General features: G+C 38.3%; 37 protein-coding genes and 1 riboswitch (1 of these 38 running past the window's edge). Of the genes, 18 read left to right on the top strand and 19 right to left on the bottom strand.

Annotation, left to right across the window (positions count from 1 at the left end; all coding sequences use genetic code 11):
• The 7 genes from GVN22_RS18885 to GVN22_RS18855 all read left to right on the top strand — a co-directional run.
• Window positions 1-638 carry the 3' portion of a FecR family protein gene (locus GVN22_RS18885; protein ID WP_166552569.1) on the top strand. Its footprint begins 409 nt before the window's first position, so the window shows 638 of its 1,047 coding nt (coding positions 410-1,047); its start codon lies off the left edge, out of view; its stop codon occupies window positions 636-638.
• 247 nt (window positions 639-885) lie between these two features.
• Window positions 886-4,506 (top strand): TonB-dependent receptor, encoded by a 3,621-nt coding sequence (locus tag GVN22_RS18880; protein WP_240915706.1) that lies wholly within the window; start codon window positions 886-888, stop codon window positions 4,504-4,506.
• An 85-nt stretch (window positions 4,507-4,591) separates the two neighbouring features.
• Window positions 4,592-6,409, top strand: coding sequence for a RagB/SusD family nutrient uptake outer membrane protein (locus GVN22_RS18875; RefSeq protein ID WP_166552568.1), 1,818 nt, complete (start codon window positions 4,592-4,594; stop codon window positions 6,407-6,409).
• A gap of 132 nt (window positions 6,410-6,541) precedes the next feature.
• A complete protein-coding gene (locus tag GVN22_RS18870) occupies window positions 6,542-8,203 on the top strand; it encodes a DUF5123 domain-containing protein (RefSeq protein ID WP_166552567.1) in 1,662 nt (553 codons plus the stop codon).
• 48 nt (window positions 8,204-8,251) lie between these two features.
• Window positions 8,252-9,328 carry a pectate lyase gene (gene pelA / locus GVN22_RS18865; RefSeq protein ID WP_166552566.1) on the top strand — a complete coding sequence of 359 codons (1,077 nt, stop codon included), beginning with the start codon at window positions 8,252-8,254 and terminating at the stop codon, window positions 9,326-9,328.
• A gap of 319 nt (window positions 9,329-9,647) precedes the next feature.
• Complete coding sequence (locus GVN22_RS18860; RefSeq protein ID WP_166552565.1) at window positions 9,648-14,009, top strand: pectinesterase family protein; 4,362 nt, start codon at window positions 9,648-9,650, stop codon at window positions 14,007-14,009.
• Window positions 14,010-14,069: 60 nt separating this feature from the next.
• Window positions 14,070-15,020 carry a pectinesterase family protein gene (locus GVN22_RS18855; RefSeq protein ID WP_166552564.1) on the top strand — a complete coding sequence of 317 codons (951 nt, stop codon included), beginning with the start codon at window positions 14,070-14,072 and terminating at the stop codon, window positions 15,018-15,020.
• 108 nt (window positions 15,021-15,128) lie between these two features.
• Here GVN22_RS18855 and GVN22_RS18850 read toward each other — a convergent pair whose 3' ends face one another.
• Together GVN22_RS18850 and GVN22_RS18845 are read right to left on the bottom strand one after the other, a co-directional pair.
• Window positions 15,129-17,834, bottom strand: a complete 2,706-nt coding sequence (locus GVN22_RS18850) for a PAS domain S-box protein (protein ID WP_166552563.1) — start codon at window positions 17,832-17,834, stop codon at window positions 15,129-15,131.
• 316 nt (window positions 17,835-18,150) lie between these two features.
• A complete protein-coding gene (locus GVN22_RS18845; protein ID WP_166552562.1) occupies window positions 18,151-19,866 on the bottom strand; it encodes a DUF885 domain-containing protein in 1,716 nt (571 codons plus the stop codon).
• A 226-nt stretch (window positions 19,867-20,092) separates the two neighbouring features.
• Here GVN22_RS18845 and lysS point away from each other — a divergent pair, with 226 nt between their 5' ends.
• On the top strand, window positions 20,093-21,805 hold the full coding sequence (gene lysS, locus GVN22_RS18840) for a lysine--tRNA ligase (RefSeq protein WP_166552561.1): 1,713 nt from the start codon (window positions 20,093-20,095) through the stop codon (window positions 21,803-21,805).
• A gap of 147 nt (window positions 21,806-21,952) precedes the next feature.
• On the opposite strand, the gene GVN22_RS18835 is transcribed toward lysS, so the two are convergent.
• The gene (locus GVN22_RS18835) at window positions 21,953-22,150 is read right to left on the bottom strand and encodes a cold-shock protein (RefSeq protein WP_166552560.1); all 198 of its coding nucleotides are present in this window, start codon (window positions 22,148-22,150) and stop codon (window positions 21,953-21,955) included.
• A gap of 202 nt (window positions 22,151-22,352) precedes the next feature.
• Window positions 22,353-22,550 (bottom strand): cold-shock protein, encoded by a 198-nt coding sequence (locus GVN22_RS18830; protein ID WP_095166461.1) that lies wholly within the window; start codon window positions 22,548-22,550, stop codon window positions 22,353-22,355.
• Between the two features lie 538 nt (window positions 22,551-23,088).
• Here GVN22_RS18830 and GVN22_RS18825 point away from each other — a divergent pair.
• Window positions 23,089-23,310 (top strand): PspC domain-containing protein, encoded by a 222-nt coding sequence (locus tag GVN22_RS18825; RefSeq protein WP_166552559.1) that lies wholly within the window; start codon window positions 23,089-23,091, stop codon window positions 23,308-23,310.
• Here GVN22_RS18825 and GVN22_RS18820 read toward each other — a convergent pair.
• Window positions 23,305-24,318: a glycosyltransferase family 2 protein gene (locus tag GVN22_RS18820; RefSeq protein WP_166552558.1), complete on the bottom strand. Its 1,014-nt coding sequence runs from the start codon at window positions 24,316-24,318 to the stop codon at window positions 23,305-23,307. The two genes, GVN22_RS18825 and GVN22_RS18820, sit on opposite strands and share 6 nt — an antisense overlap.
• Before the next feature lie 410 nt (window positions 24,319-24,728).
• Here GVN22_RS18820 and GVN22_RS18815 point away from each other — a divergent pair, with 410 nt between their 5' ends.
• Window positions 24,729-26,381, top strand: a complete 1,653-nt coding sequence (locus tag GVN22_RS18815) for an amino acid permease (RefSeq protein ID WP_166552557.1) — start codon at window positions 24,729-24,731, stop codon at window positions 26,379-26,381.
• 331 nt (window positions 26,382-26,712) lie between these two features.
• On the opposite strand, the gene GVN22_RS18810 is transcribed toward GVN22_RS18815, so the two are convergent.
• From GVN22_RS18810 to panC, 5 genes are all read right to left on the bottom strand, one after another.
• Window positions 26,713-27,405: a zinc metallopeptidase gene (locus tag GVN22_RS18810; protein WP_095166469.1), complete on the bottom strand. Its 693-nt coding sequence runs from the start codon at window positions 27,403-27,405 to the stop codon at window positions 26,713-26,715.
• A gap of 123 nt (window positions 27,406-27,528) precedes the next feature.
• Window positions 27,529-28,005 (bottom strand): D-glycero-beta-D-manno-heptose 1-phosphate adenylyltransferase, encoded by a 477-nt coding sequence (rfaE2, locus tag GVN22_RS18805; RefSeq protein WP_166552556.1) that lies wholly within the window; start codon window positions 28,003-28,005, stop codon window positions 27,529-27,531.
• A 46-nt stretch (window positions 28,006-28,051) separates the two neighbouring features.
• Entirely contained in the window at window positions 28,052-29,032 is a 981-nt protein-coding gene (locus GVN22_RS18800; protein ID WP_166552555.1) for a lysylphosphatidylglycerol synthase transmembrane domain-containing protein, read from the bottom strand.
• 196 nt (window positions 29,033-29,228) lie between these two features.
• Entirely contained in the window at window positions 29,229-29,579 is a 351-nt protein-coding gene (panD, locus tag GVN22_RS18795) for an aspartate 1-decarboxylase (protein WP_166552554.1), read from the bottom strand.
• A 148-nt stretch (window positions 29,580-29,727) separates the two neighbouring features.
• A complete protein-coding gene (gene panC / locus GVN22_RS18790) occupies window positions 29,728-30,582 on the bottom strand; it encodes a pantoate--beta-alanine ligase (RefSeq protein WP_166552553.1) in 855 nt (284 codons plus the stop codon).
• Between the two features lie 322 nt (window positions 30,583-30,904).
• Between panC and GVN22_RS18785 the strand changes: the two genes are divergently transcribed.
• The 4 genes from GVN22_RS18785 (at window position 30,905) to GVN22_RS18770 (ending at window position 36,270) form a co-directional block, all read left to right on the top strand.
• Window positions 30,905-31,714 carry a glycogen/starch synthase gene (locus tag GVN22_RS18785; RefSeq protein WP_166552552.1) on the top strand — a complete coding sequence of 270 codons (810 nt, stop codon included), beginning with the start codon at window positions 30,905-30,907 and terminating at the stop codon, window positions 31,712-31,714.
• On the top strand, window positions 31,626-33,140 hold the full coding sequence (locus tag GVN22_RS18780) for a DUF4270 family protein (protein WP_166552551.1): 1,515 nt from the start codon (window positions 31,626-31,628) through the stop codon (window positions 33,138-33,140). The genes GVN22_RS18785 and GVN22_RS18780 overlap by 89 nt, the downstream gene beginning before the upstream one ends.
• 200 nt (window positions 33,141-33,340) lie before the next feature.
• The gene (gene glmS, locus GVN22_RS18775; protein ID WP_166552550.1) at window positions 33,341-35,176 is read left to right on the top strand and encodes a glutamine--fructose-6-phosphate transaminase (isomerizing); all 1,836 of its coding nucleotides are present in this window, start codon (window positions 33,341-33,343) and stop codon (window positions 35,174-35,176) included.
• Between the two features lie 197 nt (window positions 35,177-35,373).
• The gene (locus GVN22_RS18770; protein ID WP_166552549.1) at window positions 35,374-36,270 is read left to right on the top strand and encodes a phosphodiester glycosidase family protein; all 897 of its coding nucleotides are present in this window, start codon (window positions 35,374-35,376) and stop codon (window positions 36,268-36,270) included.
• A gap of 183 nt (window positions 36,271-36,453) precedes the next feature.
• Here the strand turns inward: GVN22_RS18770 and GVN22_RS18765 are convergent, their stop codons facing one another.
• The 5 genes from GVN22_RS18765 to GVN22_RS18745 form a co-directional block, all read right to left on the bottom strand.
• Window positions 36,454-37,230: a DUF4397 domain-containing protein gene (locus GVN22_RS18765; protein ID WP_166552548.1), complete on the bottom strand. Its 777-nt coding sequence runs from the start codon at window positions 37,228-37,230 to the stop codon at window positions 36,454-36,456.
• Window positions 37,231-37,368: 138 nt separating this feature from the next.
• Window positions 37,369-38,898: a SusD/RagB family nutrient-binding outer membrane lipoprotein gene (locus tag GVN22_RS18760; protein ID WP_166552547.1), complete on the bottom strand. Its 1,530-nt coding sequence runs from the start codon at window positions 38,896-38,898 to the stop codon at window positions 37,369-37,371.
• A 46-nt stretch (window positions 38,899-38,944) separates the two neighbouring features.
• The gene (locus GVN22_RS18755) at window positions 38,945-42,115 is read right to left on the bottom strand and encodes a SusC/RagA family TonB-linked outer membrane protein (protein WP_205690959.1); all 3,171 of its coding nucleotides are present in this window, start codon (window positions 42,113-42,115) and stop codon (window positions 38,945-38,947) included.
• 508 nt (window positions 42,116-42,623) lie between these two features.
• A complete protein-coding gene (locus GVN22_RS18750) occupies window positions 42,624-43,931 on the bottom strand; it encodes a RagB/SusD family nutrient uptake outer membrane protein (protein WP_166552546.1) in 1,308 nt (435 codons plus the stop codon).
• A 75-nt stretch (window positions 43,932-44,006) separates the two neighbouring features.
• A complete protein-coding gene (locus tag GVN22_RS18745) occupies window positions 44,007-47,135 on the bottom strand; it encodes a SusC/RagA family TonB-linked outer membrane protein (RefSeq protein ID WP_166552545.1) in 3,129 nt (1,042 codons plus the stop codon).
• A 258-nt stretch (window positions 47,136-47,393) separates the two neighbouring features.
• On the opposite strand from GVN22_RS18745, the gene GVN22_RS18740 reads away from it, so the two are divergent.
• Both GVN22_RS18740 and aroB read left to right on the top strand, forming a co-directional pair.
• Complete coding sequence (locus GVN22_RS18740) at window positions 47,394-48,137, top strand: DeoR/GlpR family DNA-binding transcription regulator (RefSeq protein WP_166552544.1); 744 nt, start codon at window positions 47,394-47,396, stop codon at window positions 48,135-48,137.
• A 129-nt stretch (window positions 48,138-48,266) separates the two neighbouring features.
• Complete coding sequence (gene aroB, locus GVN22_RS18735) at window positions 48,267-49,304, top strand: 3-dehydroquinate synthase (protein ID WP_166552543.1); 1,038 nt, start codon at window positions 48,267-48,269, stop codon at window positions 49,302-49,304.
• 156 nt (window positions 49,305-49,460) lie between these two features.
• Here aroB and GVN22_RS18730 read toward each other — a convergent pair whose 3' ends face one another.
• Window positions 49,461-50,192 (bottom strand): TIGR00730 family Rossman fold protein, encoded by a 732-nt coding sequence (locus GVN22_RS18730; RefSeq protein ID WP_095166495.1) that lies wholly within the window; start codon window positions 50,190-50,192, stop codon window positions 49,461-49,463.
• Between the two features lie 133 nt (window positions 50,193-50,325).
• Between GVN22_RS18730 and rpiB the strand changes: the two genes are divergently transcribed.
• Window positions 50,326-50,760 carry a ribose 5-phosphate isomerase B gene (rpiB, locus tag GVN22_RS18725; protein ID WP_166552542.1) on the top strand — a complete coding sequence of 145 codons (435 nt, stop codon included), beginning with the start codon at window positions 50,326-50,328 and terminating at the stop codon, window positions 50,758-50,760.
• A 222-nt stretch (window positions 50,761-50,982) separates the two neighbouring features.
• Here the strand turns inward: rpiB and GVN22_RS18720 are convergent, their stop codons facing one another.
• The 3 genes from GVN22_RS18720 to GVN22_RS18710 all read right to left on the bottom strand — a co-directional run bounded on the left by GVN22_RS18720 (window position 50,983) and on the right by GVN22_RS18710 (window position 54,059).
• Window positions 50,983-51,648: an ABC transporter ATP-binding protein gene (locus tag GVN22_RS18720; protein WP_166552541.1), complete on the bottom strand. Its 666-nt coding sequence runs from the start codon at window positions 51,646-51,648 to the stop codon at window positions 50,983-50,985.
• 72 nt (window positions 51,649-51,720) lie between these two features.
• Complete coding sequence (locus tag GVN22_RS18715; RefSeq protein WP_166552540.1) at window positions 51,721-52,980, bottom strand: FtsX-like permease family protein; 1,260 nt, start codon at window positions 52,978-52,980, stop codon at window positions 51,721-51,723.
• The gene (locus tag GVN22_RS18710; RefSeq protein ID WP_166552539.1) at window positions 52,977-54,059 is read right to left on the bottom strand and encodes an efflux RND transporter periplasmic adaptor subunit; all 1,083 of its coding nucleotides are present in this window, start codon (window positions 54,057-54,059) and stop codon (window positions 52,977-52,979) included. Before GVN22_RS18710 ends, GVN22_RS18715 begins: the two co-directional genes overlap by 4 nt.
• Window positions 54,060-54,395: 336 nt before the next feature.
• Window positions 54,396-54,594, top strand: a riboswitch (cobalamin riboswitch).
• A gap of 485 nt (window positions 54,595-55,079) precedes the next feature.
• Here GVN22_RS18710 and metE point away from each other — a divergent pair.
• Window positions 55,080-57,410 (top strand): 5-methyltetrahydropteroyltriglutamate--homocysteine S-methyltransferase, encoded by a 2,331-nt coding sequence (gene metE, locus GVN22_RS18705; protein ID WP_166552538.1) that lies wholly within the window; start codon window positions 55,080-55,082, stop codon window positions 57,408-57,410.
• The last annotated feature ends 261 nt before the right edge of the window (window positions 57,411-57,671 follow it).

Raw genomic sequence — 57,671 nt, 5'->3', positions numbered from 1 at the left:
TTCAGGAAGTGAGCTTGCCAGACGGAAGTAAAGTTTGGCTGAATCCTTCAACGAGCATTATGTATAAAATTGTCAAAGGTGCACCTACTCGTGTGGTATATCTCGAAGGGGAAGCATTTTTTGATGTAAAGCCCAATAAAGACCAGCCATTTCATGTCAAAAATAAAGGCTTGAATGTGATGGTACTAGGTACCAGTTTTAATGTGGTGGCTACGGCTAGTAAAGACAAATATGAAGTTTCGGTAGTGACGGGCAAAGTGAGAGTCAATTACCAAGAAGATGAAGATAAAGTCAATCAGGTAATTATTACTCCTCAACAACAAGTAGTTATTCAGAAAGAAGAAAATACGGTTGAAACCCACGACTTCACTATTGAACAACATACACATAAGCAGATTTGGGAACCTATTACCCTAAGTTTTGACGAAATAATTTTAGATAAAGTAATAGAACAAATTGAGCATGAATACGGAATCATAATTCGAACACCCAACACCGCTGTAAGAAAATGTACCTTATTTGGGAATTTCAAAAACCAACGACTTCCTGTAATCATGGACATTATCTGTAGCTCAATTAGTGCTACTTACCAGATTGAAGGCAACGAAATTATCATCTTGGGTGACGGTTGCCAATAAAAGATTAGTATCATAGTCCGTTTTAGCGATTTATTTAAAAGAAAAATCTTGGTGTGATGACCAGCAAGAAATTATTTACCAGATGATTTCTTATTCATATAAAGACTATCGATTAAATAAAGTAGCTACCTATAAAAAAAGGCCTGAAGTGTTACCAGCACTTCAAGCCCGTAAGCCTCCAAGAGCATTTACCAGATGCCTTTAGAGGTATTGTAGATTTCACAACCAAATCGTACAAAGCAAATTTATGGAAAAACAATTTATTAAGACAACATTTTTCAAAATCATGAAGATGACTGTCATTCAGTTAGCCATAGCTATTGCCTTTATGGTGGTATCTTATGCAAAAGATGCCAGCGCGCAAGAAGTTTTGGCAAAACCTGTGACTGTTTCAGTAAAGAACAGCACGATTAAGGGTGTGTTGAAAGAATTAGAGAAAGAATCCGGTGTTTCTTTCATCTTTAGTTCTAAGCAAACACTTACCCAAGCAAATAACCTGAGCCTTATTGCCAACAATGAAAGCCTGAGAACGGTCCTAAACCGCTTCTTGAATCCTCTCAACATGAGCTATAAAGTGGTGCATAATTCTATTGTACTGACTGCTTCGAACGGACTAGAAGAGAAGTCGGGAATGAATACACCCATGCTCGAAACCAGTCTCACAAAAGCCCCAGCCGCCGATCCTGTTAAAGGAAAAGTCGTGGATTCAGAAACTGGCGATGCTCTTCCAGGAGTTACTGTCAAAGTAAAAGGTACAAATAATGGTGCCACCACCGACTCACAAGGTCGCTTTAGTATCAATGCGCCCAAAGGTGCCACTTTGGTATTTTCATTTATTGGAATGAAAACCCAAGAGGTAACCATTGAAGGTAAAGGTGAGTTGAGCATTTCGCTTGCACCTGAAAACAGCATGCTTGCCGAAGTATCAGTAGTAAGCGATGGTTATGGGGTAGTCAAAAAAACAGATAATACTGGTTCAGTGGCATCTATGTCATCACGTGACCTTAAAAATATTCCTATCACCAGTGCGGCACAAGCTATGACAGGTCGTATGGCTGGGGTAAGTGTTGTTACAACCGATGGTTCGCCCGATGCCGATGTCGTAATTCGTGTTCGTGGTGGTGGCTCAATTACTCAAGATAACTCTCCTTTATATGTTGTGGATGGTTTTATCGTAAGTAGTATCAAAGATGTACCACCTTCAGATATTGAAAGTATCAACGTATTGAAAGATGCAGCAGCTACTGCTATTTATGGAGCACAAGCTTCTAACGGGGTAGTTGTTATTACAACCAAAAGACCAAAAGCGGGTCGTACAACGGTTTCGTATAATGGTTTTATGCAGTTAAAAACCTTACCTTCTGACCGTGCCTACAAAGTACTTTCTCCTTACGAATACGTTTTAGTGAACTACGAAAGAGCCAAATTACGTGGTACCACAGACGTAGCTAACATGGAGAAATTCTTTGGTAAATATGGCGACTATGATTTGTATCAAGGTAAAAAAGGCACAGATTGGCAGAAAGAACTTTTTGGCGCTCCTCGTACTACACAATCTCACAACGTTAGTATTAGTGGCGGTACTGAAATGACAACCTTTAGTTTGAGTTTGACCAACAACACAGACCAAGGCTTGTTGACAGGTTCGGGCTATACTCGTAATGTGATTAACTTTAAGATTAATCAAAATATTAGCAAGAAGTTAAAATTTGATGCTTCGGCTCGTATCACGAACACCGTAATCGATGGAGCAGGTACTTCGGGCTCGGCACAGTTGAACATCAAAGATGCCGTTCAGACTCGTCCAACCAATGGTATTGCCGATGCTTTGGATATTGATTTGACTACTGCAAGCAGTGACGACGATTTTGCTTCATTCTTATTGGCATTGGTAAATCCTAAAAAATTAGTAGCACAAGACTGGCGTAAACGTACAACTCAAGACTATGTATTGAATGCAGGTTTGAGTTGGTCAATTATTAAAGGCTTAGATTTTAAAACAACATTAACAAGCTCAAAATCGTATGACAAAGTTTTACGTTATTATGGCCCATTAACTAGTGAATCCTTCAACAACGGTAGTAGTTTGCCTATTGGTGAAAAAACTAACTATGAGATAAACTCATTGCGTTGGTTGAATACCTTGAATTATCAAATGAAGGGTTTGGGTGCTCACAAGCTAGATTTCTTGTTGGGTCATGAGGTTTATTCAACAGGCGGAAATACCAGTTTCTTACGTGGCGAAGACTTCCGTGCTTCTATTACTCCTGAAGAACTATTCGCTAATATGTCGTTTGGTCGTACTGACCGCCAATACACAACTGAAAATACCGACCAAAATCGTGTATCAGGATTTGGACGTATCAATTACCAGTTCAAAGACCGCTATTTAGCAGCTTTGACATTCCGTGCAGATGCTTCAAGTAAATTTAGTGCTGCCAATCGTTTGGGTTTCTTCCCGGCTGTAGCATTAGGATGGAAATTGTCTGAAACGAAGTTGTTGAAACAAATGCGTGATCTCGATGAATTGAAACTTCGTGTTTCTTATGGTGCAACAGGTAACGACCGTATCGATGCTACAGCTACACAATTCTTGTTTGAAGCAACTACATTGAGAGGACCAGGTTTTGGTAATGTCGACAATGTATACTATACTCCAACAGGAACCACATTGTATAATCCGAACTTAGTTTGGGAAACGACCATCAACCAAAACGTAGGTCTTGATTTTGGTTTCTTTAAACAACGCTTGGTTGGTAGTTTGGATTTGTATCATAACAAAACAAGCAATTTGTTATTGCAATCTGCGATTCCTTCGAGCTCAGGTTTTACCAAACAATGGAATAACGTAGGTAGTACTTCAAACCGTGGAGTTGAATTGTCATTGACAGGATATATCATCGACAAACCAGAGGCATCATTTTCTGTAAACTTAAACTTCGGTATCAACAAAGCTAAGGTAGAAGCATTGGATGGAACTCAGGAGCGTTTCTTCCAATCTAACTGGGCAAGTACCGACTTGCGTGACCAAGATGACTTCTATGTGAAAGTAGGAGGTACATTGGGAGATGTGTATGGATATGTAGCAGATGGTTTCTACAAAATAGATGACTTCTCTGGTTACGATGCTGTAGCCAAAAAATATATCTTGAAAGATGGCGTAACTAACTCGACTGCAATTACGGGGAATACCTCTATCCGTCCAGGTTTTATGAAGTTGAAAGATACCAACGGTGACGGAGTCGTAAACAGCTTAGATCGTCAGGTAATCGGTAACACTTTACCAAAAGCACAAGGTGGTTTTGGATTTAATGGTCGTTACAAAAACTTCGATGCTTCTATCTTCTTCAACTGGTCTTATGGTAACAAAATTTATAATACAGGTAAAATCCAATACAACCAGTTCCGTCGTGTGACTTACGGTAACTTAACTGATATGATGAGCATCAACAACCGCTTTACTTATTTGGATGTAGATGGAAAATACACAGGAACACCAGGTGAAATTGTGACTGATTTGGAGCAATTAAGACAACTAAATGCTAATAAGACAATCTGGTCACCACTTGGCTTGTCTGATGCACAAGCGGTTATTTCTGACTGGGCACTTGAAGATGGTTCATTTATTCGTTTGAACAACCTAAACATTGGTTACTCTATTCCTAAGCACCTTATTGCAAAGCTTGGTATGTCTCAGTTCAGAATTTATTTCACAGGTAACAACCTTTATCTGTGGTCGAAATACTCTGGCTATGATCCCGAAGTTAGTACTACCAGAAGTGGTTATTCAGGTTTGACACCTGGGGTAGATTATTCATCTTTCCCACGTAGCCGCTCGTACACACTTGGTGTAAATATTACTTTCTAGCCTTTGTTAAAAGTTTGAATTGAACTTTTGGTGTGTTTAACCTAAAATCAGACTCAAGCCTCGGCAAAAGTCTATTCAATGTATTATGAAAAAGAAATTCCTCATACTCGCAGTGATAGCTTCTGGTTTTCTAACGTCATGTAAAGACTTTTTAGAACCTGATTCATTATCAACTTTTGATGTAAACTATATTTATTCAAACCCAGATGATGCTCGTAAAGGTGTAAATGCTATTTATGAATCATTTGGTCAAGATGCGTTTCGTTCTCGTCTTTCAAATAACATGGCAGGTAATACTGACATCGAGCATCAAAGTGGCTGGAGCAGTACTGCTGACCGTTATCAAATTTGGGATTTGAATGCCCTCGCTACGAATGGCGATCTTCGCATTGTATGGAATGCAGCCTATACTTCGATTCGTAACTGTAATATTGCTATCGAGGGAATTGAAGCCAGCGATGCGCTAAAATCTACTGATGCGGCTACTTCAAGAAAAATGTACCAGATGCTGGGCGAAGCTTATACCATGCGTGCGTATTGGTACAGTATGCTGACTTTGTATTTTGGAGATGTACCTAATGTGCGTCAAGCACCAAAGGCAGGAAACAACTTTTTCTTACCTAAAGAAGACCGTAATGTAATTTTATCACAAGTCATTGATGACCTTATCAAAATTGAGGATAAAATGCTTTGGGCTGACCAAAATAGCTACAGTATTGAACAAATCAACCGTGAATACACCATGGGGATGATTGCTCGTTTGGCACTTCAGCGTGGAGGGTATTACTTGACACCTGCCATGCAAATGGAGCGTAAATCTGACTATTTGGATTATTACAAAATAGCAAAGACATATACTGAAAAATTGATTTCGCTAAAAGACCGTGCTTTGCCGACAGATTTCAAACAAGTATTCTTGAATGAATCAAAATTTGTGACTCCTTCCAACAGTGATGTATTATTTGAAGTACCATTTGCTATTGGTAACGGTGATGTAGGCTGGAATATCGGTATTACCGTAGAGGGTGGTACAACGGCAGCTCACAGCTATGGCTCGGGTAATAACTATATGGCGATTCCTCCGACGTACTATTTCTCATTTGATACTTTGGACGTTCGTCGTGACGTAACTTGTGCGTTCTACAAAATCAATACGAGTGCTCAGGCAGTATTTGTAACCAACTCGATGAACATCGCTCAAGGTAAATGGAGCCGTTGGTTTTTGGACAAAGCTCCTGGGGCTTCTACGGCTAAAGGTACTGGTATCAACTGGCCAATGATGCGTTATTCGGATGTATTATTGATGTTGGCTGAAGCTGAAAATGAGTTAAATGGTCCGACCGAAATTGCACAAAATGCCTTAAAACGTGTCCGTCAGCGTGCGTTTTCATCTACTTATTGGCCAACCAAAGTAGACGATTATATTAAGTCTATATCAACTTCAAAGCAAAGTTTCTTTAATGCCATTGTGGACGAGCGAGGCTGGGAGTTTGGCGGCGAAATGATTCGTAAATATGAATTGATTCGCTGGAACTTATATGCACCAAAGATGAAACAAATGGTGGACGACTTGAAATTGATGGCAGATGCTGCTCAGACAGGAACAGGTAAATTCTCTGAATTGCCAGATTATATGTACTGGAAGCGTGATGCAAGTGGAACGTTCAAGTTGTTGAACCCAAGTCGCAAGTATGTAGGTACGCCAGATGCTACTTGGACACGTGTATCGTTCTTAGCAAGTTTGAAGCCGACTCCTACAACCTATGCCGACTGGATTACCAAAGATTGGGAGAAATACTATAATGGACCTGTAGCAGGTGTATCTCGTTATATTTTCCCTATTCCTGCCGAAGCTATCACAAACAGCCAAGGTAAATTGGCAAATGATGGATACGGATTTTAGGTTTGTAAAGTTGAATGCAATAGGCTCATCATTGGTTTGTTGCATTCAATTAATACAATTGGTTTTCTTAAATGAACAGGAGTCCACACAAGGGAGTCCTTTGTTTCAAGATCTTTTTAACAAAGAAAATTTATGAAAAAGTCATATATCAAACAGAGTATCTTGTTAGCAGTATCGGCTTTGGGTTTGCTTTTTGCCTGCAAGCCTGAAGAAGAAATTACTGCGGAAACTCGCTTATTTCGCCCTGTTTTAAATAAAGATTTATCTGCCAAAAACAATACCATTATTGTGAATATGGCCAATATCAAAGCGGCAGTGGGATATACCGTGGAAGTAAGTAGAGATACCTTCAAAACGGTTGACTATAAAGTTAATGTTGATACCAATTATGTGGTGGTTGACCAAACCTTATTAAAAGGAGAGTCGTTGTTTTGGAATACGCAATATCAAGTAAGAGCTACTGCTCATGCTGCCAATACCCAATATGACAGTAAGGTGTCAGATTTAGGAGGGGTAAGAACCGAGAAGTTTCCTACCATTATGATTACCCCAACCGCTTCAGATGTGATTGACGTAGCGGCTCGTGTGCGTTGGACAACGGGTTCAACGGTTATTGCTAAAATTAAGGTTTTTGCTAAAACGGATTTAAAACTTGCAACGCCATTAGCATCGTATGACGTCACTGATGCAGAGCAAAAAGCGGGCGCAAAAATTATTGGCAAATTAGCTCCTTTGACTACGTATCAATTAGCTATTTACAGTGCCGATGGTGCCATTCGTGGTTGGGACAATTATACTACTATCCAACGTGCAGTAGATACCTCTCAGCCTGGTGTTATAGACTTGTCAGAAAGTGATGATCCAAATGCCCTAAATAATGCGCTAACAACGGTAGTAGAAGGAGGAATTATTGTATTGAAAAAAGGAGCGACTTATGTAATGCCTACCAATAGCTTTACGAAGTCTGTTACTGTTACGAGTGCGTATGGCTTTGGCGACCAAAAAACAATAATTACAACCTCGGGTGGTGGTAACATAGGAACGGGAGCAAATATTGCCTATCTCCGTTTTTCAAATATTGAATTTATCGGTGCTGATATTGCTGCTAGTTATATTTTCAACCCAAATATCAGTACAACTACAACCATCGGAGAATTGTCATTCGATAATTGTATAATTTCAAATATGCGTGGTGTATTGCGTATTCGTGCCAAAGTATTTATTACCAATTATATTATCAAAAACTCTATTGTACATCAAATTGGTAACTACGGTGTATTAACCACCGATACGGATGGTGATGCACAAGCAGCAGTTGATAATATCTTGTTTCAAACCTCAACTTTTAGTAAAATCAACATCTTCTTAGTTTCTCGCCAAAATTCAAAATCAGTAGTTGTCGAAGATTGTACTTTGAGCGAGATTGCTACAAACCAAGGTTCACTGTTCCAATGGAGAGGTACTGCGGGTGTTCGTAGCAACGTAACAGGAGGTATTCGTATTAGCAACTGTATTTTTGGGCACGCTTGGGATCAGGCTGGAACTAGCTTGTTGACAGTTCGTGGTAAATCTGCTGGTTTAGAGGCAACATCCTTTACTGTTCTCAATACCTACACAACAAGTGATTTTGGCTACGTAGCTGGTACCGAAATCCCAGGATTGCCTTCGCTTACCTACGCTAAAAAAGCAACGGATTTGTGGGTGAGTCCTTATTCAGGATTAAACTTCAATTTTAAAGATACTGCTTTCTCTGGTCGTCGCGACAGTGGTGACCCTCGTTGGAGAGTGAAATAAAACTTGACTGCCCCCGAATTTTCGGGGGCTTTTTTCCTTCCAAAGATTATGATGAAAAAATCCTTTGCTTTAAGTTTCTTAAGCTTACTTCCTTGTCTATTTCTAGCTTGTCATACTGCTAAAACACAATCTACGGCTGTTCAAACAGTTGCTACAGAATATCCTAAAGATTCTGTAGCAGAAAGGATGCTTCTGTACCAAAGAGATAATGGCGGTTGGCCACAACCTGGCGGAGATGCTATTAATTATTCACTCACCATTAAGCCAGAGCTTAGAAAAAAGCTTTTGTCTGAAAAAAAAGTGTATGATACCACTATCGATGACAAAGCAACTACAAGAGAGATTACCACTTTGGTAAAAGCATATACTCAAACCCAAAATCCTACTTATTTACAATCAGCCGAAAGAGGTATCAAATACCTGTTAGAAGCTCAAAATAAAGCAGGTGGTTGGGGACAGTTTTATCCTGATACTTCTGGTTATCATAAGCATATTACCTACAACGACAATGCCATGATCGATGTCATGAAGGTGATGAGAAGCACAGCAGAAGCGAAAGATGAATATGCCAATCTCTCACCAGCGTTACGACCTTTAGCACAACTAGCAGTTGACCGAGGAATCCGATGTATTCTGAACACGCAAGTTCGCCAAAATGGAACCCTTACCGTTTGGTGTGCTCAACATGACAGACTTACGCTAAAACCTGCCAAGGCACGAAAATTTGAATTACCATCGCTGAGTGGTGCTGAGTCAGTTGGGATTATCAACTTTTTAATGACCATAAAAAATCCATCAGACGAGATCAAGCAATCGATAAAAGCGGCTGTTGCATATTTAGAATCGGTAAAAATCAAAGGAATAAAAGTGGAAGACATACCCGCTCCATCACTTCCAAAGGGTAAAGATCGTGTGGTAATAGCAGATCCTAATGGAGAAATTTGGGCAAGATTTTATGATTTAGAAACCAACAAACCCTTCTTTGTCGGTCGTGATAGCGTGCCCAAGGCAACTTTAGCCGAAATCGAACATGAACGTCGTATTGGATACGGTTACTACGGCGAATGGCCCAAAAAACTCATTGAAGTTGATTATCCCAAATGGCTTGCCAAATGGAGTAAGTAAGACTATGTTTTAATTTTAGAAGTCATTGAAAATGAAAAGGTATGTATTTGTTTTTCTGAAATCCTATTGTTTGAGCCACAGGCGAGTTTAGGATTTCTTGACTTTCTTTTGTTACTTTTCTTGTGTCAAGACAAGAAAAGTAAGGAGTGGCGAAGGGAAATTTTGTTTTTCCGATACGTGCCAAATAAAATTTTAAACATACTCTAAGCTCAGTCATTATGTCATCGAAATGATTTTGTTATTACTATTTTAAGAGCTTTTTAGAAATAGCCCAATGCTGATACCCCAAAGCTCAAACCCTATTTAAAACCTATTCAAGATGAAAATTTCTTCTTTTTTCCAAGTGAGAAAATACACTTTTTCACTTGCTGCTCTCATATTGTGTTTATTCTCAGAAACCCATGCCCAACAACTCGCTTTTCCTACTGCTGAAGGGGGAGGACGCTTCGCCGTTGGTGGTCGTGGAGGTAGCGTATATGAAGTAACGAACCTCAACGATTCGGGTGTTGGTAGTTTGCGAGATGCCATAAGCCAGCCTAATCGAACTATTATTTTTAAAGTTTCGGGAGAAATAAAATTAAAAAGTAGACTCGTAATCAAACAGAATAATATTACGATTGCAGGTCAAACAGCTCCAGGAGATGGGATTTGTATCACAGGCTATACCCTAAATATCTCGGCATCAGATATTATCGTCCGATATCTTCGTTGTCGTTTTGGCGATGAAAATGCTTCTGAAGATGATGCCATGAATAGTTGGAATGGCCCATATCAAAATATTATTGTCGATCACTGCTCGTTGAGCTGGTCGATAGATGAAACGGGGACATTTTATGGCATTCGAAATTTTACCTTACAATGGTCTATTTTGAGCGAAAGCTTATATAACTCAAAGCATGATAAAGGGATTCATGGTTATGCAGGGATTTGGGGAGGAGCGAATGCTACTTTTCACCATAACCTTTTAGCGCATCATTCTTCACGAAACCCACGATTTGGTGGCGCAAGAAAAGGGTATGTGCCATACGACCCAGCTGATGAACTAGTAGATTATCGCAATAACGTGGTGTATAACTGGGGAAATATCAACTCTTCTTATGGAGGAGAAGGGGGAAAAATCAATATGGTGAACAACTACTACAAGGCAGGACCTGCCACTCCTGGTAGTCTTACAACAAGTTCAGCCTCCAATAAAAGAAATCGTATTTTAAATTATACTAACTTCTATGTAGATGGTACAGACACCACTTGGGGAGGGAAGTTTTACATTGATGGCAACTACGTGGCTGGGTATCCTGATGTGACGGCCGACAACTGGACCAAAGGTGTGCAAAAAGATAGTTACGTCAATGCGGATGCACTAATCAAGGCGGCTCGACAAGAAAAACCTTTTGACACAGCACCCGTTCGTACCCACACTGCCGAAGAGGCATATTTGAGAGTATTGGATAGCGCTGGAGCTATTTTACCACGTCGTGACGCCATAGACCTTCGTATTACTCGTGAAACCCGTACGGGAACTGCTACGTATGAAGGCGCTACTTATGCTTTAGTCACCAGTGCTGGAATTACTCACCCTTCAGGAATTATTGATAGTCCTACCAATGTTGGAGGAATTCCTAAATATGGCAGCAATACCGCTTATACAGATGCTGATAAAGATGGGATGGATGATATTTGGGAATTGGCTAATGGTCTAAATCCTAAAGATGCTACGGATGGAAACAAGATTGCCCCGAACGGCTATACACAACTAGAAAACTTCTTGAATGGTATTAGTAAAGATACAGGAACGGGAGAAATTCTGGGAGGAACAAAAACAGTTGACTTGATGGGATACGACGCAGTGGTAGCACTGGACGGAACAGGTTCTCACAAAACACTCCAAGCCGCAATAGATGCCGCTCCTGTCAATAGTACAGCACCTTTTCGGATTTTTATTAAGAATGGAAAATATCTTGAGAAAGTTAATATTCCTTCTAACAAGCCATTTATTTATTTGATTGGTGAAAGTGCAGCCAAGACTATTATCTCTTGGAATGATTATTCAGGAAAAGCAAATCCCGCAGGTGGAACGTATGGAACAAGTACCTCTGGAACTTTGACGATTAAGTCAGATAACTGTGGGTTGTGGAATTTAACGGTAGAAAATACAACAGGCGACTCTCCACAGGCCTTGGCTATTTCGTTAGAAGGAGACAAAACCGTCGTGAAATCATGTATTTTCCTAGGAGGTCAAGATACAGTACTAAGTAATGGTGACGGAAAGCGTCAGTATTTTAAAGATACTTACATCGATGGAGTGGTTGATTTTATTTTTGGTAGTGCCACCGCCATTTTTGATTCTTGTATCGTATATGCCAAAGACCGTGTCGATAAATTAGCGGGTAGCTATATCACAGCAGCCAATACGCCAACTACTCAAACGTATGGTTATGTGTTTAGAAATACTATTTTGCCTGCTAATAATGGGGTTACTTCCTATGTATTGGGACGTCCTTGGCAAAATGACGCAGGTACAGCCGATGCTGCTAAGAAAGGGAATAAGGTTGTTTTTTTGAATAGTATTTATGGAAATAAAATAGTTAAACCAGAGGGTTGGTCGGTTTGGGATGCTGGAACAAATACGAGTTTGATTACCTATGCCGAGTATAAGCCCAAAGGATTTAATGGTGCTTTGGCAGATGTGAGTAAAAGGGTTTCTTGGTCAAAACAGTTGACAGATGCTCAAGCTTTGGTTTATTATGATAATTCGAAAATATTTGGCACTTGGGATCCTTGTACAATAGCTAATGTTTGTCCAACAACGAAAGGGGAGTTGGTCATGTTAAATTTTAAAGTTATCAAAGGAGCTAATTTATCTACCCCAACGACTTTTACGTGGAATACCGCTTGGAACATGAAAGATATTCAATTCTCAGTATATCGAAGTGTAGATACGAAAACCAATTTTGTCAAAATCAAAGACATTACCAGCACTACTGATACGCTTTGGAATTATACCACCAATGATAATGCTCCAGAGGCAGGAAAAACCTATTACTACGTCATTAAGGCTACTAAAACTGGATTTAAAGAGTTTAATACAGATACTGTTTCGGTAACTTCTTTGCCTACAATCACACTCAACGGAACACCTGCGGATTTTTTACAAGGACTAGGTGCACCATCGGTGGCACAGGTATATACTGTAGCAGGTGAAAATTTACCATCCGCGCTCACCATAACTGTACCTACCAATTTTGAGGTTTCTTTAGATGCAGGAAAAACGTGGAATACCTCGACCGTTTCGCTCAGCCCAACTAGTGGAATTGTAGCAACAACTTCAGTATTAATTAGGCTCAATGCCAAAACAGCAGGGAGCTACACAGGCACTATTACTCATGCGAGTACAGGAGCTATTGCTAAAACCTTACAATTGACTGGTATTACCCAGACAGAAGCATTGGCTTTTTCACAACGATTGGCATTATGGTCTATGAGCATATCCGATGCTGATAGTGCCACTGTTCGTGCCAAAGGGATAACAGTTAGCAAACCTTCCTTAAAAAGATTGTATCTCTCGAACGGCTCGGTGATTCCTGCTTACTCTGCTTTGCATGGTCAAGCTTTTGCACCATCTGCCGATGGTGGAGGCTTATGGACTACCGCAGGTGGTGGCTGGGGCAATAACCTTTACAGAGGTTCGTACGAGCAAATTGTAATTAAATGTAATACTGATTACACACTCAGAGTAGATTCTTTACAACTGAAAACAGCTCTATATGCCGCTGCAACAGGTAAGTTTGCTTTGGTATTTTCAAAAACTGGATTCAAAAATGACTCATCCGAAGCAACTGCTGGTTTATTGGCAGGTATCCCACTTGTTGCAGGAGCTAATGGCAAGTTTACTACGCCAATTATACCCAATGCCGAGCCAAGTTCGACAGTTACTCGCTATCAATTTGCCCTCAATGGTTCCACAGGTATTAATCTGGTAGCAGGAGATTCTCTAACGTTTCGTCTTTATTATAGTACTGGTAGTTCAAGTGCGGGTCGTTATGCCAAAATCAAAGATTTAGAGCTTTTAGGAGTTAGTAAGGCTATTCTAAAACCTGCTATGGCACTGACTCAGGCACTCCAAGATTTTAATTATATGATTGGAATGACCAATGAGCCTCAAAGCTATACCGTAACAGCCGAAAATCTACAAGGTGAAATTCAATTAATTCCTTCTGCTTTTTTTGAATTATCCTTAGACAAAACGACATGGTTTAATGCAGCTTCTGCCTTGAAAATTACGCCAACGAATGGGATGGTTTCAACCAAAGTTTATGTTCGTTTTACGGCAAGTACCGCTGGTAGTTATACAGGAACCATCACGCATAAGGCTACTGGAGTACAAGATATAACGGTAAATTTGAAGGGTATTGTCGCAAAACCTTTGGGTATTGATGAAATAGGCAATCATGCCTTAGTGCTTAGTCCTAATCCAAGTGTCAATGAAGTACAGGTATCGCATCCTGCCGAAAAAGCTGAATTGCGCCTCATCGATTTGCAAGGCAATAGCAAAGTATCTCAATCATTGAATGGACATACTACCACAACAACCCTAAGTTTGCAAGGCTTACCATCTGGCGTGTATCTGGTCGAATGGAGTACTGGTGAAAAAAAAGCTACAAAAAAGCTGGTCAAGGAGTAGTTAGTTTTAGTGCAAAACCTTCAAATAGCGCTCAGATTTTCTGAGGTAGACGAAATAAATATGAAAACAAAGATTTTAATAGGCTTATTACTATTGATGACCTTTTGGTCAACTGCTCAAAAGTATGATTTTGTGGTGGCACAAGATGGTTCTGGGCAATTTCGAACTGTACAAGAAGCATTTAATGCTGTGCCTGATTTTCGTAAAAAACCTACGACGATTTACATCAAAAAGGGGATTTATCAAGAAAAATTAGTGCTTGCTGAATCCAAAGCAATGGTGAAAATCATAGGAGAGAGCCTGACCGAAACGATTATCCAATATGATGATTTTGCCCAAAAGAAAAACATCTTCGGAGAAGAAAAGGGAACTACAGGATCATCAGGGTTTTATGTGTTTGGTAATGAGTTTTCGGCACAGAATATTACTTTCCAAAATACCGCTGGTCCTGTTGGGCAAGCGGTTGCGGTTTGGGTAAAGGGCGATAAGGTACAGTTCAGAAATTGTAGATTTTTAGGTTTTCAAGATACTTTGTACACTTATGGTTACGAAAGTCGACAATATTACTACAATTGCTATATCGAGGGAACAGTCGATTTTATCTTTGGTTCGTCTACAGCTTTATTTGAAAAATGTACTATTTACGCCAAAAATGATGGTTATTACACCGCAGCCTCCACGCCTCAAAACAAAGAATACGGCTACGTTTTTAAGAATTGTACTTTTACAGGTAGTGCACAAGCAAATACATTTTACTTAGGTAGACCCTGGCGACCGTATGCAAAAGTGGTAATCATGGAGTCGGTGCTCGACAAACAAGTAAAACCTGAAGGTTGGAACAATTGGGACAAAGTATCCAATGAAACAACTTCGTATTATGCCGAATACAAAAATACAGGCATTGGTGCTGAAACTTCGAAGCGAGTTAAATGGTCACATCAGCTCACAGAGGAGGATGCCAAAAAATATACCAAAGAAAATATTTTAGGAGGTTGGAAGGTTGATGAATAATTTTACCTGCTTTAAGCTATAGGCTTTATGCTAAAGGTTAACTCATGAAATCATTGAAAGCTTTTTCGCCTAATGCCTATAGCTTATTGCTTAAAGCGTTATAACGCTTTAGTTCCGAATTTTAAAAGAAATGATAAAAGTAGTACCTACACCTTCTTCACTTTGAACTTCAATGGTGCCACCGAGCGCTCTTACCTGTGAGTTCACAATATAAAGCCCAATTCCTTTACTTTCAGAGTTTTCATGAAATCGCTGATATAGACCAAAAATTTTATGTTTGTGTAATTTCAAATTTATGCCTAGCCCGTTATCTTTTATGTATAGCTTCAAATGAGTCGAAGTCATTTTGGTAAATATATTTAACTCAAGAGGTCTTTCTAGGGACTTATATTTGATGGCATTACTAATGAGATTTTGAAAAATAGACTCTATGTAATATTGGTTAAAGTAAACCCATTTTCCTTCTGTGAAATCCTTTCTAATATTATACTCATCTGTAGAATCAATATACAGCAGGGTTTCGAGAGAGTGCTGAAGTTTTTCCTCCAAATCAATCATAGTTTGTGCGATAGTCACCTTGTTTTTGATGACTAAAATATCCAAAAGGTCATTCACTGTAGAATTAAGAATCTGGGTCGATTTTTTAAATTTATCAATTAGGAAATCTAATGTCGGATGCGTAATCATTTCAGGCGTCAGAAAATTGACTACCGCCATGAGATTTGATAAGGGCGCCCGTAAATTATGCGAGACGATGTAAGAAAATTGTTTTAGGTCTTCATTACTTGCGGTGAGTTGCTCGATAAGAGCCTCACGCTCAACCTGATGCTTTTTGATATTCGTAATATCTCTTCCAAGTAAGAAAATGAGGTCTTCCCCCGGTAATTTGGTTGCCGACCACGATATCCATCTAATATCATGATTACTGGTTAGGCACCGAATTTCGAAAGGAGATGTAATATCTCTTTCTTCCAAATCATCCATGATATTTCTTGTAAGGTCTCGATCCTGAACGTGAACGTAGTCATAAAAGGACTTTTCAAGGAGCATACTTTCTTCATAAGCCAAAGAATCCTTGAAGCCTTCATTTACTTGTACAAATTCGCCTGAGGTGTTAACTATCCCAAATAAATCTCGGTTGAAGTTAAAGATATATTTGAGTTGTTCTTCCGAATTACGACGTCTGATTTCATTGCTTAAATGACGACTAATTCCTTCAAACAATTGGATCAGACTTGCGTCTTTTTTGATTTTTTTTAGAGAATAAAAAATCATCCAAATCGTAGTATTTCTTTTGTAAGGTAATGAAACCAAAAAAGCCGATTGAAGACTACCCTCAAGTGTAGTGATTCGTTTCGGACTAGTCTGCAAATGATGAAGGTCTTCAATCCAAATAATGTTATGATGTTTTAGCTTTTGCTTAAAAAAGCTTTCATCAAAATACCATGTTGCAATAGGTAATTGAAAGGATTCAGCATTGAAGCTATTGCTGGCAATTAGTTTGGTCGAGTTAATAAGAGTATCACTCAGCCATATTTCACTATATTCCCAACTAATGTAGTTGCGGATACTTTTTAAACATTCACTTAGCCCATCAATCATGGAGTTTTTTTGATTAAATAGCTCAATAACTTGGGCTACAAAATCACGTTCGCTACGTGCTACTACTTGCTGTGTGATATCGATTACCATAACTTGTACCGCAGGCGTATCTTGATAAATGGTATCATTGGCAAGTATTTCTACATGCATAATTTCCCCGTTTTTCTTCTGATGCCTTACTTGCCAATGCCTAAAAGGGTTGTTCGTAATGATTTCACGCTTGAGCTTTCTGTACCACTCTTTATCTGCTTTTGGACGAATATCTAAGGTGGTCATTCCAATTAATTCTTCATAACCAAAGCCATATTTTTGAACAGCAGCGTTATTTACCTCTAATATTTGAAAACTTTCTGCTTTATAAATCAGCATTGGATAAGGATTGCTGTAAAAAAAAGCTTCCTGTTGCACTTGATTACTTTTAATGAAACCTTTCTGTTTCTTCTTTTGTGTGATATCCACAATAATCCCTAGTGTTCGTATTGGTTTTCCCAATGAATCATATAGAATGTAACCGCGTTCGTTGACCCACAAGTAAGAAGCGTCAGCACGTCTGAATCGATATTCTACTTCCCAATAACGTTTTGGAGAACTCTTTAAGGACTGTTCGATGGCATCTTCTACTCGATAATAATCTTCAGGATGTATATTTCTTTGCCAGAAATAATAATCTGTTGCATATTCAGACTCTTGGTATCCCAGTGAATGATAGAATTTTTTTCCAGAGCGTTTGGCTGTTGAGTGAATTAAGTCAATATCCCATACTGCACCATATTCCAAGTCATCGCTAACAAAATCTTTTAAATCAAAATATCCTCCTGGTTCATTCAACCATTTGAGACAATTGTCAATCACCCTTTTAACGCTTTTTTGACCATATTCTCCTTTGATAAGATAATCCTTGGCTCCATTGATTAGCGCTAAAAGGGTAGTTTGAGGAGACGTAAATTCACAAATAGGAATTATGTGAACGCGATGCTCTTTTAAATCCATTAACTCAAAATGAATATCAAAAGAGTACAGACTTTGTAGTGACAAATCCAAGAAAACTAAATCGATAGGCCTATTGCCAAGTAAATGAAGCTTTGCCTCTTCAACTGTGTGAGCATGAAGAATAGAATGAGTAGGAATGCCTGCTTGTTGTAGAAATGAAACCAATAGAGAGAATTCATTTTCATATTCCTCTACTATCAAAATGGATAACTGGTAACTCATAATACATTGAAGTTTTATCAATGAAATGGGACACTAATAATAATTAAGCTCAAAATAATTTTGTAGCCAAGATATAATTAGTTGAATGCCAGTTAGTAGACATTTATAGTTTGAAGAAGAGCTTCTAGAACTATTATTGGTAAAATAAAAATAACAAAAAATTACACAAGATAAAACGAACTAAGTTAGTGGGCAAAATTAAAATAGTTTTACCCGCTTTAAGCTCTAGGATTTTTACCTAATGCCTACGGCTTACTGCTTAAAGCGTATCAATGAAATTTTATTTTGCATTATAACCTAATAGAATAATGTGTTTTTAATTTAAAAGAGTTTTTCTCAAAAGCTGTACAGGAAGCATACCATTATCGGTTGCTTGGTCATGAAATTTACGAAGTGAAAAGTATTTTCCCTGACGTTTTTTAACGTCTTCCCTTAAAGCTAGCAATTGAAGTTTGCCCAATGAATAAGATAAATACCCCGGGTCAAACGTCCCACGAAGTGCTTCTTCGTAGGCTGGTTTTTCTTCATAATAGCAGTTAGCCATAAAGAATTTAGTACCCTCTTTAACCGACCAGCCAGCGGTATGCTCTTTGATAGATACCACCAAACGGCACAATCTCAACAGAGATTCGGACAGTTGAGCCATTTTGTATTTAGCCATCACCTTGGGGTCTTCCGATTTTCCATAACCTTCTTCAAGCATCATTTGCTCAGTATAGTGTGCCCATCCTTCTACAAAAGCGTAGCTTCCAAATAACTTTCTGGCACGGCTAACTGAGGAGGCATTTAAGTGTAAAAACTGCACATAATGCCCAGGGTATGCCTCGTGGATAGAGATTACCTCAGTTGAATATTTGTTAAATAAGGTTAACCATTCTTCTTTTTGAGCAGTGGTCCATTTGTCTGAAGGTGGAGTTACATAGTAATAGGCCTCAGAAGCTTCGGCTTTTTCGAAAGGTCCTGGTGTATCCATTGCCGCAGTTGCACCCACCATAAACGCAGGTGTTTTAACCACTTTGGCTCTTACTTCTGATGGAATAGTAATAATGCGATGATCAATCAAAAACTGTCTTATTTCCTCACATTTATTTTTTGTAAAAGACACCAAGGAATCAGCTTTGGGATGCTCTTTTTGAATCATTTTAAACACCTCTTGAGGCGTTTTAGTCGAGTCAATAACTTTGGCTGCTTCGGCAAACTCCTGTTGTTCTTCTTTCAGTTTTTTTAACCCTATTTTCAAAATTTCTTCAGGAGTAGTATCCAATAATTCATTATACTGAAGCATTTTGATGTAATTTCTTCTACCGATAGCATATTTTCCATGCGCACGAGGAAGCGTATGTTTTTGCAGATAATCTGCAAAACCTCTCAATGCCCTACTGGCTATTTTAGTAGAATATGCTAAAGAGTCTTTTAGATTTTTTTGATATACCTTTTCAAAAGCCTTTGGAATATCTTTTTCTACATATTCTGCGGTACTTCTAAAAGCATCAATCGAAAGCTCTACCTCTTCTTTGTAATTGATAGAGCTCATATTTTGTTTGGCTGTAACCAAAAAGTTAGGGAGCTGTTTTTCAAAATGAATCACCGCTTTGGCTCGTTGGTCAATACTTGCGTAATTTCTTTTGACGTATGGTGTTAGGTCAATAACGCCTAGGTAGGTCAATGGTCTTTCTGCAATATGAAGCACATTGTATTTGTGAAGAGAGTTTTTGACTTGACTTACAAGAAGATAGTAGTCTATCAAATTATTTTGAGAAAGTTTAGTCGTGTCAAGACTTTCAAATTTTGCTAAGAACTCATTCAAATGAGTGGCTTCCTTGTCAATTCCTTCTTTGCTAAAATCAGGCAACTTCCCATCAAATTGATGGTATCCTTGAGCGACAGCCACTGTAGGGTGCCCCATCAAGTAATTTTCTATAAATTCACTAGATACTTTTTCAAATTTTTGATCTTCTGACTCAAATACTCCGCAACTAGTAAGCAATAAAATCACAAGAGCAAGATGCGTAAGCTTGCTAAAATGCTTCATAATACCCGATGAGTTTAATGACAATTTGTGCAAAATACAGATTTTTGACGCATGATTACGAAAAAAAAACGAAAATTCGTGAAAGATACCCTTTATTAGGCAATTCTAGGTTTGAAGACCCAGTAATTCTGACTAATTTTGCACTCTTTACGAAATCGTAGTAGATTACTATTCATGCAACTATTGCCCCGAAACTAATCTTGGGCAAAATTATCAATCAAGTACAATGCTATCAGAACAAGAAATCCTCCGTCGCCAGAAGCGCGAAGAGTTGATGAGATTGGGAATCGACCCATATCCTGCCGAGATGTTTGAAGTGAACGTAACGGCCGCTGATATTCACAAGAATTACGAGAATAATAAACTAGATTATAAACAGGTCTCAATCGCTGGTCGTCTGATGAGCTTCAGAATTATGGGTAGTGCTTCTTTTGCTGAATTGCAAGATAGTACTGGCCGTGTTCAGTTATACTTTAGACGTGATGATTTGTGCCCTACTGAAGATAAAACTCTTTATAACACTGTATTCAAGAAGTTATTGGATATTGGTGACATCATTGGAATAAATGGTTACGTATTCACTACACAAACTGGTGAAATCTCTATTCACGTAACCGAGTTCAAAATTTTAAATAAATCTCTTCGTCCTCTACCAATCGTAAAACGTGATGACGAAGGAAACGTTTATGATGGATTAACAGATCCTGAAATTCGTTACCGTCAGCGTTATGTGGATTTGATTGTTAATCCGCATATCAAGGATATTTTCTTGAAACGCTCTCGTATTGTTACGACAATGCGTTCGTTGTTTGATTCAAAAGGATGGTTAGAAGTTGAAACTCCAATTTTACAACCTATCCATGGTGGAGCATCAGCACGTCCTTTCAAAACTCACCACAATACATTAGATATGCCTTTGTATATGCGTATTGCTAATGAGTTGTACTTAAAACGCCTTATTGTAGGTGGTTTTGATGGAGTTTATGAGTTTGGAAAAATGTTCCGTAACGAGGGTATGGATCGTACTCACAATCCAGAATTTACTTCTTTGGAGTTTTATGTAGCGTACAAAGATTACAACTGGATGATGAATATTACGGAAGAAATTTTCGAAAAAGTAGCCATTGCTACCAACGGAGATTCTAAAGTACAAGTAGGGGAGAACTTAATCGAGTTTGCAGGTCCTTTCGAGCGTTTGACAATTGCTGGTGCTATTGAAAAATACACAGGAGTAAATGTGGAAGGCATGGACGAAGCTACTTTGCGTCAGCACTGCCAAGAGTGGGGAATCGAAGTGGATGCAACGATGGGTACAGGTAAACTAATTGATGAAGTTTTTGGAGAAAAGGTAGAAGCAAACTTGATTCAGCCAACCTTTATCATCGACTATCCTGTAGAAATGTCGCCATTGACGAAAAAACACCGTAGCAAACCAGGCTTAGTAGAACGCTTTGAGTTGTTCGTAAACGGTAAAGAAGTTGCTAATGCTTATTCTGAATTAAATGATCCTATTGACCAACGTGAGCGTTTTGAAGAGCAATTGCGTTTGGCTGAACGTGGTGATGAAGAAGCCATGGTGATGGATGAGGATTTCTTGCGTTCTTTGGAATATGGTATGCCTCCAACAGCAGGTATTGGTATCGGTATCGACCGTTTGACGATGTTAATGACTAATCAAACTACGATTCAGGAAGTATTATTCTTCCCTCAGATGCGTCCAGAGAAGAAAGCAGAAGTATCTACTGAAGCTGAATACGAAGCCATTGGTGTTCCAACGGATTGGATTCCAGTATTGCAAAAAATGGGCTTCATGACGGTTGCTGCTTTGAAAGAAGCGAATCCAAACAAAGTATTCAATGATTTGGGTGGTATGCGCAAAAAGATGAAATTAACAATTGCTATTCCAACCAAAGATGAAGTATTGAAGTGGTTTGAGTAAATGAGCTACGCTTGACAAAGCCCAAACTTTGTCAAGCGTTATATAAACAACAAAAAAGCTGAATTTTGATTTGACTCAAAATTCAGCTTTTTTAATTTGTAACGATAAACGTTTAAAGATTTATCATTACTGACAACTCAGTACTTATTATGATAATTTTCTAACATTCACCGCGTTCAATCCTTTTTTACCATCTGTAGTTTCGTAAGAAACAGAGTCGTTTTCACGGATTACTGCACCACCAAGGCCAGTTACGTGTACGAAGATTTCTTGGTTTGTTTCATCGTCTACGATAAAACCAAATCCTTTAGATTCGTTGAAAAATTTTACTTTACCAGTTTGCATAAAAAAAATAAATAAAAATATAAAAAATAAAAAAGTGCTAATGCTGACTTTTGCTTAAAACAAAGCCTTCACATGAAAAATCCCAGCTTATGGAGTCTGGGATTCTATAAGACCATATATAGCTTGAATGTTTATGCCTTGATTTTCTGAAGTTGTTCTGTCTGAAAACTAACGACAAATGACCAACGACAAGAGACGCAAACTATCTAATTTTCTTCACATTAACGGCGTTTAAGCCTTGCTTTCCTTCTATAGTCTCGAATGAAACCTTGTCATCTTGACGGATTTGTGTACCACCTAATCCAGTTACGTGAACAAAAATTTCCTGTGCAGTTTCATCATCTACGATAAAACCAAATCCTTTACTTTCGTTAAAGAATTTTACTGTACCTGTTTGCATGATTAAAAAAAATAAAAATTGATAATAAAAAACTCCAGCAAGCCTTCAAAGGCTCACATTAAATAGTTCGAAAAAAACTAACAGTAAGTTTTTAAGTTCTTGATAATCACAGAGGGACAATACTAGAAGGAATTGTAAACTCTTGAAAACTGGTAACTTTTGGACTTCGGAGATCGTATAATTAAGAACTATTATTTATCAAATGTAGGTATAATTTTATACAATCCAACTTTTAGCATTCTTTTTTTTTGAAAATGAGTAAAAATACCTGATATTTAGATTAGAAAAGTTATATTTTCTATGGTAATGTTAAAATATTAAGTCCCTAAAATGCTATTGATTTATCAACAATTTTACCTAAAAAAGATGTTGTAGTACTCTAAGTGTCTCATTTACAAATTGTTTGTACTTATAAGTTTTGTACAAAAAGCATACTAAGCTTAGCAGATTTTCGTATATTTGTTCATGAATAGATTTGAAGTCTATCATCAACAAAACCTTATCAAACTATTGATTAAATAATCCCTAATTTACTACCATGCTAAAATTCAAGTACTTTGTTGAACAACACGTGTTTGGTGTGTGCACACGAATAGGCGAAAAATTTGGTATTGCTACTGGGAGTATTCGCTTGTACTTTATTTACACGACTTTTCTAACAATGGGTTCACCCATCATTATCTATTTGATATTGGCTTTTTGGATGAACATTCGCAAATACCTTCGCCAAAGAAATCACCCTACGGTTTGGGAATTATAGGGATTTTGGTAAATCGCTAAATTTCTTGATACCATTCAAAAAATGCGCTTTTACGATAGAATTGGGATGTATGTACTTGTATCCATTCTTTCGTATGAGTGCTTTTCTTTTTTTATGCCAACTCCCAAAATTTGCATAAAAGTTGAAATGCGCCTTGATTACTGCCAAACAATCTTGCCAGCCACCATCTGCCAAAAACTTTACTCCTGCAATACCATCGAGCACCAATCGCATGAAAATATTCAGCCATAGATGTTGTGGTGGGTGATTTTTGTAAAGAAGTGCTAAGCCGTTACGGAAGTTAAGATACGTTTTTCTTGGGTTAGATTTATGTAACGTACCACCGCCTACATGATAAACAGTAGACTCAGCCGAGTAAAAAACCTTATAGCCTGCTAGGTGTATACGCCAACAAAGGTCGATTTCTTCCATGTGAGCAAAAAAGTCACCATCAAAGCCTCCCACTTCATGAAAAGTAGAAGCACGAACAAACATACAAGCGCCCGTAGCCCAAAATACCTCACGAGTATCGTTGTATTGACCGTGGTCGATTTCTAGATTATTAAAGATTCTTCCTCTACAAAAAGGGTATCCTAAGAAATCAATGAAACCACCAGCGGCACCCGCATATTCAAAGGTATCTTTCTTGTTGAAATCTAAGAGTTTGGGTTGGCAAGCAGCAATAGAGTCGTCCGAATCCATGAGCGTGATAATAGGCTCAATCCAGTTGTCGCATACTTCCACATCCGAATTAAGCAAGATGTAATATTCAGACTCAACTTGTGCTAGGGCTTCGTTATAACCTTGTGCATAACCATGATTTTCAGTTAGTTCGATTAGTCGAACACTAGGAAACATCGTTTTGAGAAGAGCAATAGATTGGTCTTTGGAAGCATTATCGGCTACAATAATTTCTGCTAATGGTGAATGAGAAATTACAGATGGTAGAAATTGTTTCAGAAACTTTTCTCCATTGTAATTTAAAATAACAACTGCAACTTTTTTCATTATAGTGGTGAATCAAAATTAAAACTGAACTTACCATTAGCAGTACCTATAGTACCATGCAGGAAATATTTTACAAAGTTGCAATAAGATTTTTTCTGAAACAAAAACTAATCTTTGAAAAGTCTAAATCATTTTACCAATTGCTTTTGAGTGGGAGAGGGTTTGATACATTGGCAGTGTGTGATTAACTGAAAGACGCATGAAATACTTATATTTGCAAGCTTAAAGGTTGAGTATGTGTACCGATTTGATGACAGGCACTAGATTTTGTCACATTTTGTATCAATAAATCGTATTGAATTTCCTATTTTTAGGCATACTCTATGGCTAGCAGGCTGAGAGAAATTTCTCAAAACCTTTTCTAATTTGATTATAGCTGTTGCTACCCAAACACTAAAACTTCAAACTAAATGTCTAAAAACACTATTTTTCGTAAAAAAAACATTCAGAGTGTACTGAGCCAAAGTAAAGACGGTCATTCGTCGGGCTTAGTAAAAGTACTTGGCGTAAGAGATTTGACCTCCTTTGGTATAGCGGCAATTATCGGTGCAGGAATTTTTAGTACTATTGGTAGAGCAAGCTTTGAAGGTGGGCCAGCGGTATCGCTACTTTTTGTTTTTGTTTCGATAGCCTGCGTATTTACAGCGCTTTGTTATGCACAATTTGCCTCTATGGTACCTGTATCGGGTAGTGCTTATACGTATGCTTATGTGTCTTTCGGAGAAATATTTGCTTGGATTATTGGTTGGGCTTTGATTTTGGAATATGCTGTTTCGAACATGGTCGTAGCCATCTCTTGGTCTGAATATTTTGTGGGGATGCTAACAGGTTTTGGGATTCATTTTCCTGATTATCTGACCATCGACTATGGAACAGCCAGTAAAGCATTTGCGGCTATTCAACGTGGCGAGCAAGCAACCGATGTAATGAAAGTGGCTGCTGCGGCGTATGAACACGCTCCAACGATTTTTGGAAATGCAAAATTATTGATTGATTTACCTGCGGGAGTAATCACTATTCTTGTGACAGGTTTGGTATATATTGGTATTAAAGAATCACGTACAGCGAGTAATGCTTTGGTTGTGTTGAAGTTGTTGGTGATTTTCTTAGTAATTATTCTTGGGGCATTTTATGTAAAACCAGAGAACTGGTCACCATTTGCCCCTAATGGTGTGCAGGGTGTTTTGGGAGGTGTAGCTTCTGTGTTTTTTGCTTTTATTGGATTTGACTCTATCTCGACAACGGCTGAAGAATGTCGTGACCCACAAAGAGACTTGCCACGTGCAATGATTTACTGTTTGATTATTTGTACGGTGCTTTATGTTGCGATTACCTTGGTTTTGACAGGTATGGTAAATTACACAGAATTGAAAGTAGATGATCCTTTGGCGTATGTATTCCAAAAAATTGGCTTTGATTTTATTGCAGGTGTGATTTCAGTTTCTGCTGTAGTAGCTATCACAAGTGCCTTATTGGTATATCAAATGGGGCAACCACGTATCTGGATGTCGATGAGTCGTGATGGATTGTTGTGGAAGAAATTCTCTGAAATTCATCCAAAATTCAAGACTCCAGGCTTTGCGACCATCATGACAGGTTTGGTTGTGGCGATTCCATCTTTGTTTATGGATATGGGATTTTTTGTGGACTTGACTAGTGTAGGTACTTTCTTTGCGTTTATTTTGGTTTGTGGCGGTATTCTGTATTTGGATTACCAAGGCTTGTCGAAGGATGCTACCTTTAAAGTACCTTATATCAATGGTAAGTATGTTGTAGCTACGTTGTTTATTATTGGATTTGGCTATGCTATCTCGCAAGGAACTTTTGTGGAGCATTTACAAGAAAAACCACTTTTGGCTGTATTCTGGCTGGTTTGGATTGTATTATCAATTATGGCTTTCAGATTGAATTTTTCATTGCTACCTGTACTTGGTATTTTAACAAACCTTTATTTAATGACTGAGTTAGGGGTTACCAACTGGGCTATCTTTATTATTTGGTTGATTATCGGTCTTGTGATTTATTTTGGATATGGTTATCGTAATAGTAAGCTTGCCAAATAAATAACAAGCTGTTAATGGTATATGAGTTATTTGTTAATAGTGTATCAGTTATTAGAATGTGCTCATAGTCAAGAGGCTATCATCAAATTGCACCTCAGATATACTATTGACTACCCAAATATGATTCATTTCGAATGGAGTGAATATCTTTTAAATTTACTGATTAGTCATCTAATATATTAATATCAAAAAGGCGGTCGAAAATTGTTTTTCGACCGCCTTTTTGATATTATATTTCGGAATGATCCCTCTTTTGACGCAAAGCATTGCGTCTCTACTAGTGAAAATGTATTTTAAATAATCACTAAATCACCATTCACTAAAATTTTAACTAGTCATTACTTCTACGTCCCGAAAGCATATTTAAGTAATATAATAATTGTGCTAACATACCAATTGCCGCAACGACATAAGTCAAGGCTGCCCATTTGAGGGCGTCCTTAGCCATTTCGTGTTCTCTTGGAGTTACTATATTTCTCTGTTGCATCCATTTGATTGCACGATTACTTGCGTCAAATTCAACAGGTAATGTAATAAAACTAAAGATAGTTGCTACTGCAAAAAGTGCTACGCCAATGGTTAACAATAACTTGCTACCTGTTGAGTACATAATCATTACGCCAATCATCAATAGCATGGGAGTAAAGTTATTGGCAATACTCAATACTGGCACCATGGAGCTACGAAATTGTAACATCGAATAGGCAGTGGCATGTTGTACCGCATGTCCGCACTCGTGAGCGGCAACAGCTGCTGAGGCTGCGCTGCGTCCATAATATACATCTGGGCTTAGATTGACCGTTTTGTCTGCTGGATTATAATGGTCAGTGAGTTGTCCTTCTACCGATAAAACTCTGACATCATAAATGCCATTGTCTTGTAGCATTTTTTCCGCTACTTCACGCCCTGAAAGCCCATTGGCAAGACCAATTTGAGAATATTCATTGAATTTACTCTTCAGTTGCCAACTAACTAACATGCCAATCCCACCAAAAATCAGGGAAATTAACCAAATTCCTGTCATAGTCTTGTTTGTTAAATGGTTTTTTAAAATGGTAAACTAATAGCTCTTTGGCTATCGACTTTCAGCTTTGGGAGTATCATTTGCTGAATAACGGGTTATTTTGACTACCCGATGAACCCCTGATTAAAGCTGTTTAATTTTCTGTATTAAAGAGGTAGTTGAATATCCTTCTACCAACGAAATGGTTTTTACCTCTCCTCCTTTAGCTAAAACAAAATCTGAGCCAACGATATTTTCAACGGTATAATCGTCTCCTTTGACCAAAATGTCAGGTTTTACCTGTTCAATAACCTGTAAAGGTGTCGGTTCGTCGAACAAAATGACAGTATCTACAAATTCAAAAGCCGCCATCATGCGAGAGCGAGCATATTCATTTACAACAGGGCGAGTAGGACCTTTCAAACGATTTACCGAAGCATCAGTATTGAGTCCTAACACCAACTTGTCGCCTAACTTTCTCGCTTTTTCCAGATAATCAATATGCCCAAGGTGAACTATATCAAAGCACCCATTAGTAAAAACGATTTTTTTTCCTTCAGATTGCCATTTTTCTACTTGATTGATGGCTTGTTCTAGCGTACAGATTTTATCTTGAGTCATCAGGTTGTATTTGCTTAAATTTGAAAATATGTCAAGGTTGTGAAGATTAACTTTCTTTTTTACTTGACTTTGAGGTTAAAAATAAGGTAGTCAAAAAGCTAAGAGCGCCCAACAACAACAAGGCAACCATTTGTGAACCATGAATGAAGGTAGCTAGGATGATACCATTTTTTTGTTCTAAACCATACAATACAAGTGCATTACCAACCAAGAAGTGATATGGTCCAATACCTCCCTGTGTAGGAGCTGCCATGCCAAATGTTCCCATAGTTAGGACAGTCAAACCTGCCAACATGCTCAAATGAGAGGTTTCAGGAATGGCAAAAAATAATACATACGCCGAGAAATAATACATTACCCAAATAAGAAGCGTATAGAAAATGAAAAGCCCTGGTTTTTGCATTTTTCCAATACTTAACAAACCGTCCAACAAGCCATTAATCAAACCAACAATTTTGCCTAAAACTGGATGCTCTGCTAATTTGGCTTGGTATTTTTTGAAAAGCCAAATACCTGCCACGCCACCAACAGTTGCTACGACCAATAGAACAACAATAAGCGTTACCTTTGAAGCAAATTGCTCCATAAAGAAATCTTTGAGCTTCGTGAATTCTAGGGCAAGGTTTAACAGAAAAATCACTAATAACATCACTAAGTCAAAAATACGCTCAGTAACTACCGTTCCAAAAGATTTTTCTATGGGAATATCGTCTGTTTTCTGTAAGGTTCCACAACGGGTTACTTCTCCCATGCGTGGAATAATATAGTTGGCAAAATAACCCGTAAGCACTGCCAAGGTAGTACGAAAAGTAGAAGGCTTGTAACCCAAAGGTTCCATCAAGAGTTTCCATCTTATCGCACGAGAGATATGAGCTACTAAGCCCAAAATTCCTGATAAAATAATCCACCAGTAGTTAGCTTTAGCAAACTGATGAAGCATATCAGCAATATTGATGTCTTTAAAAACAAACCACATCAAGCATCCCGCTAGTCCTAAAGAGATAACATATTTAAGTATATTTTTCATGAAATAAATGTTGATAAGTGAAAAGATGTTATTGGTTTAAAGTCTATCTTTTAAATAAGAAGAAGTTATCAGTTTACAGTATATCGGTTACCAGGAAATAATTATAATTGGTGCTTGTAATCCAAGTGTATAGATTTTGTAAGTGCTCAAATACAAATGGTGAACATAGGCCTATGTTCACCATCTGAAAGCCATACTAGATGACTAATTTGTTGTTATGGTCTGGAAACACAAGTTTTGGTTTGTGTTCTTTTGCTTCATCAGGTGTCATGATCGCATAAGCAATGATGATAGCAATGTCGCCTACCTGCGCTCTACGAGCTGCAGCCCCGTTGAGACAAACTGTACCAGAACCTCTTTCTCCTGTGATAACGTAGGTTTCGAAACGCTCACCATTGTTGTTGTTCACAATCTGAACTTTTTCATTTTCGATAAGCCCTGCAGCATCCATCAAATCTTCGTCGATTGTAACGCTACCTACATAATTTAGCTCCGCTTGCGTGATTTTAACACGATGGAGCTTTGATTTCATGACATGAATAAACATGACTTTGTAGTTAAAATTTGCAAATATTTTGAGTATGTAACAAAGTACAAGCCTCAATAATTGCACAAAGATAGTTTATGTAAATAGTTATTTGGCAATTACATAGACTAATTCTTAATAGATTGAAAGCTTAGTCTATGTCAAAAAACTAGATAATAATGTTGTCAATTAGGCGAGTTTTGCCCAAAAATGCGGCAATACATAGGGCTATTTTTCCTCCTCCAGAATTTTGAGATAGGGTGCCATGGAATGGTTGGAGCGTATCAAAATCAGATATTTCAAAATACTCCAGCTCAATACCCTCTATATTTTTAAGAAATTCGGCAAGTTCGGTTTTTACTTCAGATACCTTTTTATCTTGTAATAAGCTAGCCTTTGCGTAGTTTAAGGCTTGGTACAAAAATGGCGCAATAGCACGCTGTTCTGGACTAAGATTTCTGTTTCGAGACGACATCGCTAAACCGTCTTCTTCTCTTTGAGTTGGGCAAATTACTAATTCCAAATGAAAGCTTAGTTCATTGACCATACACGAAATTACTGCGCATTGTTGTAAATCTTTCTGTCCAAAAAATGCTTTGTCGGGCTGAACAATGTGAAATAATTTTGAAACAACAATACCTACGCCATTGAAATGCCCAGGTCTAAATGCACCTTCCATAACGGTTTCTAAAGCACCAAAATCGAACTTCATCGTCGGTAATTTGGGGTACATTTCTTCTGCTGGTGGGGCGAAAAGAATATCGCATCCTGCAGTATCCAGCATTTGGCTGTCGGCCTCGAGGGTGCGTGGATACACCGCCAAGTCATGAGCATTGTTGAACTGCGTAGGATTGACAAAAATACTACATACGACTATATCAGACTGGGCTTTTGCTTGATTGATAAGAGAGATATGTCCTTGATGCAGAGCACCCATAGTAGGAACAAACCCCACTGTCAGACCTTGATTACGAAGTTGCTTGAGATGTTCCTGTAAAACGGAGATTTGATGAAATACTAACATCCTGTTTTTGTTTTAGTTAGTCTATAAAATCGAATGCCAACTATTGCAAAAGTTGGGTCGTTTGCGTGATGAAGATGGCAAAAAACGTTCAAAACTACAGGGTTCTTTTACATTCTTCGCAAAATGATTGTGGAATTTCCGTATTTTTTTTATATTTTTGCATAATTTTTTTAGAAATCTGTGCTTGTTTTTTGTTATCGTTAGTTGGTTGTAAACAAGGTTTGAGCGATTAATAGGAGATAAAACGCTCGTTGCAACGCTTGTTAAATTTTACACCAGTTAACACTTTTTAACAACTACTAAGCTCCTAACTACGACAACAATGTCTAAATTGCGTATCCTTTACGTTGCCAGCGAAGTTGACCCATTCCTTTCTACTACTCAGGTAGCTGATTTTGTAAGAAAATTGCCAGCGGCCATGCAAGAAAAGGGAATGGAGATAAGAATCTTGGTGCCAAGATTTGGGTTGATCAATGAACGTAAAAACCGTCTTCATGAGGTAGTAAGATTATCGGGCTTCACCGTTCCAGTGGGTGATGATGATAAGCCTGTGACCATAAAAGTAGCTAGCTTGCCATCGGCAAAGTTGCAGGTGTATTTTATTGATAACGAAGATTACTTCCAACGTAAGACTGTTTTCACAGACAAAGAAGACAACTTTTATTCGGACAATGACGAGCGAGCAATATTCTTTTGCAAAGGCTCGTTAGAAACCGTAAAGAAATTAAGATGGGCTCCTGATATTGTGCACTGCAATGATTGGATGACGTCACTTGTACCGTTGTATTTAAAGACAACTTACAAGAACGATCCAATGTTCAAAGATGCTAAAGTCGTATTCTCAGTTTATAATAGTGCTTTTTCTCACAAATTTGAAGCTACAAGCTTGTACGAAAAAGTAAAATTGATGGACATTGAGGATACTATGCTTGACAGCCTCAAAACGGCTGACTATGCTGGCTTTATCAAAATTGGAGCAGAGTATGCCGATATTGTGATTACCTCAGAAGAAGAAGTTACGGAGAAATTTAACACAATTGTTGATGAATTACCAGACAAAAAAATCGAGTTTGTTCCTGAAGAAAATATCGAGAGCTACTACAACCTTTACACAGATTTGGCAAGTGCGTAACCTTTGGGTTCTCCTTGTTGGTGCTTTCTTGATGGCCTGTGATGATCCTGAAGAAATTGGTACAGAGCTTTTCGGTCAAGATATTGGTTTAGCTTATACCGATACTTTGACGGTAGATGCCTCAACAATTCAATTGGACTCGATGCAGACATCTGGTATTCCATCGGTGTTTGTTGGAAGTATGAGTCATCCAGTTTTTGGAGACTATACAGCTAAGACTTTCTTTCAGCCTACTAACATTGATACAATCAAAATTGATACTGCTGGAACTAATGCCTATAAAGCTTCTTTAGTAGAGTCAGTGGATTCACTTGCCCTTTATTTGGTATTTCGTCGTGTAGCGGGTGATACAACAAAGGCACAGACGTTTAAGGTTCATAGAGTTAAAAGTACAGCAACTCCAACCGTAAGTAAGGTTTATAATACAGGTGATGCCTTGCCTGAATATGATCCAACTCCATTGGCAACAGTGACAAGAAATCCATTGAAGCCAATCAGAAATGCAAATTCTACTTCTGAAGATACTTCAAAGTATAATTACGTTAAAGTACCTCTGCCAATGGCTTTGGCAAAGGAGATTTTTGCACAACGTAATTTGTCTAGTGCTAATGCTGTAGTATATGACAAATTTAAAGATATTGTCAAAGGGTTTGTTTTGGTAAGTGAAAGTAGTCAAAATGCAGCACTTTCATATTTTTCTGTAGGGCAAAGTATGATGGATCTTTCATACCATTACACTTATACTTACCGCAAAACAACTGGGGTGGATACTACAGTAAGTGTCAATAAAACCACTTCATTCTACTTTAGTAACGGAACAGCGTCAACGGGTGAGCAGAATGTAAGATGGACTAATGTGACAGTTAATAGAAAAGGAGCTTTGGCAAACCTCAAAAAACCTGCTGATGCACTCAAATCTTCTGACGCAGGTGGTTATGTATATATGGATAATATTTCGGGTTTAGCTGTAAAGTTGAGATTCCCGACTTTGTTGCAGTTGAAAAATAACAAAAATGTAGCGATCAATAAAGCTGAATTAGTCCTTGAGCCAGATCAACCACTTTCTGGTTTTTCACGAATCACTAATTTGGTTGCGATTCAGGAAAATGGCGCTAATCGCCCATTACGTTATACCTCAACCAATGGTTTTGTATATGCAAACAGTGAGACTCAAATCGCCTCGTATGCTACCAAAGACAATACTTATACCTTTAATGTTACCTCTGCCTTACAGAATATCTTATCAGGAAGAGCTACTACTAATGGGTGGATTTTGACACCAACTTGGATTGGCTTAGCCTCAAGTTCATCAACTTCGGTGTCGGTATTATCTAGTTCAAGAATCGTTGCAGTAGAACCAGTTCAAGCGGTATTCAATGCTAAGAATATCAAACTGAAAGTTTACTATACACATATTTCAAAGTAATAGTTGGCAAAATTTTTGCTACTCATTTAAAGCGGAGTACTCATGTAATGAGTGCTCCGCTTTCTTTTTTACAGTAATATATTGCCGTATTTTTTTGCCAAAAATCATGTTGGTTAAGGCAATTTGATTATTTTTACGCATCAAACACAAGAGTAAAGCAACTATAATCAATCAAATTTTTAAACTATAATCATTATACTATGTGTGGAATTGTAGCCTATGTTGGGCATCGTGAAGCCGCACCTTTGATTCTCAAAGGTTTAAAACGTTTGGAATACCGTGGATATGACAGTGCTGGTATAGCCTTGTTGAACGGTGCGTTGAATGTTTACAAGAAAAAAGGTAAGGTAAAGGATTTGGAGGAGACTATTGCCCATGAAACACTCCAAAGTACGATTGGGATTGGTCACACGCGTTGGGCTACACATGGTGAACCAAATGATCGTAATGCTCACCCGCATTATTCTGCAAGCAAGAATCTAGCAATTATTCATAATGGTATTATTGAAAACTATAGCTCTATCAAGAAAAACTTGATGAAAAAAGGGCATGAGTTTCACTCTGATACCGACTCTGAAGTATTTGTACATTTTGTAGAGGATATTCAGATCAATGCTGGATGTACCTTGGAAGAGGCTGTTCGTTTGGCGATGAAGGAAGTAGTTGGAGCATACGCCATCGTGGTTATGGATGCGACTAATCCGACTCAATTAATTGCTGCTCGTAAAGGTTCTCCGTTGGTGATTGGCGTAGGAGAAGGCGAATTTTTCTTTGCTTCTGATGCGACTCCAATTATTGAATATACTCATGAAATGATTTACCTAAACGACTACGAAATTGCAGTAGTTCGTGATGGTGAATTAACAGTAAAAAATATCGATAATGCCCTACAATCTCCTTATATCCAAACGGTAGAGTTAGAACTCGAAGCTATCGAAAAAGGAGGATATGAGCATTTCATGCTAAAAGAAATTTTTGAACAACCACGTTCGGTGGCTGACTGTCTTCGTGGTCGAGTAAATGCAGATAATGGGCACTTGGTATTGGGTGGTTTACGTGAATATACCGATAAGCTAGCTAAGGCTAAACGCATTGTAATTGTGGCTTGTGGCACGTCGTGGCATGCTGGTTTAGTTGCTGAATATCTCTTTGAAGAATTGGCGCGTATCAATGTTGAAGTAGAATATGCCTCAGAATTTAGATACCGTAATCCAATTATCAAAGAAGGTGATTTTGTAATTGCGATTTCACAGTCTGGCGAAACTGCTGATACCTTAGCCGCTATTGAATTGGCTAAGTCAAAAGGAGCTACTATTATTGGGGTATGTAATGTAGTAGGTTCGTCGATTCCTCGTGCTACTCATGCGGGCGCCTATACGCATGCTGGACCTGAAATTGGTGTTGCATCAACTAAAGCTTTTACCGCTCAAGTGATAGTTTTGACCCAAATGGCTATTGCTATTGCGCGCAAAAAAGGCTCTTTACATGAAGATACATTTAGAAGATTGTTGTTTGAGTTAGAACGTATTCCTCAAAAAATCGAGACGGTATTACAGAGTGACGGCAAAATCAAGGAGATTGCAGAGAAGTTTAAAGATGCTCGTAACTTCATTTATTTGGGTCGTGGCTATAACTTCCCAGTGGCTTTGGAAGGCGCTTTAAAATTGAAAGAGATTTCTTACATTCATGCAGAGGGTTATCCTGCGGCTGAAATGAAGCACGGACCAATTGCTTTGATTGATGCCGAAATGCCAGTGGTATTTATTGCTACTAAAGATAGCTCTTACGACAAAGTAGTTTCGAATATCCAAGAAGTAAAAGCTCGTAAAGGTCAGGTGATTGCCATTGTAACGGAAGGAGATAAGTTAATCCCAACGATGGCAGATTATGTAGTTGAAATCCCTGCGATGCATGAGGCTTTGATTCCATTGGTATCGGTAATTCCTTTGCAATTGCTTTCGTATCATATTGCCGTAATGCGTGGTTGTAATGTTGACCAGCCTCGTAACCTTGCCAAGTCGGTAACGGTAGAGTAGGTGTTCGTGCTGAATGATGAGTTGTGAATTTTGAATAATCAATTTATTCTTAATATAGATTTTATTGCTCAGCTATAAGATAAGCCCTTCGTAAAAATGCGAAGGGCTTTTTTATGCTTTTATCAAGTCAGTAAAGGCTACAAGGCTGGTAATTTATGGGTATTTTGTTCTGTTTTTACTAAACTTTTATCAACAATATGAAAAAATATCTTTTACTATTAGCTTGTTGCCTTATTTCAATTTTTGGGAGTTATTCACAATCAAAAGCGGATATAGAGGTTTTAAGGAATACTATTTGGAAAACTGAAAATCTGGGAAATGGTCTTGTTTGGGAATATTATCATTTTAATCAAAAAGAACTATTTCAATCCAATCAAAGTATTCATATTTTAAGGACAAAGCTTAAGAATAAATCCGTAAAGTTTGCCTTTGGTTCTGCCGATATTCATCATAAAGATTCTGATACTACTAGAAAATTACTCAAAACAAGCTTGATAGCCGCTACAAACAACGCTTTGGTGGCTGTGAATGGGGGATTTTTTAACACTAAAAAAGGAGGAGCGGTCGACCTAATCAAAATAGATGGAAAGGCCTTGGACACAGCAACCTACAATTCTCGTAAAGCATTGCCTGACCATAGTCGTTCGGCAATTGTAATTCATCACAATAAGATTTCTATCGTAAAAGGAGATACCTTACCATTTTGGGAGAAAAAACTTGCTGAAGAAAATATCATGGTAACAGGACCTTTATTGTTATTTAATGGCAAAGAAGAACCTTTGAAAAATAATGCTTTTACCAATAATCGACATCCTCGTACTTGTGCTTGTATTACCAAAACCAAGGAAGTTTTATTGATTACAGTAGACGGACGCAATGCTGAGGCGCAGGGAATGAGTTTGCAAGAGTTAACTTTTTTAACAAAAAACCTTGGATGTAAAAATGCTATTAATCTCGATGGGGGAGGCTCGACAACGATGTATATCAAGAATAAACCTGATAATGGAGTCGTAAATTTCCCTTCTGATAATAAACTATTCGACCATTTTGGTGAGCGAAGTGTCAGTAATATTCTGATGATTTTACCTAAATGAAAAAGGGTGAGAAAATACATCTCACCCTTTATTGTGTACACATCTGTCTTAATTAAAAAGTTAGTAGGCAAAATGAAATTAATTCTACCCGCAATATGCCGTAAGCTAAAAGAATAAAAGTGCGTTTAATAAAATCATAAATGCATTTTTTGCCTAATGCCTATAGCTTAAAGCATTTTATACTTATCTATTGACCAATACACTAGCTGTGGGTGCATATTTGGTCGGATTTTTTGCATCTGTTGTTACCATTCCTCTTACATAAACCGTATAGCATTTGCCTGGCACAACCAACGTTTGATTGACTGTTGCGGTAGTTACCAACGCTACGCCTCCCGAAACCTTTGTAATAAATGGTACAGTAATCGTACCAGATAAGAAATTATCGATAGGAACTGTGTAAAAAGTATTGTCGGCATTTTTGTAAGCAATATTTGTCGCAATAGTCTGCCCATTTACCGTAAAATCAATCGTTGTAGAGTTAGACACTAAGTTCAATACTCGCACATAGATATTCTTACCATTGGCAGCAGGGAATTTGTCTTCTAAGGCTACCGCCGAATAATTGGGTGAAACCCCTGTCGCAAATACTGAATAATACTTCCCATCTTCAAGATTTACATTGGCTGTAAGTCCTACAGCATTATTCAAAGAAGGAATAACTACTCCAACTTTGGTTGCGCCTGCTGGATAAGTAGCATATTCCGCCGTGAGAGGAAAGGCGTTACCATAAGTAAGCAAATTTGGTGCCGCAGGAGGCGTTGTGTTCACTCCTGAAAACTTTTTATCATTCAAATAAATATCTACCCCCGCAACATCAGGTGCAGCATGAATAAATTTAAGGCGACTACCCGTTGCTGGAAGAATATTTTGAAAAGAATCGGCTTGTTCACCACAGGCTGCGAGTCCGAAGATGCTAGTAGCGAGGGTTAATATTGATAAAAATCTTTTGTAAGTCATTTTTGTAAAATTTAGGAGAAAATACTCTCTATTTTTAAAAAAATATTTAGCAATGTAGGAGAGTGTTTTGCACTGGTACGATAGGATAAATCACTATCTTTTCCATAGGATCAATGATATTACTCGCAATGCTACATTTTATTCAGTCTTTGTAAACCACTGTTCATACGTGTGATAATCAGGGTTATTTCCACCTAATTTATCCAAAGAAGCTCTGTTCCATACGTATTCTGAGTTGTAACGTGGGCGTACGCGTTGAGCAGGTTTGCCGTTGTTTTCAGTTGCCAAAGTTCTTGGTAATGTAAACCCTGTATAAACATTAGCATCGTATTTATATCTACGAAGGTCAACCCAAGTTTCTACGTTTCCGTGGGCATACAAGGCGATGAATTTTTGGCACATGATATCACTCAAGGTTAAATCCGCACCTGTTTGCTTAACGGCTTTACTTGCTAAGAAAGTAGCTTTATCCGTTGCAGATACTCCCACAAAATCCATGTGAGCCGAGATAGCATTTTTATAGGCAGCCAAGGCTGTAGCTTTGTCACCTTTCTTGAATGCTGCTTCAGCTTTGATAAACTGAATTTCTGCATAAGTAATGATCGGGAAAGCCGCATCATCTTTGTAAATATATTTTCCTTTGGTTACATCGACTGGTGATTTGCCTACCAATGCTGAAGGAGCTACTCCCCAAAGAATAGGAACACGCTTAGGGTTGTCGACTGGCGTAGCATTAGGGTCAACACTACCAGGCGTTACGCCTCTATACACTCCATCAACACAAGCGGTAAACATCAATGGTAAGCGAGGGTCAACTACACCATTGAAAACACGACCATCCAATAAACTGATACTAAAGTCTGTTTGACGGTACGATTGCATGTTATCACGAAGTGGTCCAAAGAAGTTGGCATCAGCTGTACTCGAACCACGGTGAGGCACCATAAAGTTGTCGGCATTGGACGACATAGCTTTGTCACAATATTCGATAACCTTATCTGGATTGTATGAGCCTTTGTTACTGATGTGGTTGGCATTACGAGCTAAGTTAGCATATACAAACTTTTTCCATTTATCCACATTACCACCATATACTTTATCGCCTCTTACTAATGAACCTACGCCATCGCCAGTTTTATTGAGATTATCTAGTGCTTCTTGACTCAAGCGACGAACTTCTTCATAAATCAAATCCTGAGAATCATAATCGAAAACATAACGGTTAGGTTCAAAGGCTTGTTTCAATACCATTTCGCAATGCCAGTCGGTAGTACTTTGCCACGACCATGCACGAATTGCTTTGGCGGCTCCAACGTAATCCCATTTTTGCTTGGCTACACCATCTGCAACAATCAAATCAATATTTTGACCAATAGACCAGTAATGAGAACGCCATTTTTCACCGCCAGCATCCGAACCAGATGCATAGCTATGTAAATCCCATGTATTCGCTGCGGCTGAAGAAGCCCAAACCTGTGAGTATTGACCTGCATAACGACCATCAAATTGTTCGCCACGAACCATTTGAGATACAATAGGAGGGAGGAGTGCATAACCTTCTGCAACTTGTGGGTTGCTTGGGTCTTCGTTGATATTGAGATAATCTTGGCAACTACTCATCATAAGTGCTGTAGCTGCAAGAAATATATAGGATGATACTTTTTTCATGTCTTTCTTTTGTTTTAACTGAATTTTAAATAAAAACAGATTTCAATTAGAACGTTACGTTGATACCAGTACTGAATGTGCGAGGCAAAGAAACTGTACCAAAGTCGATACCAGCAGCACCAACACCCAACGAAGTGGCAGTAGTACCGTTTACACTTGGGTCAGCACCTGTGTAGTTGGTAATCAAGAATAATTCAGTGCCACGAACGAAAATAGAGGCGTTTTTAACCCATTTCACATTAGCCAAAACTTTTGATGGAAGTGAATAAGATAAGCTTACATCACGCATACGAAGCCAGTTGATACTGTGTTCAACAAAATCTGATTCAGCCAATGAACTATAGAAGGCTTGGTTGGTACTGGTACTTGGTGTAATTTGAACCGTGTTTGGCGTTGGGTTATCTGTATTTTCGTAGCCATCTCTTAATACACCTTTGTAGATAATTGGCGTGTTGCGGTCAAGTGTTTTGGTACTCAAACCACGCTCGTACAACCACATGGCATTACCGTTAAACACATCTCCACCTTTACGAATATCCAACAAGAATGAAAGATTGATAGACTTATAAGTAAATGAGTTTCTTAAACCAATAGAGAAGTCTGGATTACGGTCACCAATTGGTAAGAAGTTGGTATTTTTGATAGGTAAACCCGTAGCTGGGTTAATCAAAATATCACCTCTCTTATTACGCAAATAGCTATATCCGCCAATTGCCGTTGCCGAACCAGCCCATTGCTGATAATAGCTTAGATTATCTACAGTAGGGAAGTATTTCGACAAATCTCCAACAAAAGCACTCGCACGAGCATTGTTGTATAACCATGTATCCGAATTGTAATATTCCGCTACGTCAGCTGGAAGATTTTTTACATCTGTCGTAAACTTCGAGAAGTTGACATTGACATCCCAAGAGAAGTTAGACGTTTTTACAGGAGAACCTGATAGTTGTACTTCAACACCCTTGTTGGAGAATGTACCACCGTTCAACAAAGCGAAGATAAAACCTGTGGCATAACTCAAACGTTGTGTTACGATTTGGTCAGAACGTTCGTTCGAATAGAAGGCTGCATCTACATTCAGACGACCTTTGAAGAAACGTAATTCAGCACCTACTTCCATACCAACACCTCTTTCTGGTTTTAAGTTAGGGTTACCGCCGTAGAAACCATAAGCAAAACCACCATCTGTTGTAGTTTGTGGTGTAAGCGTCGACTTGATTTTGTATGGCGTAGCTGGGTCTTTACCTGTTTGGGCATAAGACGCACGAAGTTTACCAAACGAAAGGAATCCTAGATCTTTGAAAGCAGGCAATTCTGTAAAGACAAAACTAGCACTTACAGAAGGATAGAAATAGTCATATCTGGTAGCACCATACAAAGCTGATGACCAGTCATTTCTGCCAGTTGCTTTTAAGTAAAGAATGTCTTTGTAGTTCAAATCTAAGCTAGCAAAAACACTTTGTAAACGTTTCTGCTGAATCGTTACTTTTCCTCTTTGCGTTGTTACGTCGGTATTATTGATACTGTTAAATTCTGGCAAATAGAGTTTTTCACCATACGACGCATTTACTTCAGATTTATCATCTTGGAAAGATGTACCCACGAGAATAGACCCGTCGATGTCACCAATTTTCTTTTTAGCCGTAGCAATAAAGTTTCCGTTAAAGATTCTACCTACATCTATCGCATTGTCGATATAACCTTTTGCTGCAATACCGTTGGCAGCAGCTACTGCACTCGAACCACTTCCCGATTCTGGATGAATCAATAAATTAAGGAAAGTAGTATAGGTATCCACACCGAAGCGACCAGTTACATTTAACCAAGGCTTGATGTCAGCCGAAAGAGCAATATTTTCGATCATACGAAGGGTTCGCTCCTTGTTTTGGTTTTTATATAAGCTAAAGTAAGGATTATCTAATTCAGAGTTGTCAGCTGGAACCAAACGGCGTCTTGTACCGTCTATGTTCAGGTAATTACGCATATCGTCGTTGGCAGGCCAGCCCAGAGCACTTAAATACATACCGTTTGCACCTCTGTAGGCTTTGGTAATATCCGAATTGGTTAGGGCAAATGAGTTTGTTACTGTTACACCTTTAGCAATTTCGGCACTACCTGTCAATTTGGTTTGAAACTGTTTCATACCCGTAGTAGGTACAACACCCGACTGGTCAGTATAGGCAGCAGAGAAACGATAAGTGATTTTTTGTCCACCTTCAACACTCAAGTTATGACGTTGCGTAGTTCCTGTTTGAAAGAAGTTTCCTACGTTATCATAGAGTTGTGTATTAGTACCTTCTGCGTATTTTGGCCCACGATAGGCTGTTGCGGTTGGGTCAATTACACCATACGAACCTCTACCATATACTTTCTGAGTTTCGACAAAACGATATATATTCGAAAAGTCAAAAGAGTTGCTGTAATTTACTCTTGTTGCTCCTTTTGAACCTTTTTTAGTGGTAATCATAATTACCCCCGACGAACCTTCTGAACCATAAAGCGCTGCTGCTTCAAGACCCTTCAGAACAGTAATGCTTTCAATATCATTGGGGTTAATATCTGCAATACGGTTCATGTAGTCATTGGCACGGTTTGGACCGTCAGATACCAAGCCACCTTGAGAGAACGTATTGTTACTTACGGGTAAACCATCAATTACGTACAAAGGGGAGTTGCTACCACCAATAGACGTAGCACCACGAAGTTGTACTTGTGCCGATGCACCTGGTAAACCTGTTGTTGGCGTCATCGTAAGACCAGCCACACGACCTTGCATTGCCATCAGGAAGTTGCTGCGACCTGTGTTCGAAATTTCCTCACCTTTTACATCTTGTACCGAGTAACCTAAGGCTCTTTTTTCTTGCTTAATTCCTAAGGCTGTTACCACTACCTCGTCAAGTGCAGAGGTCATCGATTTTAAGGATACATCGATTTTTGATTGTTTTCCTACCTTAATTTCTTGTTTTTCAAAACCTAAAAAACTAAAAACCAAGATAGTGTTGTCAGTTACCGAAATCTTAAACGTACCGTCTTCGCTGGTGGTTGCTCCCTTAGAAGTACCTTTGATACTAATACTTACACCTGCTAAACTTGCGTTGTCTTCGGCATTTGTAACTTTTCCTGTTACCTGTCTGTCTTGGCCATAACTCAATTGCACTGTTCCTACCACAATGCACATGAGAAGCCATGTGAGTTTGTTGAGTAATATTTGTTTCATAAATAAAATTGGTTGTTGTTGATTTGAAAAGACATTGTGTATGGTTTATGTGAAAAAACGGAATGACAGTACTTTTCTAGTGCGCTGAGAATGCTACTAGAAACTACCAACTAGAGAAATGAAACAAGAATAGAAAAGACAAACCGAAGGTGGTGTATAATCAGTTAAATAGAGGTAAGTAAAATGTTATTCAATTGTATGTTGTCTATCTGAAAGTGCTTAAAGTCAGTTGATTAAGTGCTTAGGATGAGACTAAAATAAAACTAACAATTCTTTTACTTAAAATGAATACATCCATAGGTTTGAGTACACTGAATGTTGGTACTGATAGTGTTTAGAATGATTTGTTTATAAAAAAATAAAAATTATAATATTCACTCAAACTTAACATTCGTAATTCAATGCAATAGATCTCAGGTCTTTTTCATTCAAAACAGTGAAAAGGGCAAGCGGAGGCTTACCCCTTTCTGTTTTGTTATTTAGTTGTGTTGATTAAAGGTAAAATGGTTTAATTGTCAGGATTACTCGGTGTTGAAGGGTTGTTCAAACGTTCGGTATTTGGATAAGGGTAATAATTGCGAGAGCGCTCAGCACTCGTACCTTTGTCAAATCCTGGACGTGCAAATCTTCTTGAATCTTCTAGATCCAAACCAGACATATATAATTCGATACGACGATTTCTGTAAATTTCGGTCAATACCGCATCTTGTGTATTGGCACCCGAATACGCCGTTAAGCCAGCCCCAAGTCCCCAAGCATCGGTAGTTTTGGTCAATACTTTGTTCAATTCAACTACAGCATTGGTCAAGTCATTTTTTCTTGCATAAGCTTCCGCCTTAATCAAGCTTATTTCACCTGGTAAATACACTGGAATCGAGATAGTATTGGCTGTAAAAAATCCTTTTCCACGATATACTCCTTGTACTGGAGTGCGTGAACTGAAGTAAAAATCAATGCGTTTGTCGGCTGTGTTAGGTGCCAAATTGGCAGGCAAACCCATATTCAAATCCAATGGCTGATACACGTTGATATTACTCAATGCTGTTTCGAAAATAGGGTTACGACTTTGGTCATCAAACTTATATTCTGACTTTTTGGTAAGGTCTACTTTATTTGCAAGTTCAATGGCTTTATCATTGTTTCCCAACATTAAATAATATCTTGAAGCCAAGGCATAAGCTGTATTTACATAGTCGATTCCTCCAACAATTCTGTTAGTAAAGGTCGTAGGAGCGGTAGTTGTAGCCACAGCGCTCGCTGCTGATTCTAAGAGTGTTACAGCTTCTTGTAAAACCTCTTGACGAGTATTAAATGCTGCATTTTCAGAAACTTTCACTGGTGCTTTTTCAAAGAACTGCGCTAATGTACCTAAAGAAATAGCCTTGAAAATTGAAGCGTGTGCCGAGATATAGGCTTTCAAAGCAGGGTCATTTACTTTTGATACATTGTTCAAAATCAAATCAGCGTTAGCTTTTACTAGATTGGATTGCTCCCAAAGGTTTTTGACAACGCCGTTGGTTTCAGTAACATTGGCACCGCCTTTTTGTAAGAAATCTTCATCGGCATTACCAGCGTTGAGTACCGTAAGAGACTTTGTCGTCAAACCTGCCGCCGTAACTGAAGCGTAAACTGGACTAGTACGAGACACCGTAAAACGATATTGTAAACCATTACACAAGGCAATTAAGCCATTTGGGTCGTTTACTACTTGTGTTTCACTGGCCGAACTTGGGTTGAGATATTCGCTCTGACAACCCGTAAGTCCTAAGGTCAGTGCTAATCCCAAAATTGATAGTTTATTGAAATATTTTTTCATACCTATAAAGGTTGTTAATGCTCTAACTAAAATTTTCTTTTGTACAATTGAAAGTGAATTCTGCTAGTCCTGTTATTAGAAGTTTGCAGAAATAGTCAACTGATAAGTACGAGGAATTGGAATATTACCAAAGTCTACACCTCTCAATAAGCTACTGTTACCACCTGCGTTTGTTTCTGGGTCAAAACCGTTGTAGTTATCCCACGAAACTAAGTTACGACCCACTAATGATACATTTAAGTCGTATTTACCAGCTAAGGCTTTTACAAAAGAATATCCTAATGATACTTCTCGAAGCTTGACAAATGAACCATTATCTACACGATATTCTTCAATTGGAACAAGGGCGAAAACAGTACCACGAGGAGCCGTGCCACGAAGTTCGGCTTCGGCTAAGTCGCCAATACCTACGTTGTTACGAGTACGCTTGTCAGCGTTGAATACTTGTACGCCTTGAATAGCATCCAATAGGAAACGAAGAGATAATTTTTTATACTGAAAATTAGAGCTAAATGAGCCTGTCCAGTCTGGATTTGGATTACCGATAACAGAAGTAATAAATGCACCTGTTGGTTGTCCTGAGGCATCTCTTTGTGGGGTATAACTCAAAATGCCCGTTTGTGTACCACGTTCACGTTGTGGAAAACCTTGTGGGGTAAGTAATAACGAGCCGTCTGCATTGCGTGCATAAGGGTTGCCATAGAATACCGATGCTGGTTGACCTTCAATCAAGAAGATAGGAGCGCCCGCTGCGTTGGTAATAGCGACGTTGCCACCAGGAAGTTTGGTGATTTTGTTGCGGTTGCTACTAAATACCACATTAGCATCCCATGAGAAATCTTTGGTTTTGATAACATTGGCACCCAATGAAACTTCAAAACCTTTGTTTTGCATTTCACCCACGTTGTTTACAATACTCGTTCCACCCGACGAAGCGGCTAGTACACGGTTTACCACCAAGTCGGTGATATTTTGTGAGTAATAAGTCAAACCTAGAGATACTTTGTTTTTTACTAAAGAAAAATCTCCCCCAAATTCTAACTCACGCATACGTTCAGGTTTTACCGATGGGTTGGCTAACTGACGACCTGGCAAAATGGTACTTTTACCCAAATAGGCAGCAGGAGAAAATTGCCAAAAACGGTCATAAGTACCCAAAGCTGTCAAACCACCCGCATCACCAAATGAGGCACGTAATTTGGCACCATTTAACCAACCGTCTTTTCCTTCAACCAATACATACGAACCACTGATTTTTGGATATAATTGGTTTGTTTGGTCTGGTGAGAAAATAGTCGAACCATCACGACGAATAGCTCCTGTCAAGAACGCGCGATTTTTGTACCCAAAAGTAGCTTGAAAAAACTGTCCAGTTACTGCATATCTGTCGAGTCCGTAGGTTGCAGTTACCGTGGTCGAAGCGGCTCCACTAACAGTTTCGATAAATGGAGCCAAGTTCTGACCAGTAGTTGTACTTATATCTGTTTGCGTATATTGGTGGTTAAAACCAGCCGTTAACGTCATCTTTACATCATCCGAAAGATTTTTGTCATAACCAATATTTACGTCAGTATTGAACAAAAACGTATTACTACTAGCTGTTGCAGCAAAACCCATTGGGTAGCGCTCTAGTGGCAAGCCTGCTTCAGTAGCGTAAGGATATGGTTTGATGGTATTTTTTCCTAATTGAGAAAAAGCGTCAATACCCATTACCCAGTCAATCGTAAGCCCTTTGGCTGGCGTCAAGTTCAATTGTAAGTCCGCAATAGTACGGTTGGTAGCCTGTGAAAAATCCATATCCTCAATGGTAGATAATGGGTTTACACGAGTAGGTTCTACAGCCAAGAGGTTTCCTGCTGCATCACGTTTGGTAATATCATAAATATTGTTGGTGATGTTTACAGAGTTGATAGGGCTATAAAACACGTTTCCATTTGGCTTTTCATTTGAGAAGGTGTTGATATAATTCAAACCTGCTGAAACTTTAGCCCAGTTATTCAAGTGCTGGTCAACTCGTACTTTAAGTCCGTAACGCTGAAAATCAGCACCTTTAATAATGCCTTGATTTTTCATATACGAAACCGACGCCAAATACTGTGTTTTTTCATTACCACCCGTAATAGATAGATAATTGTCGGTGCCTACGCCAGTTCTGAAAATTTGGTCTTGATAGTCATAACGAGTAACATCTACCAAATTTGTGGCTAAAGGAGTACTGGTTCCATCTCTCAAGATATTGGTTGTAGTTACGCCAGGATTTGCCGCAATTTGAGCTGCCGAGACTCCTCCGATAGTATGTAAACGTAAACCAGCAAAGCCAAACTGTTTCCCGTATGTGCTCACAAATACTTTTTTTCGCAATTGATTTACACTCATGCTTGTTGAGAAGGTCACCTTTGGTGTTCCTGACTTACCTCGTTTGGTCGTAATAATTACCACCCCGTTGCTTGCACGTGAACCGTACACTGCTGCCGCTGCTGCACCATTCAATACGTTGATAGTTTCAATATCCTGAGGGTTAATATCCGCCATACGGTTGGTACCAAGGTTAGCAACACCCGCTTGAGCGTCTACAGCGATTTGAGATACGTTCGACGAAGCATTACTTACAACAACCCCATCGATTACATAAAGTGGATCGGAGCTACCTCTCAAAGACTTAGTACCTCTCAAACGAATACTAATACCACCTGAAGGATCTCCTGAGTTTTGTGTAATTTGCGCCCCCGGAATTTTTCCTTGCAACGCCGAGAACAAATTGGTTGTCCCTGTCTTTTGGAGTGCGTCTGCTTTTACCGAGTTGATAGTATTACCAAGCTCACGTTTGTTAGACGATAACGTAGAACCTGTAAATACAACTTCGTCCAAGGCAAAAGCATCGTCATCGCTTAGGGTAAGGTCTAGGTTGAGGGTATTTGAATTCCCTAACGTGATATTTTTTGTCGCATTTTTATATCCAATAGAACGGAATATCAATTCATAGCTGCCTTCTTTGAGGTTTGCACGCAAGGTGTATTCACCTTTAGCATCGGCAACCGTACCCAAAGTTGTACCTTTGATGATTACCGAAGTACCCGCAAGTGCCTCATTTGTCGATTGAGAAGTGATTTTTCCTTTGATGGTATAGGTTTGAGCAAGAGCCGAAATGGACATCAGCATCAGTGCAACCAAAACCATAAAAGGTCTCTGTAAAGTTTTTTTCATAAGTCAATACATGGTTAAAATTGGATGAATGATTTTTGCGCTTTTATGCTAAAATTTTCATGAATATAATATTAAAACAGGCAAATACCTGCATTTTTAAGCAAGGAAATATTGACAAAAATATTGATTTTATTCAGATTTGTTTAAATTTATATAAATATATTACAAAAACTAAGTATAATTCCCTAATTATTAATCATTAATACTCAAATAAAACGGCAAAAACCTGCAAGGTTAATGCTTACTAATCGCAATAGTATGTTAAAAAAAGAAAGACAGGCCTTTATCATCAAGGAAATTAACCTGCACAACAAAGTCTTATCTTCAGATTTGAGTATGGCTTTGGATGTGTCTGAAGATACTATTCGGCGTGATCTCAATGAGTTAGCCTTAGAAGGACGTGTTGTGAAGGTACATGGTGGAGCTTTGTCAAAATCATATCAGATGGCCGCCGTACAGACTGATACTTATGCGTATGAGAAGAAAGAGGTAATTGCTATGAAAACTTTAAAGCTATTTAAAGATGGTATGGTAATTCTTACAAGTGGAGGCACTACCATGCGTGAAATTGCCAAGCGTTTACCAGAATCTTTACAGGTAACTTTTTTTACAATCAGTCCACTTATTGCCCTCGAACTAGCCGAGCATCCTAAAGCCGATGTGATTTTATTGGGTGGTCAGCTTTCCAATGCATCAAAAGTAACTATTGGGGCAGAGGTGGTTCAGAAAATCAGCGAAATCAAAGCAGATATTTGTATTTTGGGTATCAATGGCATGGACTTGGATGGTATCACCGATTCGGATTATGAAATTGTGCAGGTCAAAAAGGCCATGATAAAAGCATCGAAACAGATGATTATCCCCACTATTTCGGAAAAACTTAACACTGCGCTTCGTTATAAAGTAACACCGACAGCCGACATAGATTGTTTGATTACAGAGCTTTCGCCTTTGCATGATACGATTCAACCTTATTTGTCTCAGGTGAAACTTGTTTTATAAGGATGAGGTTTTCGGGGAAAATGGGTAACTTTGACGAAGAAAATATCTGAATTTGAGGGTAGGTTGAAAAATATCACTTTCAACTATTCATTGTTTCAAATTCGATTTCACGTTAATCAAAAATCAAAAATGTCGTCAGTTGTAATTGCTCCTATCGCAGAAAGTTTACCTCAATTTTTATCTGATTCAAAGTACTCTAAGGTACACGTGATTGTAGATGAAAATACAAAACGCCATTGCTATTCGCTCGTAAAACCTTTTTTACCCAAGCATACACTCACTCAAATCAAGTCGGGGGAACAAGAAAAAACCTTAGCTACTTGCGAAAAAATTTGGCAAGATATGACAGATGCTGAATTGGATAGACACAGCTTGGTTGTGAATATCGGCGGTGGTGTGATTGGTGATATGGGTGGTTTTTGTGCGTCGACCTACAAAAGAGGAATTGATTTTATCCAAATTCCGACAACCTTGTTGGCTCAGGTAGACGCTAGTGTAGGAGGGAAGTTGGGTATCGATTTTCATGGATTCAAAAATCATATTGGCGTATTTCGTATTCCCAATACCGTTTTGATAGATCCAATTTTCACTAAAACCTTACCATTTAATGAATTGCGTTCTGGTTTTGCTGAAATCGTGAAGCATTGTTTGATTGCAGACAAAGCCAAATGGGATATTATCAAACGTAAAGACTTCGAAGCACAAGATTTTGCTGACTTGATTAGTCACTCTGTCGAAATCAAAAAAGCAGTTGTGGCACAGGATCCTACAGAAAAGGGTTTACGTAAAATACTCAATTTTGGACACACACTTGGACACGCTATTGAAACATTCTATTTGGGTAAACCAAAATTACATTTACTCCACGGAGAAGCTATTGCAGCAGGGATGATTTGTGAGGCGTTTGTAGGTTTCAGAAAAGGATTGATTACCCAAAAAGAATTAGCTGAAATAGAAGAATTTATTTTCTCTGTTTATGGTATCGCAACCATCCAAGCAGAGGATGTAGAAGAAATCATCGCACTTACGGCGCAAGACAAGAAAAATAAAGGAAAAGAAGTAAGATTCTCTTTATTGGAAGGTATCGGAAAATGCGGTTTTGATATTGCCATCAATGCCAAAGAAATGAAAGACGCTTTGGCGTATTATAGAGGTGATGTGAATTAGTATATGAGTGAACAGTGATAGAGGCACAAAGGCACAAAGTGTGAATTGAGGCACAAAGTAGCAAAGGCACAGAGGCACAAAGTGTGAATTGAGGTATAAAGTAGCAAAGGCACAAAGTGAAAGATAAAACACTTTGTGCCTTTGCCACTCCACTCCCTAAAAATTCGGTTTCAACAAATATTTCGAGTAGAAATCGTCAATTACGCGAACAGCGTCGGTTGGGTTATCTACTAACGAAATCAAATCCAAGTCATCTGGATTGATGTTACCAGCATTTACCATTGTCGTTTTAATCCAATCAAGCAAACCACCCCAGTATTCTTTACCCACTAACACCACAGGGAAACGACCAAGTTTATGCGTCTGAATCAAAGTCAAAGACTCAAACATTTCGTCGAGTGTACCAAAGCCTCCTGGCATAATAATAAAGCCCTGTGAGTATTTGACAAACATTACTTTGCGTACAAAGAAAAAGTCAAAATTGATACTCTTGTCATTGTCAATATATGGATTCGGATGTTGTTCGAAAGGCAATTCGATATTCAAACCAACAGATTTTCCTCCTTGTAGTTTAGCACCTTTGTTACCTGCTTCCATAATACCTGGACCACCACCCGTGATTACACCATATCCATGGCGAACCAATTTAGCGGCAATTTCCTCAGCCATGATATAATAAGGATTGTCAGGTTTTGTACGAGCAGAGCCAAAAATCGAAACACAAGGGCCGATTTTGGCCATTTTGTCGATACCTTCTACAAATTCTGACATAATCTTGAATACTCTCCACGATTCTTCAGAACGAATTTCTGCCCAAGTGTGGTCAACAAAAGCTCTTTTAATTTTGTCTTCTTCTTTCAACAACTTTTCGCTTTCTCTTTCAGTCATAGCTTTTTCCGGTTTTTATCGTTACAAAATAATGGTTTCTTGCACAATGGTCAGTACCTTTGCACTAAGCACCAAAAAAGCTTAACGTAAAAAAAATATTTTTTGTTACATATTCACTGAATTTTTTTCAAAAATGTCAAAGAAAATTGCCATCGGAGGTGACCACGCAGGTTTTGAGTACAAAGCAGAAATTGTAAATTATTTACAATCAAAAGGTTACGAGGTAAAAGATTTTGGTCCATACAGCACTGCATCTTGCGATTATCCTGACTTTGCTCATCCAGTAGCATCGGCAGTTGAAACAAAAGAGTTTGATTTGGGTATCTTATTGTGCGGAAGTGCCAACGGTGTGGCTATTACAGCCAACAAGCATCAGGGAATTCGTGCGGGTTTGGCTTGGAACACAGAAGTAGCCAATTTAGTACGTTTGCACAACGATGCGAATATCGTTTGTGTACCTGCTAGATTTGTGAGCTTAGAAGAAGCTTTTGCAATTGTTGATACTTTCTTGAATACAGAATTTGAAGGTGGTCGCCACCAATTGCGTGTGAATAAAATTCCATGCTAGTCGATGATTCTTCGATAATTTGGAGATTGGAGTGTACGAAGGATTCTGAAACTGTCTATTTCGGATATCGGATGTGGGATTTCGGAAGTGTAATCTTTTATTTTTGTAAAAAATAGAGGTAATTTACGTTATTTCCGAAATCAGAAATCCCAAATCCGAAATTATTGGAAATCCTTCGTACAACCCTAATTTGGAGATGAGAATAGGCTTATCTCCAAATTATCAAATGACTCTTCCATCCTCCATTTCAATGATGCGCTGTGTTCTTTCAGCAAAATTAGGGTCATGCGTCACAATCAATAAAGACTGTTTGTACTCTTCAGATAATTGACGGAATATATCAAAAACCACCTCCGTATTTTTCTTATCCAAATTTCCTGTAGGTTCGTCACCCATAATAATCAGTGGGTCGTTGATAAGTGCTCGTGCGATAGCCACCCGCTGTTTTTCGCCACCCGATAACTGATTAGCTTTTTTTAGCGCCTTGCTATCCATGCCCAATTTTCGCAAATGCTCAAAGGCTCGATGTTCTAATTCTTGATGAGAAATCTTTCCTAGTTTTAGTCCGGGCAACATAACGTTTTGAAGCACACTAAATTCGTTGAGGAGGTAATGAAATTGAAAAACAAATCCAATCTTTTCATTCCGTACACGAGCCAATTCAGCTTCGGTTTTACCTGTAAGCCTTTCCCCATCAATCCACAATTCTCCCTCATAGTCAGTATCCATTGTTGAAAGGATATAAAGTAAGGTCGATTTTCCACAACCAGACTTTCCGACAATAGAGGTAAATTGACCTTTAGGTATTTCGATGCTTACATCTTTCAAAATAGGCACTGTAACAGGGTCGTGAAAGCTTTTATTGATATGTTTGGCTTCAAGCAACATTTCGATTTTAGATTTTATGGTTGAATTGACCCTTGCCGAATGCCGATACCTGACATCCGATTGCCCCAAAAGCTATTTTCCTCTAATAATATCTACTGGGTCAATTTTACTGGCTTTTCTTGCTGGAAACAAACCTGCCAAATAGGTTGTAATCAAGGAAAAAGTGATACCTATCAAGTAATATTTCAAGTCATAATTCACTGGATAGGTACTTATTGTAGGTAAAGCTGCCGTTTTGAAGGGCACATTATCGATTAATAGTGACAACAGAAATCCGAAAAACAGTCCCGTGCAACCACCCAATATACCAATACTAATAGCGATGGTAATAAATATCTTTTTGACATCGCTTCCTGCAAAACCCGTAGCTTTCAGAATGGCAATGGTATCCATTTTTTCATAAATCAACATATTCAAGATATTGTAAATCCCGAAACCAGCCACTATGAGTAATGTAATGCCGACTGCATACGAAATCAAACTGCGTAAACTGCTACCAGTTTCAAACTGGGCATTAGCGGTTTGAATATCCTCGGCATCAGTGCCAAAAATTTGTGCATATTCTTTGCTTACCGTAGGTGCCATATTCAAATCATACAATTTGATTTGAATATCGGTCACATAGGCATTGCTTTGTCCGATGAGTTTTTGGGCAGTTTTTAAAGAAGTATAACTCTGAACTTTGTCTATCTCACCCAGTCCCGATTGGAAATATCCTACAACTTTTAAGGGAAATCTATCACCTTTGGCGGTGGTGATTTGTACCACATCGCCAATATTTGCCAACATTTTGTCTGCCAAGCCTTTTCCCAAAATAATACTATTGGGAATATTTTTTAAATCCATATACGAACCCGCAGTAACATAGTCGCCGAAGGAAAAAAGTCTTGCTTCTGCCTCTACATCTATTCCGTTGACTACGCCTGTTACATCCGTTTCGCCCACATTAAAAAAAACTTGTGCAATCATTTTGGGGGAAATTCCCAAAACACGTTTGTCTTTTTTTAGCGTATTAATGATGGCAGCGCTGTTGGCAATCTGAGCATTTTTTCCATTAGGTTTAATAGACCTGATAAAATTATGGTATTTCTTGTAGCGATTATCCAACAAAATAGGCTGATTTTCATTGGCTTTTATTTCGTTAAAAAGTCGTACATGTGGGGTTCTATTCAATACTAAGCTATCCAAGAGGTCGTTGAGCCCGTTCATAAAACCCAACAATGCTATGAACATGGTAATACTAAACATCACCCCAACAGCCGCCACCAAGGTTTGTTTCCAACGAGCCAAAGATAGCGATTGAGCAATATTCCAAATTAGTGGGTAGTTCATAGCGTAGGTTTTTGGATAGCGTCTTGGGCAGTAATTCCTGATAAAATTTCGACACGTTGGAAGTCTTTTAGCCCAACTTTTACCGCTCTTTTTTGACCATCTTTGTCCAAGACAAACTGTTCATCAACCAAATAATTTCTTGGAATCGTCAATACTTTTGGCCTTTCAGCAGTAATGATATTTGCCTCTACATTGAGGTTGGGATACAAGACTTGAGGTTGCACTATAAAGGTAGCTTTTACCGTAAAAGTCCTAGTTTTTTCATTCATTAAAGGGTCAATGCTATTAACTCTGGCTTCAAATACCTGTTTGTCGTAACTATCTAAAGTGAGTAATATTTTTTGTCCAATTTTGACACGAGTAATATCATCTTCGTCGATTTGTAATTCAAGCATAAAAGCTTTTGCATCGCCGATAATAGCCACAGGGTTTTGGATAGTAACCATTTCACCTATTTCTTTCGAAAAACTATAAATACGTCCAGACACCTCGGCACGAACGGCAAAGTCAGAAGCAATACTCTTGGCTAAAGCGACATTTTTGGCAGATTGTTCAGCTGAAAATTTAATCTGACGACGCAATTCGCTCACTCGTATTTCGGCGGATTGAAAGGCTGTTTGGGAGTTATGATAGGCTAGTTCACGCTGTTCTTGATCTACTTTTGTTCCGATTTGTTGTTGCCAAAGAGCATTTTGTCGACGCCAAAGCAGGGAGTCTGAACGAAGTTTTTGATAAGCTAAATCTTTGGCGATAACCGCATCACGCAAACGTTCATGATTAGATTTGACAGAAGCATTTTCAAAACTCAACTCCGCATTCTCGATATTGAGTTTTGCACTAGGGTTAGCGATTTCGAATAAAATTTGCCCTTTTTCGACAAAATCACCTTCTTTTACTTTTAAAGAAGCAATAACTCCTGCGTTTTTAGGAAAAACCTGATATTGATTGACACTTTTTACGATCCCCGAAGCATAAACAGACTCGGAAATTGCCTGAATTTGAGGGTAAATCGTTTCCACCTTTTTCTTACAGCCTGTTATCAGACCTATCAGTAAGACTCCTGCCAACCAATGTTTCATGTGTGTTAACTTTAAAGTTGTTTATACGTCAGCCTCTCAAAGCATCATTTTGTTTGATGATGTAGGAATGTTTAAAATTAGAAAGATTTTACAAACTCAATCATGAGGATAATTGGTTTTTGTCTTGATAATGGTCAAAATCTTGGGTAAATACTATATGAAGTTTTACTTTTTGTTAAAATCCTGAAAGATATATAAACCTTTATTGTCTATTTGTAAAGATAAAATAACTAAAATCATTGATTATTTTTATCTAAATATCTGATTTTTTACTAAAAATCAGTGAAGTATAAAAATATATCTTTGTGGCAATCTACCTTTGTCCTATCCATTTTACACATCAATCGGAAAAGTAGTATCAAAGTGTTGCTTTGATTTAAAAAGGAATCGTGTGTGAATCACGAACAGACGTGCTACTGTATTTAACCGCTCTTCGGGGCAAGTCGTGTACAATATATCCATTGTTCCAGCTGGAATGAGAAGGAGTACAACGATGTTATAAGTCAGGAGACTTGCTACTTTTCTCAATGACAAGACTCTCACGAATAGGGTGTTGGACGCGCATTGATTTTTCAAACTCATTTGAGAATGAGTAATTGAGCATATTAGTGATTTTAAGACTATGTTTAAATTTTATAAGTCATTGAAAAATAAAAGTATCTATTTGTTTTTCTGAAATCCTGTTGTTTGAGCCGCAGGCGAGTTTAGGATTTCTTGACTTTCTTTTGTTACTTTTCTTGTGTCAAGACAAGAAAAGTAAGGAGTGTCAAAATGAAAATTTGTTTTTTCTACAAATGCCAGATAAAATTTTTAAACATACTCATAAAACTAATAAGCTCTATTGATATAAATTCAGGTCAGCTTTTGTTAATCATCAAAATGTGGTGTTTCATGATGTTTGCTTTTGAGAAAGCCGAAAGCTGATACCTGAAAGCTTTTGAAAAATCTGTTCCATTCGTTGAAGGTTTTGTGTGTTGTGCCTAAATGGTTGAGTATTTCATTTTTAAACATTCAACCAACATGCTTACTCACATCCTTGGCTATCCACGTATCGGTAGCAAAAGAGAACTCAAAAAAGCCTGCGAACAATACTGGTCAGGCAAAATCAGTAAAGAAGAATTACAGTCTCAGGCATATCAGTTGAGATTAGAACACTGGAAAATCCAGCAGGAAAATGGCATTGATCTTATTCCAAGCAACGATTTTTCTTTGTATGATCATGTTTTAGACTTGTCATTGACACTAGGCGTAATTCCACAACGTTATCAGGCATTAGTTGATGGAAAATCTAGCAAAGAATTAGATATTTATTTTGCTATGGCTCGTGGTTATCAGAAGGAAGGTTTTGACGTAGTAGCCTGCGAAATGACCAAATGGTTTGATACCAATTACCACTATATCGTGCCAGAATTTACCAAAAATCAACAGTTTTATAGATTCTCAAATAAGCCCATTCAAGAGTTTGAAGAGGCAAAACGATTGGATATAATCACCAAACCTGTCTTGATTGGCCCCGTATCTTATTTGCTTTTAGGAAAAGAAAAGGAAAAAGGATTTAATCGTCTAGACTTGATTCAACGTTTGTTGCCTGTTTATATCGAGTTATTACAGGAACTTGAAAGTCGTGGCGCACATACGATTCAAATCGATGAGCCTTGTTTGGTGATGGATTTGTCGACAAAAGAAAGAGCTGTTTTCCAAGAAGTTTATCAGCAAATTAGAAAAGCATTGCCTGCCCTTCAAATCGTTTTGGCGACTTATTTTGAATGTTCTGGCGATAATTTATCTACTACCTTAAGCCTCCCTGTCGATTGCCTTCATGTCGATTTAGTTCGTTGTCCGTCGCAATTAGGAGATATTCTCGATCAGGAAGCTTTTGTCAATGGAACTATCAAGCTTTCGTTGGGCTTAGTAGATGGTAGAAATATTTGGAAAAATGATTATACCAACTCTTTAAGTTTCATTGAAAAAGCTCTTTCAAAACTTGGAGAAGAGCGTGTTTGGATTGCACCATCGTGTTCATTATTGCATACGCCTTATGATTTGGATTTGGAAAAAGACGAAAGTGTATTAACTCCAACTATCAAAAATTGGATGGCTTTCGCTAAACAAAAATTGAAAGAGGTGCGTACATTGGCTGATTTGACCAATCCACAATTGTTTAGCAGTTTAGCTTCTATTTTGACCGAAAATCAACAGGCTATTGAAAGTAGAAAGTCTTCAACACTCATTCATCGTCCAACGGTTAAATCTCAAATTCAAGGTATTAAAAATGCTGATTTTGAGCGTGAAGCACCATTTGCACTTCGCCAGTCAATTCAAAAAGAATTATTACAGTTACCATTGTTGCCTACAACCACGATTGGTTCTTTTCCTCAAACGACAGAAGTGCGTCAGTTGAGAGCTAATTATAAAAAAGGTCTTATTTCTGATGAAGTTTATACACAAGAAGTAGAAACTGAAATCAAAAAGGCCATTCATTGGCAAGAAGAATTGTGCTTGGACGTATTAGTTCATGGCGAGTTTGAGCGTAATGATATGGTTGAATACTTTGGTGAGCTATTGTCTGGTTATGTATTTTCTCAAAATGGCTGGGTACAAAGTTATGGTAGCCGTTGTGTGAAACCTCCCATTATTTTTGGAGATATTGAGCGCAAAGGAGATATGACAGTTCGCTGGACGAAATATGCACAATCACAAACTTCTAAAATTGTGAAAGGAATGCTCACAGGACCAATCACCATGTTACAATGGTCATTTGTGAGAGACGACCAACCAAGACGACTAACAGCATTTCAGTTGGCATTGGCTATCCGTGAGGAAGTTGTTGCTTTAGAAAAAGCAGGCATCAAAATTATCCAGATTGACGAACCAGCCATACGTGAAGGTCTACCTTTAAGAAAAGAAAATGCGCCAATTTACTTGGATTGGGCAGTAAAAGCCTTTCGTTTGAGTGCTTCAGGCGTATCTAATCGTACACAAATACATACACATGCTTGCTATTCAGAATTTAATGATATTATCGATTCGATTGCTGATTTGGATGCTGATGTCATTACGATTGAAACTTCTCGTTCGCAAATGGAGTTACTGGATGCGTTTGCGGAGTTTAAATATCCAAACGAAATTGGACCAGGGGTATATGATATTCACTCCCCAAGAGTACCGACAGTTGAAGAAATTACAACTCTTTTGGAAAAAGCATTGACCTATATTCCATTAGAAAACCTTTGGGTAAATCCTGATTGTGGATTGAAGACTCGTCATTGGGAAGAAACGGAAAAAGCCTTGAAAAACATGGTAGGCGCTGCTGAAGCATTAAGAGCCGAAGTTGGTGCAACAGTAAAATAGTCCTATCCTGAATTGAGTGAATGGTGATTGAGTGGATGAGTGATTATATTTTATATTTCACCAGAGACGCAATGATTGCGTCTTAAGCCATTCATTTATAGTATAATAGCATCAAAAAAGCGGTCGAAAATTATTTTTCGACCGCTTTTTTGATATTGAAGCTGTTTAAACTTTCTTAAAATTGCTTGCGTAAGCAATGAATTTATACTGTTTGAGCGCAGCGAGTTTATAAATTCTTGATTTTTTTGTTACTTTTTGTAT

The organism is Cellulophaga sp. BC115SP, assembly GCF_009905545.1.
Classification (GTDB): Bacteria; Bacteroidota; Bacteroidia; order Cytophagales; family Spirosomataceae; genus Flectobacillus; species Flectobacillus rivi.
Note: the sequence above shows the minus strand (reverse complement) of the source record. Positions and strands in the feature narration are given on the sequence as shown.

Excerpts from the sequence above, each read along its gene's own strand:
- GVN22_RS18880 (WP_240915706.1), top strand. The coding sequence starts at position 886 with ATGGAAAAACAATTTATTAAGACAACATTTTTCAAAATCATGAAGATG.
- GVN22_RS18875 (WP_166552568.1), top strand. The coding sequence starts at position 4,592 with ATGAAAAAGAAATTCCTCATACTCGCAGTGATAGCTTCTGGTTTTCTA.
- GVN22_RS18870 (WP_166552567.1), top strand. The coding sequence starts at position 6,542 with ATGAAAAAGTCATATATCAAACAGAGTATCTTGTTAGCAGTATCGGCT.
- pelA (WP_166552566.1), top strand. The coding sequence starts at position 8,252 with ATGATGAAAAAATCCTTTGCTTTAAGTTTCTTAAGCTTACTTCCTTGT.
- GVN22_RS18860 (WP_166552565.1), top strand. The coding sequence starts at position 9,648 with ATGAAAATTTCTTCTTTTTTCCAAGTGAGAAAATACACTTTTTCACTT.
- GVN22_RS18855 (WP_166552564.1), top strand. The coding sequence starts at position 14,070 with ATGAAAACAAAGATTTTAATAGGCTTATTACTATTGATGACCTTTTGG.
- GVN22_RS18850 (WP_166552563.1), bottom strand. The coding sequence starts at position 17,834 with ATGAGTTACCAGTTATCCATTTTGATAGTAGAGGAATATGAAAATGAA.
- GVN22_RS18845 (WP_166552562.1), bottom strand. The coding sequence starts at position 19,866 with ATGAAGCATTTTAGCAAGCTTACGCATCTTGCTCTTGTGATTTTATTG.
- lysS (WP_166552561.1), top strand. The coding sequence starts at position 20,093 with ATGCTATCAGAACAAGAAATCCTCCGTCGCCAGAAGCGCGAAGAGTTG.
- GVN22_RS18835 (WP_166552560.1), bottom strand. The coding sequence starts at position 22,150 with ATGCAAACTGGTAAAGTAAAATTTTTCAACGAATCTAAAGGATTTGGT.
- GVN22_RS18830 (WP_095166461.1), bottom strand. The coding sequence starts at position 22,550 with ATGCAAACAGGTACAGTAAAATTCTTTAACGAAAGTAAAGGATTTGGT.
- GVN22_RS18825 (WP_166552559.1), top strand. The coding sequence starts at position 23,089 with ATGCTAAAATTCAAGTACTTTGTTGAACAACACGTGTTTGGTGTGTGC.
- GVN22_RS18820 (WP_166552558.1), bottom strand. The coding sequence starts at position 24,318 with ATGAAAAAAGTTGCAGTTGTTATTTTAAATTACAATGGAGAAAAGTTT.
- GVN22_RS18815 (WP_166552557.1), top strand. The coding sequence starts at position 24,729 with ATGTCTAAAAACACTATTTTTCGTAAAAAAAACATTCAGAGTGTACTG.
- GVN22_RS18810 (WP_095166469.1), bottom strand. The coding sequence starts at position 27,405 with ATGACAGGAATTTGGTTAATTTCCCTGATTTTTGGTGGGATTGGCATG.
- rfaE2 (WP_166552556.1), bottom strand. The coding sequence starts at position 28,005 with ATGACTCAAGATAAAATCTGTACGCTAGAACAAGCCATCAATCAAGTA.
- GVN22_RS18800 (WP_166552555.1), bottom strand. The coding sequence starts at position 29,032 with ATGAAAAATATACTTAAATATGTTATCTCTTTAGGACTAGCGGGATGC.
- panD (WP_166552554.1), bottom strand. The coding sequence starts at position 29,579 with ATGTTTATTCATGTCATGAAATCAAAGCTCCATCGTGTTAAAATCACG.
- panC (WP_166552553.1), bottom strand. The coding sequence starts at position 30,582 with ATGTTAGTATTTCATCAAATCTCCGTTTTACAGGAACATCTCAAGCAA.
- GVN22_RS18785 (WP_166552552.1), top strand. The coding sequence starts at position 30,905 with ATGTCTAAATTGCGTATCCTTTACGTTGCCAGCGAAGTTGACCCATTC.
- GVN22_RS18780 (WP_166552551.1), top strand. The coding sequence starts at position 31,626 with ATGAATTACCAGACAAAAAAATCGAGTTTGTTCCTGAAGAAAATATCG.
- glmS (WP_166552550.1), top strand. The coding sequence starts at position 33,341 with ATGTGTGGAATTGTAGCCTATGTTGGGCATCGTGAAGCCGCACCTTTG.
- GVN22_RS18770 (WP_166552549.1), top strand. The coding sequence starts at position 35,374 with ATGAAAAAATATCTTTTACTATTAGCTTGTTGCCTTATTTCAATTTTT.
- GVN22_RS18765 (WP_166552548.1), bottom strand. The coding sequence starts at position 37,230 with ATGACTTACAAAAGATTTTTATCAATATTAACCCTCGCTACTAGCATC.
- GVN22_RS18760 (WP_166552547.1), bottom strand. The coding sequence starts at position 38,898 with ATGAAAAAAGTATCATCCTATATATTTCTTGCAGCTACAGCACTTATG.
- GVN22_RS18755 (WP_205690959.1), bottom strand. The coding sequence starts at position 42,115 with ATGAAACAAATATTACTCAACAAACTCACATGGCTTCTCATGTGCATT.
- GVN22_RS18750 (WP_166552546.1), bottom strand. The coding sequence starts at position 43,931 with ATGAAAAAATATTTCAATAAACTATCAATTTTGGGATTAGCACTGACC.
- GVN22_RS18745 (WP_166552545.1), bottom strand. The coding sequence starts at position 47,135 with ATGAAAAAAACTTTACAGAGACCTTTTATGGTTTTGGTTGCACTGATG.
- GVN22_RS18740 (WP_166552544.1), top strand. The coding sequence starts at position 47,394 with ATGTTAAAAAAAGAAAGACAGGCCTTTATCATCAAGGAAATTAACCTG.
- aroB (WP_166552543.1), top strand. The coding sequence starts at position 48,267 with ATGTCGTCAGTTGTAATTGCTCCTATCGCAGAAAGTTTACCTCAATTT.
- GVN22_RS18730 (WP_095166495.1), bottom strand. The coding sequence starts at position 50,192 with ATGACTGAAAGAGAAAGCGAAAAGTTGTTGAAAGAAGAAGACAAAATT.
- rpiB (WP_166552542.1), top strand. The coding sequence starts at position 50,326 with ATGTCAAAGAAAATTGCCATCGGAGGTGACCACGCAGGTTTTGAGTAC.
- GVN22_RS18720 (WP_166552541.1), bottom strand. The coding sequence starts at position 51,648 with ATGTTGCTTGAAGCCAAACATATCAATAAAAGCTTTCACGACCCTGTT.
- GVN22_RS18715 (WP_166552540.1), bottom strand. The coding sequence starts at position 52,980 with ATGAACTACCCACTAATTTGGAATATTGCTCAATCGCTATCTTTGGCT.
- GVN22_RS18710 (WP_166552539.1), bottom strand. The coding sequence starts at position 54,059 with ATGAAACATTGGTTGGCAGGAGTCTTACTGATAGGTCTGATAACAGGC.
- metE (WP_166552538.1), top strand. The coding sequence starts at position 55,080 with ATGCTTACTCACATCCTTGGCTATCCACGTATCGGTAGCAAAAGAGAA.